General features: G+C 57.5%; 54 protein-coding genes and 1 other annotated feature (2 of these 55 only partly in view). Of the genes, 23 read left to right on the forward strand and 31 right to left on the reverse strand.

Going from position 1 to position 56,904, the window contains the following annotated elements:
- Window positions 1-849, reverse strand: the 5' portion of a protein-coding gene (gene cysS, locus ABLV64_RS00505) for a cysteine--tRNA ligase (protein ID WP_114506120.1). Its footprint begins 537 nt before the window's first position; only the first 849 of its 1,386 coding nucleotides appear in the window; it begins with the start codon at window positions 847-849; its stop codon lies beyond the left edge, outside the window.
- 175 nt (window positions 850-1,024) lie between these two features.
- Between cysS and ppiB the strand changes: the two genes are divergently transcribed.
- The 5 genes from ppiB (at window position 1,025) to purK (ending at window position 4,361) form a co-directional block, all read left to right on the forward strand.
- Window positions 1,025-1,519: a peptidylprolyl isomerase B gene (ppiB, locus tag ABLV64_RS00510; RefSeq protein WP_004151319.1), complete on the forward strand. Its 495-nt coding sequence runs from the start codon at window positions 1,025-1,027 to the stop codon at window positions 1,517-1,519.
- A 3-nt stretch (window positions 1,520-1,522) separates the two neighbouring features.
- Window positions 1,523-2,245 (forward strand): UDP-2,3-diacylglucosamine diphosphatase, encoded by a 723-nt coding sequence (gene lpxH / locus ABLV64_RS00515; protein ID WP_004204708.1) that lies wholly within the window; start codon window positions 1,523-1,525, stop codon window positions 2,243-2,245.
- A gap of 107 nt (window positions 2,246-2,352) precedes the next feature.
- Window positions 2,353-2,691: a hypothetical protein gene (locus ABLV64_RS00520; protein WP_049117071.1), complete on the forward strand. Its 339-nt coding sequence runs from the start codon at window positions 2,353-2,355 to the stop codon at window positions 2,689-2,691.
- Between the two features lie 96 nt (window positions 2,692-2,787).
- On the forward strand, window positions 2,788-3,297 hold the full coding sequence (gene purE / locus ABLV64_RS00525) for a 5-(carboxyamino)imidazole ribonucleotide mutase (RefSeq protein WP_004204711.1): 510 nt from the start codon (window positions 2,788-2,790) through the stop codon (window positions 3,295-3,297).
- On the forward strand, window positions 3,294-4,361 hold the full coding sequence (gene purK / locus ABLV64_RS00530) for a 5-(carboxyamino)imidazole ribonucleotide synthase (RefSeq protein WP_057213751.1): 1,068 nt from the start codon (window positions 3,294-3,296) through the stop codon (window positions 4,359-4,361). Before purE ends, purK begins: the two co-directional genes overlap by 4 nt.
- A gap of 148 nt (window positions 4,362-4,509) precedes the next feature.
- Here the strand turns inward: purK and ABLV64_RS00535 are convergent, their stop codons facing one another.
- From ABLV64_RS00535 to ABLV64_RS00550, 4 genes are read right to left on the reverse strand one after another with little or no spacing between them, the layout of a single operon-like run.
- Window positions 4,510-5,403: a carbamate kinase gene (locus ABLV64_RS00535; protein WP_094311741.1), complete on the reverse strand. Its 894-nt coding sequence runs from the start codon at window positions 5,401-5,403 to the stop codon at window positions 4,510-4,512.
- Window positions 5,404-5,411: 8 nt separating this feature from the next.
- The gene (locus tag ABLV64_RS00540) at window positions 5,412-6,215 is read right to left on the reverse strand and encodes a DUF2877 domain-containing protein (RefSeq protein ID WP_064794524.1); all 804 of its coding nucleotides are present in this window, start codon (window positions 6,213-6,215) and stop codon (window positions 5,412-5,414) included.
- Window positions 6,216-6,223: 8 nt separating this feature from the next.
- Window positions 6,224-7,483 carry a DUF1116 domain-containing protein gene (locus tag ABLV64_RS00545; RefSeq protein ID WP_057213745.1) on the reverse strand — a complete coding sequence of 420 codons (1,260 nt, stop codon included), beginning with the start codon at window positions 7,481-7,483 and terminating at the stop codon, window positions 6,224-6,226.
- Between the two features lie 9 nt (window positions 7,484-7,492).
- Entirely contained in the window at window positions 7,493-9,160 is a 1,668-nt protein-coding gene (locus tag ABLV64_RS00550) for an acyl-CoA synthetase FdrA (RefSeq protein ID WP_348843120.1), read from the reverse strand.
- A gap of 314 nt (window positions 9,161-9,474) precedes the next feature.
- On the opposite strand from ABLV64_RS00550, the gene allD reads away from it, so the two are divergent.
- Genes allD through allE form a run of 3 tightly spaced genes read left to right on the forward strand, consistent with a single transcriptional unit; the run spans window position 9,475 to window position 12,574 of the window.
- The gene (allD, locus tag ABLV64_RS00555) at window positions 9,475-10,524 is read left to right on the forward strand and encodes an ureidoglycolate dehydrogenase (protein WP_043521422.1); all 1,050 of its coding nucleotides are present in this window, start codon (window positions 9,475-9,477) and stop codon (window positions 10,522-10,524) included.
- A 21-nt stretch (window positions 10,525-10,545) separates the two neighbouring features.
- On the forward strand, window positions 10,546-11,781 hold the full coding sequence (gene allC, locus ABLV64_RS00560; RefSeq protein ID WP_062914527.1) for an allantoate deiminase: 1,236 nt from the start codon (window positions 10,546-10,548) through the stop codon (window positions 11,779-11,781).
- A gap of 10 nt (window positions 11,782-11,791) precedes the next feature.
- The gene (allE, locus tag ABLV64_RS00565) at window positions 11,792-12,574 is read left to right on the forward strand and encodes a (S)-ureidoglycine aminohydrolase (RefSeq protein ID WP_025714221.1); all 783 of its coding nucleotides are present in this window, start codon (window positions 11,792-11,794) and stop codon (window positions 12,572-12,574) included.
- Between the two features lie 219 nt (window positions 12,575-12,793).
- On the opposite strand, the gene glxK is transcribed toward allE, so the two are convergent.
- The 10 genes from glxK to allA form a co-directional block, all read right to left on the reverse strand.
- Window positions 12,794-13,939, reverse strand: coding sequence for a glycerate 3-kinase (gene glxK, locus ABLV64_RS00570; RefSeq protein ID WP_065903579.1), 1,146 nt, complete (start codon window positions 13,937-13,939; stop codon window positions 12,794-12,796).
- Window positions 13,940-13,956: 17 nt separating this feature from the next.
- Window positions 13,957-15,267 carry a uracil/xanthine transporter gene (locus ABLV64_RS00575; RefSeq protein ID WP_043521426.1) on the reverse strand — a complete coding sequence of 437 codons (1,311 nt, stop codon included), beginning with the start codon at window positions 15,265-15,267 and terminating at the stop codon, window positions 13,957-13,959.
- A 183-nt stretch (window positions 15,268-15,450) separates the two neighbouring features.
- The gene (gene allB / locus ABLV64_RS00580) at window positions 15,451-16,812 is read right to left on the reverse strand and encodes an allantoinase AllB (RefSeq protein WP_043521427.1); all 1,362 of its coding nucleotides are present in this window, start codon (window positions 16,810-16,812) and stop codon (window positions 15,451-15,453) included.
- Between the two features lie 129 nt (window positions 16,813-16,941).
- A complete protein-coding gene (locus ABLV64_RS00585; RefSeq protein WP_025714216.1) occupies window positions 16,942-18,396 on the reverse strand; it encodes a putative allantoin permease in 1,455 nt (484 codons plus the stop codon).
- Window positions 18,397-18,473: 77 nt separating this feature from the next.
- Complete coding sequence (locus tag ABLV64_RS00590) at window positions 18,474-19,730, reverse strand: MFS transporter (protein ID WP_048267517.1); 1,257 nt, start codon at window positions 19,728-19,730, stop codon at window positions 18,474-18,476.
- Between the two features lie 54 nt (window positions 19,731-19,784).
- On the reverse strand, window positions 19,785-20,663 hold the full coding sequence (glxR, locus tag ABLV64_RS00595; RefSeq protein ID WP_025714214.1) for a 2-hydroxy-3-oxopropionate reductase: 879 nt from the start codon (window positions 20,661-20,663) through the stop codon (window positions 19,785-19,787).
- A 119-nt stretch (window positions 20,664-20,782) separates the two neighbouring features.
- Complete coding sequence (gene hyi, locus ABLV64_RS00600) at window positions 20,783-21,559, reverse strand: hydroxypyruvate isomerase (protein ID WP_043521429.1); 777 nt, start codon at window positions 21,557-21,559, stop codon at window positions 20,783-20,785.
- A gap of 13 nt (window positions 21,560-21,572) precedes the next feature.
- Entirely contained in the window at window positions 21,573-23,354 is a 1,782-nt protein-coding gene (gene gcl / locus ABLV64_RS00605; protein WP_065903726.1) for a glyoxylate carboligase, read from the reverse strand.
- Window positions 23,355-23,441: 87 nt separating this feature from the next.
- The gene (allR, locus tag ABLV64_RS00610; protein ID WP_012737529.1) at window positions 23,442-24,260 is read right to left on the reverse strand and encodes an HTH-type transcriptional repressor AllR; all 819 of its coding nucleotides are present in this window, start codon (window positions 24,258-24,260) and stop codon (window positions 23,442-23,444) included.
- Between the two features lie 91 nt (window positions 24,261-24,351).
- A complete protein-coding gene (gene allA, locus ABLV64_RS00615; RefSeq protein ID WP_025714052.1) occupies window positions 24,352-24,834 on the reverse strand; it encodes an ureidoglycolate lyase in 483 nt (160 codons plus the stop codon).
- A gap of 208 nt (window positions 24,835-25,042) precedes the next feature.
- On the opposite strand from allA, the gene allS reads away from it, so the two are divergent.
- On the forward strand, window positions 25,043-25,966 hold the full coding sequence (gene allS, locus ABLV64_RS00620) for an HTH-type transcriptional activator AllS (protein WP_043521430.1): 924 nt from the start codon (window positions 25,043-25,045) through the stop codon (window positions 25,964-25,966).
- Between the two features lie 87 nt (window positions 25,967-26,053).
- Window positions 26,054-27,133, forward strand: a complete 1,080-nt coding sequence (gene mnmH, locus ABLV64_RS00625) for a tRNA 2-selenouridine(34) synthase MnmH (RefSeq protein WP_064178158.1) — start codon at window positions 26,054-26,056, stop codon at window positions 27,131-27,133.
- A 107-nt stretch (window positions 27,134-27,240) separates the two neighbouring features.
- Here mnmH and ABLV64_RS00630 read toward each other — a convergent pair whose 3' ends face one another.
- On the reverse strand, window positions 27,241-28,386 hold the full coding sequence (locus ABLV64_RS00630; protein ID WP_049117067.1) for a porin: 1,146 nt from the start codon (window positions 28,384-28,386) through the stop codon (window positions 27,241-27,243).
- Between the two features lie 91 nt (window positions 28,387-28,477).
- Between ABLV64_RS00630 and ABLV64_RS00635 the strand changes: the two genes are divergently transcribed.
- The gene (locus tag ABLV64_RS00635; RefSeq protein ID WP_032426074.1) at window positions 28,478-28,606 is read left to right on the forward strand and encodes a hypothetical protein; all 129 of its coding nucleotides are present in this window, start codon (window positions 28,478-28,480) and stop codon (window positions 28,604-28,606) included.
- Here ABLV64_RS00635 and ybbP read toward each other — a convergent pair.
- Both ybbP and ybbA read right to left on the reverse strand, forming a co-directional pair.
- On the reverse strand, window positions 28,568-30,982 hold the full coding sequence (gene ybbP, locus ABLV64_RS00640) for a putative ABC transporter permease subunit YbbP (RefSeq protein ID WP_131080806.1): 2,415 nt from the start codon (window positions 30,980-30,982) through the stop codon (window positions 28,568-28,570). The genes ABLV64_RS00635 and ybbP overlap by 39 nt on opposite strands.
- Window positions 30,979-31,665 carry a putative ABC transporter ATP-binding protein YbbA gene (gene ybbA, locus ABLV64_RS00645; RefSeq protein ID WP_348843121.1) on the reverse strand — a complete coding sequence of 229 codons (687 nt, stop codon included), beginning with the start codon at window positions 31,663-31,665 and terminating at the stop codon, window positions 30,979-30,981. Before ybbA ends, ybbP begins: the two co-directional genes overlap by 4 nt.
- Between ybbA and tesA the strand changes: the two genes are divergently transcribed.
- Genes tesA through ABLV64_RS00660 form a run of 3 tightly spaced genes read left to right on the forward strand, consistent with a single transcriptional unit; the run spans window position 31,636 to window position 33,971 of the window.
- Window positions 31,636-32,259, forward strand: coding sequence for a multifunctional acyl-CoA thioesterase I/protease I/lysophospholipase L1 (gene tesA, locus ABLV64_RS00650; RefSeq protein WP_025999119.1), 624 nt, complete (start codon window positions 31,636-31,638; stop codon window positions 32,257-32,259). The genes ybbA and tesA overlap by 30 nt on opposite strands.
- Window positions 32,249-33,058 carry an SDR family oxidoreductase gene (locus ABLV64_RS00655; RefSeq protein WP_072140396.1) on the forward strand — a complete coding sequence of 270 codons (810 nt, stop codon included), beginning with the start codon at window positions 32,249-32,251 and terminating at the stop codon, window positions 33,056-33,058. The genes tesA and ABLV64_RS00655 overlap by 11 nt, the downstream gene beginning before the upstream one ends.
- A 58-nt stretch (window positions 33,059-33,116) precedes the next feature.
- Window positions 33,117-33,971, forward strand: a complete 855-nt coding sequence (locus ABLV64_RS00660) for a co-chaperone YbbN (protein WP_004204720.1) — start codon at window positions 33,117-33,119, stop codon at window positions 33,969-33,971.
- Between the two features lie 107 nt (window positions 33,972-34,078).
- Here ABLV64_RS00660 and fetB read toward each other — a convergent pair whose 3' ends face one another.
- The gene (gene fetB / locus ABLV64_RS00665; protein ID WP_004204721.1) at window positions 34,079-34,861 is read right to left on the reverse strand and encodes an iron export ABC transporter permease subunit FetB; all 783 of its coding nucleotides are present in this window, start codon (window positions 34,859-34,861) and stop codon (window positions 34,079-34,081) included.
- The gene (gene fetA, locus ABLV64_RS00670) at window positions 34,848-35,525 is read right to left on the reverse strand and encodes an iron ABC transporter ATP-binding protein FetA (RefSeq protein ID WP_004204722.1); all 678 of its coding nucleotides are present in this window, start codon (window positions 35,523-35,525) and stop codon (window positions 34,848-34,850) included. The genes fetB and fetA overlap by 14 nt, the downstream gene beginning before the upstream one ends.
- Before the next feature lie 140 nt (window positions 35,526-35,665).
- On the opposite strand from fetA, the gene ABLV64_RS00675 reads away from it, so the two are divergent.
- Window positions 35,666-36,583: an SPFH domain-containing protein gene (locus tag ABLV64_RS00675; RefSeq protein WP_004204723.1), complete on the forward strand. Its 918-nt coding sequence runs from the start codon at window positions 35,666-35,668 to the stop codon at window positions 36,581-36,583.
- Window positions 36,580-37,038, forward strand: coding sequence for an NfeD family protein (locus ABLV64_RS00680; RefSeq protein ID WP_062914531.1), 459 nt, complete (start codon window positions 36,580-36,582; stop codon window positions 37,036-37,038). Before ABLV64_RS00675 ends, ABLV64_RS00680 begins: the two co-directional genes overlap by 4 nt.
- Here ABLV64_RS00680 and cueR read toward each other — a convergent pair.
- Complete coding sequence (cueR, locus tag ABLV64_RS00685; RefSeq protein ID WP_004204725.1) at window positions 37,035-37,445, reverse strand: Cu(I)-responsive transcriptional regulator; 411 nt, start codon at window positions 37,443-37,445, stop codon at window positions 37,035-37,037. The two genes, ABLV64_RS00680 and cueR, sit on opposite strands and share 4 nt — an antisense overlap.
- Window positions 37,446-37,551: 106 nt before the next feature.
- On the opposite strand from cueR, the gene copA reads away from it, so the two are divergent.
- From copA to ybaK, 3 genes are all read left to right on the forward strand, one after another.
- Window positions 37,552-40,053: a copper-exporting P-type ATPase CopA gene (copA, locus tag ABLV64_RS00690; RefSeq protein ID WP_348843122.1), complete on the forward strand. Its 2,502-nt coding sequence runs from the start codon at window positions 37,552-37,554 to the stop codon at window positions 40,051-40,053.
- A 131-nt stretch (window positions 40,054-40,184) separates the two neighbouring features.
- On the forward strand, window positions 40,185-40,979 hold the full coding sequence (locus tag ABLV64_RS00695) for a TraB/GumN family protein (protein ID WP_023319864.1): 795 nt from the start codon (window positions 40,185-40,187) through the stop codon (window positions 40,977-40,979).
- Window positions 40,980-41,180: 201 nt separating this feature from the next.
- Window positions 41,181-41,660, forward strand: coding sequence for a Cys-tRNA(Pro)/Cys-tRNA(Cys) deacylase YbaK (gene ybaK, locus ABLV64_RS00700; RefSeq protein WP_004204728.1), 480 nt, complete (start codon window positions 41,181-41,183; stop codon window positions 41,658-41,660).
- Window positions 41,661-41,765: 105 nt separating this feature from the next.
- On the opposite strand, the gene ushA is transcribed toward ybaK, so the two are convergent.
- The gene (gene ushA / locus ABLV64_RS00705; RefSeq protein ID WP_348843123.1) at window positions 41,766-43,418 is read right to left on the reverse strand and encodes a bifunctional UDP-sugar hydrolase/5'-nucleotidase UshA; all 1,653 of its coding nucleotides are present in this window, start codon (window positions 43,416-43,418) and stop codon (window positions 41,766-41,768) included.
- 268 nt (window positions 43,419-43,686) lie between these two features.
- On the opposite strand from ushA, the gene ABLV64_RS00710 reads away from it, so the two are divergent.
- Both ABLV64_RS00710 and ybaL read left to right on the forward strand, forming a co-directional pair.
- Window positions 43,687-44,907, forward strand: coding sequence for an MFS transporter (locus tag ABLV64_RS00710; protein ID WP_004204731.1), 1,221 nt, complete (start codon window positions 43,687-43,689; stop codon window positions 44,905-44,907).
- A gap of 225 nt (window positions 44,908-45,132) precedes the next feature.
- A complete protein-coding gene (gene ybaL, locus ABLV64_RS00715; RefSeq protein ID WP_004204732.1) occupies window positions 45,133-46,809 on the forward strand; it encodes a YbaL family putative K(+) efflux transporter in 1,677 nt (558 codons plus the stop codon).
- A 34-nt stretch (window positions 46,810-46,843) separates the two neighbouring features.
- Here the strand turns inward: ybaL and ABLV64_RS00720 are convergent, their stop codons facing one another.
- The 9 genes from ABLV64_RS00720 to ABLV64_RS00760 form a co-directional block, all read right to left on the reverse strand.
- On the reverse strand, window positions 46,844-48,148 hold the full coding sequence (locus ABLV64_RS00720) for an inosine/guanosine kinase (RefSeq protein WP_032455647.1): 1,305 nt from the start codon (window positions 48,146-48,148) through the stop codon (window positions 46,844-46,846).
- Between the two features lie 63 nt (window positions 48,149-48,211).
- Entirely contained in the window at window positions 48,212-49,174 is a 963-nt protein-coding gene (hemH, locus tag ABLV64_RS00725) for a ferrochelatase (RefSeq protein WP_017898889.1), read from the reverse strand.
- Window positions 49,175-49,302: 128 nt separating this feature from the next.
- On the reverse strand, window positions 49,303-49,947 hold the full coding sequence (gene adk / locus ABLV64_RS00730) for an adenylate kinase (RefSeq protein ID WP_002892184.1): 645 nt from the start codon (window positions 49,945-49,947) through the stop codon (window positions 49,303-49,305).
- Window positions 49,948-50,169: 222 nt separating this feature from the next.
- Window positions 50,170-52,044 carry a molecular chaperone HtpG gene (gene htpG, locus ABLV64_RS00735; protein WP_004177228.1) on the reverse strand — a complete coding sequence of 625 codons (1,875 nt, stop codon included), beginning with the start codon at window positions 52,042-52,044 and terminating at the stop codon, window positions 50,170-50,172.
- Window positions 52,045-52,155: 111 nt separating this feature from the next.
- Window positions 52,156-52,761: a recombination mediator RecR gene (gene recR, locus ABLV64_RS00740; RefSeq protein ID WP_002892177.1), complete on the reverse strand. Its 606-nt coding sequence runs from the start codon at window positions 52,759-52,761 to the stop codon at window positions 52,156-52,158.
- On the reverse strand, window positions 52,761-53,093 hold the full coding sequence (locus ABLV64_RS00745; RefSeq protein ID WP_002892173.1) for a YbaB/EbfC family nucleoid-associated protein: 333 nt from the start codon (window positions 53,091-53,093) through the stop codon (window positions 52,761-52,763). Before ABLV64_RS00745 ends, recR begins: the two co-directional genes overlap by 1 nt.
- A 57-nt stretch (window positions 53,094-53,150) precedes the next feature.
- Complete coding sequence (dnaX, locus tag ABLV64_RS00750) at window positions 53,151-55,055, reverse strand: DNA polymerase III subunit gamma/tau (RefSeq protein ID WP_348843124.1); 1,905 nt, start codon at window positions 55,053-55,055, stop codon at window positions 53,151-53,153.
- Window positions 53,754-53,818, reverse strand: a sequence feature (DnaX frameshifting element). (Overlaps the previous gene by 65 nt.)
- 92 nt (window positions 55,056-55,147) lie before the next feature.
- Window positions 55,148-55,699, reverse strand: coding sequence for an adenine phosphoribosyltransferase (gene apt / locus ABLV64_RS00755; RefSeq protein WP_004204738.1), 552 nt, complete (start codon window positions 55,697-55,699; stop codon window positions 55,148-55,150).
- Between the two features lie 150 nt (window positions 55,700-55,849).
- Complete coding sequence (locus ABLV64_RS00760; protein ID WP_004204740.1) at window positions 55,850-56,227, reverse strand: DUF454 family protein; 378 nt, start codon at window positions 56,225-56,227, stop codon at window positions 55,850-55,852.
- A gap of 69 nt (window positions 56,228-56,296) precedes the next feature.
- On the opposite strand from ABLV64_RS00760, the gene priC reads away from it, so the two are divergent.
- Both priC and rsmS read left to right on the forward strand, forming a co-directional pair.
- Window positions 56,297-56,824, forward strand: a complete 528-nt coding sequence (gene priC / locus ABLV64_RS00765) for a primosomal replication protein N'' (protein WP_049093331.1) — start codon at window positions 56,297-56,299, stop codon at window positions 56,822-56,824.
- Window positions 56,825-56,836: 12 nt separating this feature from the next.
- Window positions 56,837-56,904 carry the 5' end (the start) of a pleiotropic regulatory protein RsmS gene (gene rsmS, locus ABLV64_RS00770; protein ID WP_004204742.1) on the forward strand. It continues 106 nt past the right edge of the window, so only the first 68 of its 174 coding nucleotides appear in the window; its start codon is at window positions 56,837-56,839; its stop codon lies off the right edge, out of view.

Raw genomic sequence — 56,904 nt, forward strand, 5'->3', positions numbered from 1 at the left:
ATACTTCAGCACGTCGCGGACGGTAAAGAAGTTGCCCAGCGATTTCGACATCTTCTCGCGGTCGACCATCACCATGCCGGAGTGCATCCAGTAGTTAACGTACTCGCCGTCATGGGCGCAGGTGGACTGAGCGATTTCGTTTTCGTGATGCGGGAACATCAGATCGGAACCGCCGCCGTGAATGTCAAAATGGTTGCCCAGCTGTTTGCAGTTCATCGCCGAGCACTCGATATGCCATCCCGGACGGCCTGCGCCCCACGGCGACGGCCAGCTTGGCTCGCCCTCTTTCGACATCTTCCACAGGACGAAGTCCATCGGATTACGCTTGACGTCAACCACGTCGACGCGCGCCCCCGCCTGCAGCTGATCGAGATCCTGACGCGACAGCAAACCGTAGTTCGGGTCTGTCGGCACATCGAACATTACGTCGCCGTTATCCGCCACATAGGCATGGCCTTTGGCGATCAGTTGCTCGGTAATCTCGATGATCTCCGCAATATGATGCGTCGCGCGCGGCTCGCTGTCGGGACGCAAAATATTCAGGGCGTCAAAATCCTTGTGCATTTCGGCGATCATCCGATCGACCAGCGCGACAAAGCTTTCGCCGTTTTCATTAGCGCGCTTAATGATTTTGTCGTCGATATCGGTGATATTGCGCACGTACTTCAGCTTATAGCCGAGAAAACGCAGATAACGCGCCACAACGTCAAAGGAGACGAAGGTACGCCCATGGCCGATGTGACAGAGATCGTAAACGGTAATACCACACACGTACATGCCGACTTCCCCGGCATGGATAGGTTTAAATTCCTCTTTCTGGCGCGTCAGTGTATTAAAAATTTTTAACATCGAAGATTCCGTGTAGACGTGTGTGGGTAATGAAGCCTCTATAATACCCATAATTCAGACAGGACGCAGCACACATTGCAAGGTGCATCGACCCCCGCGGTTATGCTATAACACCCCCCTATATCTCACCCGACACCGGGTGCTGGCACCACACTCATCGGAACAGGATGCAAAAATGGTTACTTTCCACACCAATCATGGCGATATCGTAATCAAAACGTTTGACGACAAAGCGCCGGAAACAGTTAAAAACTTCCTGGACTACTGCCGCGAAGGTTTCTACGACAACACCATTTTCCACCGTGTTATCAACGGCTTCATGATTCAGGGCGGCGGTTTTGAACCTGGCATGAAACAAAAAGCGACCAAATCTCCGATTCAGAACGAAGCAAACAACGGTCTGAAAAACACCCGCGGCACGCTGGCGATGGCCCGTACTCAGGCGCCGCACTCTGCCACCGCGCAGTTCTTCATCAACGTGGTTGACAACGACTTCCTGAACTTCTCCGGCGAAAGCCTGCAGGGCTGGGGCTACTGCGTCTTCGCGGAAGTGGTTGAAGGCATGGACGTGGTTGACAAAATCAAAGCGGTTGCCACCGGCCGCAGCGGCATGCACCAGGATGTGCCGAAAGACGATGTGATCATCAAAAGCGTCACCGTCAGCGAGTAATTCGTGGCGACACTTTTTATTGCAGATTTGCACCTGCAAACAGAAGAACCGGCGATCACCGCCGGTTTTCTGCGTTTTTTACAGGGGGAAGCCCGTCAGGCGGACGCCCTGTATATCCTTGGCGATCTGTTTGAGGCGTGGATCGGCGATGACGATCCCAACCCGTTGCATCAGCAAATCGCTACGGCAATCAAAGCCGTCGTCGACGCCGGCGTGCCCTGCTACTTCATTCACGGCAACCGCGATTTTCTCGTCGGCCAGCGCTTCGCCCGTCAGAGCGGGATGATCCTGCTCGCCGAAGAAGAGCGACTGGACCTCTATGGCCGTGACGTCTTGATTATGCATGGCGACACGCTGTGCACCGATGACCAAGGCTATCTGGCGTTTCGCGCGAAAGTCCACACCCCGTGGATCCAGCGTCTATTCCTGGCTCTGCCGCTGTTTGTCCGCCGCCGCATCGCCGCCCGCATGCGCGCCGACAGCAAAGCCGCCAACAGCAGCAAATCAATGGAAATTATGGATGTGAATCCACAGGCGGTGGTTAACGCCATGGAGCGGCATCACGTACAGTGGCTGATCCACGGCCATACCCATCGCCCGGCGGTCCATGACCTGCAGGCCAACGGCCAGCCCGCATGGCGCGTGGTACTCGGCGCCTGGCACAGCGAAGGTTCGATGGTGAAGGTGACGCCGGACGACGTCGAACTGATCCATTTCCCGTTCTAATTCCTGCGCGAGCACAATTCTGAAATCCCCTCTTGCCTGGACGGAGGTATGCTCCTGCCGGCATTGCGCATGCTAGTCTTCCACAACATCACTCTCAAGGAACGAGCATGAGCAGGAAAAAGTGGAGCCAGCCGCTGATCTGGGGAATGATCATCGCGATCCTCAATCCGTTAGGGATAAGTTATATCGCCTTAATCGGCGTCGCTCTCGGCAACACGCTGACGTTTGTCTGGTGTGCGATGCTGGCGTGGGCTATTTATTTCTATGCCATTTATTTGCTCTGTACTCGCCCTCACGAGAGCCGACTGGTACAAATCTATTTATTGATGATGGGTACCCTGATGCTCCCCTGGGGGTTAGTACTGCTTATCACTTGTTGCATGAATGAGATCAAGGCCAATAAGCCGCGATCGTCGTCATCGCAGAGCGAGACAAAAGACGGCTAACCATGCACACGCAACCGTTTTCCTTGCCGGCAGTTCATGCTATTCTCTGTGGCCTCTAAAGCAGTGTGAAACACACCCACAGGAGTTTTAAGACGTATGTCTTCCCGCAATAATTCGGCGCGTATCGCCATCGTGATGGGGTCCAAAAGCGACTGGGCTACCATGCAATTTACCGCAGAAATTCTTGATGCCCTGAACGTTCCGTACCATGTCGAAGTGGTCTCCGCCCATCGCACGCCCGATAAGCTGTTCAGCTTCGCTGAAAGCGCCGAAAGCAATGGCTATCAGGTGATTATTGCTGGGGCAGGCGGCGCGGCGCATCTGCCGGGCATGATTGCGGCGAAAACCCTGGTGCCAGTGCTCGGCGTACCGGTTCAGAGCGCAGCCTTAAGCGGTGTCGACAGCCTTTACTCCATTGTTCAGATGCCGCGCGGTATTCCGGTCGGCACACTGGCCATCGGCAAAGCCGGCGCCGCGAACGCCGGTCTGCTCGCCGCGCAGATCCTCGCCCAGCATGATGCTGAACTCCACCAGCGCCTGAGCGCCTGGCGCCAGGCGCAAACCGATGAAGTGCTGGATAACCCGGACCCGCGGGGTGCGGCATGAAACAGGTATGCGTACTCGGCAACGGCCAGTTAGGCCGTATGCTGCGCCAGGCCGGCGAGCCGCTGGGTATTGCCGTCTGGCCGGTGGGGCTGGAAGCCGATCCGGAAGCGGTGCCATTCCAGCAGAGCGTCATCACGGCAGAAATTGAACGCTGGCCGGAAACCGCCCTCACCCGCGAGCTGGCCCGCCACCCGGCGTTCGTCAACCGCGACGTCTTCCCGATTATCGCCGATCGCCTGACGCAAAAGCAGCTGTTTGACAAGCTTGGTCTCGCCACTGCCCCGTGGCAGCTGCTGGCGGATAAAAGCGAGTGGCCGGCGGTGTTTGCCCGCCTTGGCGAACTGGCGATCGTTAAGCGTCGCGTTGGCGGTTACGACGGCCGCGGCCAGTGGCGTCTGCGGGAAAACGAGATCGATCAGCTACCGGCCGATAACTACGGCGAGTGCATCGTCGAGCAGGGGATTAACTTCTCCGGCGAAGTGTCGCTGGTGGGTGCCCGCGCCCATGACGGCAGCACCGTCTTCTACCCACTGACCCGCAACCTGCATCAGGACGGTATTCTGCGCGCCAGCGTCGCCTTCCCGCAGGCCAATGTCCGCCAGCAGGAGCAAGCGGAAAGCATGCTGACGGCGATCATGAACGAGCTGAACTACGTCGGCGTGATGGCGATGGAGTGCTTCGTCACTGCCGAGGGACTGCTGATCAACGAGCTGGCGCCGCGCGTGCACAACAGCGGCCACTGGACGCAAAATGGCGCCTCCATCAGCCAGTTTGAGCTGCATCTGCGAGCGATTACCGGCCTGCCGCTGCCGCCGCCAGTGGTTAACAGCCCGTCGGTAATGATCAACCTGATCGGCACCGATCTCAATTACGACTGGCTGAAGCTGCCGCTGGTCCACCTGCACTGGTACGATAAAGAGGTGCGCCCGGGTCGTAAAGTCGGCCACCTGAACCTGACCGACAGCGATACTGACCGTCTGAGCGCGACGCTGGAAGCGATCAAGCCGCTGCTGCCAGCGGAGTACACCAGCGGTCTGTTCTGGGCGCAATCGCAACTGGCGTAACGCCTCACCTTTGTCTTGCCGGGCGGCGGCTGACGCTTGCCCGGCCGATAAAAGCCCAGCTATTCAGAATTCGTCGCCCTGGCAACGCGTCGCCGTCGCGGGGCAGAATGCACGATATTCAGGCATCCTCACCGACAGTAGTCCCCCGTCAGGGCTTGATACAGGTTCCCGCCTGACCGGCGAGAGTCTCCTCAATGCGTGATAACGCGCCAATCCACGCCCGCTTGCCCCTGCGGCGAACATAGCTGCTGACTGCCGAAATTTTCGGTCCCATCGCGCCATCGTCGCGAGCAAAAGGCGCCAGCGCCTCCGGGGTCGCTTCACGGATCGGTCGCTGCATTGGGGTGCCCCAGTGTTCATATACCGCATCCGCATCGGTGAGGATCACCAGACCATCGGCATCAATCTGTTCCGCCAGTAGCGCTGCGGCCAAATCTTTATCGATAACCGCCTCTGCGCCCTGCCCGCTCTCGAGCACCGGAATGCCTCCGCCGCCACAGCAGATCACCACATGCCCCTCATTCAGCAGACGCTCAATCGAGTCGCTCTCCTCAATTCTCACCGGCCGTGGCGAGGCGACAACCCGACGCAAGTATTTGCCGTCGCGCTTCATCGTCCAGCCGTACTCCTCTTCCAGCTGCTGCTGTAACTCAGGGTCATAGACCGGACCGATAAATTTCTCCGGCGCCGAAAAGGCCGGATCGTTCGATGCCACAGTAATACGCGTCATCACTGTCGATACCGGCGGTACCGACGATTCCTGCGCCAGGCATTGGGCCAGCATATAGCCAATCATGCCCTGGCTCTCCGCCACCAGCACGTCCAGCGGGTAAGGTTCGACGTCGCTATAGGCCAGATTTTGCAGCGCCAGCAGGCCTACCTGCGGCCCGTTGCCGTGCACAATGGCCAAACGGTAATGCTGCGCCAGACGCGCCAGCGCGGGAACGGCACTGTGAATATTGCGATATTGATTTTCTACCGTCAGCGCTTCTCCGCGCTGTAATAAAGCGTTACCCCCGAGGGCAACAACCAGCGTTTTCATAAAAGTCCTTACATTATTTGTTGCGCCAGCCAGAACCCCAGAAGCGTGTCGGCACCAGAGGTGTGCCCCATCGCCAGCAGGGCTTCAACGGCAGGTTCAATTCGTCGTCCGCACTGAAGCGCGTTAACAACATGCAGTAGCGGTGAAGCGAAGCATCCCTTACTGGCGTAGCGTAAATAGTTGACGCTGACCTGCGTTGTGGCGGCATGCAGATCGCCGGAGGCACGAAAGAAATGGTGTCCGCTGTTGCGCGACATCAGTCCAGAACACCACGCGGACAGCATCATGCCGATCAGCATATCGTCCATGCTCGGCGTCAGGCCTGGCCCCTTCCCCAGCCACAGCCGCCAGTCAACGGCGCTCCCGGCCAACGCAGAAGCAAAACAGTGGCGTAATTGCCGCAACTCAGGATGATGCGGCAGATGGATAGCCTGTGACAGCGGCCCGAACAGGCCCGTCTCTTCCGGGCGCTTCATGAGCGCTGTCGGTAGATAAGGGCCACCAGGCTGATATCGAGGCCGCAGGGAGCAGCGCCTTCGCGGTGGTAACAGCAACAGGTTATCGACCTGAATGCCGTCATCCCGTGCTATCGGCAGCCCCCCCGCCTTCAGCGCCGCGTGTAAACGGATAAAATCATGGTGACGTAATACCCATCCGCCGGGGCTCACGCCTTGTCCCCGATGATGCAGCGTCAGCAGCGCGCCGTCTGCAACATAGAGATTGATGGTGCGCTGCCAGAGGCCGCCGGTTCGCCATGGCTGGCGATGGTCCGGCGCGTCAATGCTGCCTGTTAGCGGACGGATCTTATCCATTGTGTGCCTCAGCTCACGCCCAGCTCGTCCGCCAGCGCTTCCAGCGCCAGTTCAAAGCAGGCCAGTGGGGCTCTGACGGTTCCGGCGCCAATCTGGCCGATCCCCGCCTCTTTATGCGCGATACCAGTGTTGATAAGCGGTGTAATGCCAGTTTCAACCACCCGGCGAATATCCAACCCCAGACAGGCGCCCTGGAAATCCCAGCCCGGAATTTGCAGTTGCATATTGCGTTCAAGGAAGATTTCCGCCATCTCCTCGGAGACCGATTTCGCCGCCTCCATCCCACCCGCGCCGACAAAGCGAGTCACGCCCGGGGCCGCGATCATCGCCGCCCCGCCGATGCCGAAAGTTTCAGTAATGGCGCTATCGCCCATATCCGGGTTGGCCTGCTCCTGCGAGAAGCCAGTGAAAAACAGCCCCTGCGGCGTATTGACCGGCGCGGTAAACCAACGGTCGCCCAGCCCGCTGACGCGAATACCGAACATATCGCCGTTGCGGGTCATCGCGGTGACGATACTGCCCGCGCGGATCTGCGCCCCGGCATCCATCGCCGATTTACAGTAGGCCATCGCCAGGTTGAGGAAGAACTGGTCGGTAATGGCGAGGAAATCCATCACTTCAGCTATCTGCTGTTTGTCGTGATTTAGGCGCGCCAAATGCGGTGCCAGCGTGCGCATTAGCAGCGCGGAGGTGGCGATATTACGCTGGTGAAACTCATCCCCCATGGTGATGCCCTGCGCCATCATCGCCGTCAAATCGATACCGCGCTCCATCTGTTTCAGCGCTGCGCTAAGCACCGGCATCAGCACATCGCGCATCCAGCGCAGGCGCTGCTGCACATCTTCACCGTAAGCGCCGAAACGCATCACCTTGCCAATTCCTTCGTTCAGGTTGCAATAGGCGCGGTTGCCTTCAGCGATGTTTTCCACCACCAGCATCGGCATGTTCGGCGAAGTAATGCCGCCCATTGGCCCCACGGCGTTAACGTGATGGCATGGGATAAAGGTAATTTCGCCGCTTTCCAGCATCGCATGGGCGGTTTTTTCATCCTGCGCCCAGCCTTCGAACAGGCATGCGCCAATGCAGGCCCCTTTCATTGGGCCGGTCATCGCCTGCCAGCGCATCGGCGGCCCGGCGTGGAGCAACGTTTTGTTCTGATTCAGCGCCCCGATTAGCGCACCTGCCGGCTTCACATCCAGCCAGTGCGGACGTGCATTCCGAATTCGTTCAATTACTGCCTCATTGGCCTGCGCCACTGATGTAAACATAGGGACCTCTTATTGCAAACGCTCTAATAAACGAGCCAGTTTTTTATTTCCTCCGGCAATCGGCGCCCACTGATAGTGAACAACCGGCGTTCCGGCGGACTGTAAATCGATCGCAAAACTGCGCAGACCGGCATTAATTACCGCCACCCCGTCCAGCAGACTGGAACGCGGTGCGGGCTCCGCCATCCGCTGAGGGCTAATCAGCGCAACAGCAAGCAGCGCGGCTTCCGGGAGGCTATCGACCACCACCACGCCGGCATCTTCCAGCTCGGCAATCTGTCGGGAACGACACTGCGGGTCATTTTCGGTACCGGTCACGGTCGCGATAACGTGCAGCGGATGGCTTTCACTCCTCAATGCCCAGGCCCGCCGGCATGCTTCCACCAGCGATCCCGCCGGGTCGGCGGTGGCGCCATAGCCAATCACCACATCCAGCAGCAATACACCCACCTGCGTTTGCTCGCCGAGTTCAGCAATCAGTTGGTTACGCAGGGAGGGATCAATCATCGGGTGTGGACGACCGACGGTGTAGAAATCATCGCCGAGGTCGACGACCTGGTGGCCTAGGGCGTTGAGCATCATGCCCTGCGGGTGATGCTCATCGGGAGTGATGTTCAGGCGCTCAGCCAGCAGCCCGGCGGATTCCGCCGCCAGCGTGCCGCCGGTGTATAAACCGCGAATATGCTTACCCGCGACTGCGGTCAGATTTTCCTGATGGCGTACCACTCGCGCTAACAGACACGCCAGCCGACCGGCCTCGTCCAGCGTGCGGGCAAACCAGACGTTTTCATCACGGTTGACTGGCGAGACATAGCCAAGAAATAGCGCCACCACCGGTTTAGCACTGCGTTTCATTGCGTTAATTATCTTCAGGCGCACCGCCTCAGCAGGTGGCTTGGAAACAAAGGCCAGTACCTGGCTCTGTGCATCCTGGGTTAGCATTTCCAGCGCCGTTTGCGCACTAAGCCCCCCCACTTCCGCGCTCAGGTCACGGCCGCCGAGACCAATCGCATGGCTGATCCCTTCGCCGCCGAGGGCAATTTGCGAGACCAGTTCCTGGATACCGGTACCGGAAGCGCCAATCACGCCGATGTTGCCCTCCGGTGTGACGTTGGCGAAGGCCAGCGGGGTGCCGGCGATCATGGCGGTGCCGCAGTCCGGCCCCATCACCAACAATCCTTTGTCACGGGCACGGGTTTTGAGGGCAATTTCATCTTCCAGGGTGACGTTGTCGGAGAAGATCATCACGTTTTTCTCGCTACTGAGCGCCTGATGGGCCAGCTCCGCGGCATATTCTCCGGCAACGGAAATTAAGGTCATATTGGCCTGCGGCAGTTTTTGCATCGCACTTTGCCAGCGGCGAACCACGTTCAGACTCTGACTTTGTCCGCTTCCCTGCGCCAGGGCGGATAAGGCGTCATCCAGACGGGCGATAATCATTTCCGTCACCGACGCATCTGCGCAATCGGTACGGATCGCCACGCAAATATCATTCGGCGTCGCCGTGGCAAAATCGTCATGCCAAAAACCGGTAGTTTCCAGCAGCGCTTTATTTGCCGGCGTGCCCATCATGACCGAAACATCGTCGACATTTTCTGACTCACTCAGCTTGCGTGAAATAATCATTAAACTGACTGAATCCTGAAAACAGCCCTTTTTAATAAAGGCATGGATCATAATAACTCCCCAATAATTGCACCCATTGCAATTGAATGAGCATGGTTAATCTGCCATCAGGCTAACGAGATGAAATTCTTAATGGCGTGACCAAAATCACATGAGGATTATTACCACAGGCTTTCAAACAAACCACCTGACATTAGCAGTGATTTTTTAATAAATCGATTACACGGCCATTTATGATAAATCCGTTACGATTATCAAATAAAATCTAACACTGGTCATTTAACTATACAGATCACAATTTCAGTTTCTTTTCCCCGTATTTTAATCAGCAGTCAGGCTCTACACCGTCGTTAAAAGGAAGACAGATGAAAGTCAGTCGGGAAACACTTCATCAGCTTATTGCTAATAAGCTGAACGCAGCAGGACTTACTCATAATCACGCGGATATTATTGCCGATGTGTTGGTTTATGCTGATGCCAGAGGCATTCATTCGCACGGCGCGGTTCGTGTTGAATATTATGCTGAACGAATTTCAAAAGGCGGCACCAATCGTCATCCCACCTTTAGCTTTGAAAAAACCGGCCCCTGCAGCGGCATTTTGCATGCCGATAACGCCGCCGGCCAGGTCGCCGCCAAAATGGGCATGGAACATGCCATTGAGATCGCCCGGCAAAATGGCGTAGCCGTAGTGGGTATCCGCCGCATGGGACACAGCGGGGCCATCTCGTACTTCACACAGCAGGCGGCTCGCGCCGGGCTGATTGGCCTCTCGCTGTGTCAGTCAGACCCGATGGTCGTCCCTTTTGGTGGGGCGGAGATCTACTACGGCACAAACCCGCTGGCCTTCGCCGCCCCCGGCGAGGGCGACGATATCATCACCTTCGATATGGCCACCACCGTCCAGGCGTGGGGAAAGATCCTTGATGCTCGTTCTCGCCATGAAAGCATTCCCGATAGTTGGGCGGTGGACAAAAACGGCGCCCCAACCACGGATCCCTTTGCCGTCCATGCTCTGCTTCCTGCCGCCGGCCCGAAAGGTTACGGGCTGATGATGATGATTGACGTCCTATCCGGCATTTTGCTCAACCTTCCTTTTGGTCGCCAGGTCAGCTCGATGTACGACAACCTGAGCCAGGGGCGTGAGTTAGGACAATTGCATATTGTGATTAATCCTGACTTTTTCTCCTCCAGCGCCTTATTTCGCCAGCACATTAGCGACACCATGCGCGAATTAAGCGCCATTACGCCAGCGCCTGGATTTAGTCAGGTTTATTACCCGGGGCAGAATCTGGATATCAATGAGAAAAACAGCGCGGTCAACGGGATCGAAATCGTTGATGAGATTTATGACTATCTGGTTTCAGACGCTTTATATAACCGCTCTTATGAAACCAATTCCCCTTTTGCTCAATAAAATAAGTAACAGGAGTTATGTATGACTCATTCTTTTCGACAGGCAATTGAAGAAACATTGCCCTGGCTTTCATCCTTCGGCGCCGATCCTACCGGCGGACTCACCCGCTTGCTTTATTCGCCGGAGTGGCTGCAGGCGCAGCAGGCGTTTAAACAAAAGATGAGCGACAGCGGGCTGGAAACACGCTTCGATGAAGTGGGTAACCTTTATGGCCGCCTGCCCGGTAGCCGTTTTCCCGACGACGTTATCCTCAGCGGCTCGCATATTGATAGCGTCGTCAACGGCGGTAATCTTGACGGTCAGTTTGGCGCGCTGGCGGCCTGGCTGGCGGTCCGCTGGCTAAAAGAGACCTACGGGGCGCCGCTGCGTACCGTGGAGGTGCTGGCGTTAGCGGAAGAAGAAGGCAGCCGCTTCCCTTACGTCTTCTGGGGCAGCAAAAATATCGTCGGCATCGCTAACCCGGCGGACGTGCGTGAGATTAAAGACGCCAAAGGCGTGGCGTTTGTCGATGCGATGAAGCAGTGCGGTTTCAGCCTGCCCGCCGCCCCGCTGGCGCCGCGCCGGGATATTAAAGCCTTCGTTGAACTGCATATCGAACAGGGCCGCGTGCTGGAAACCAACAAGCAGTCCATCGGTGTGGTCAACGCCATCGTCGGTCAGCGCCGCTACACCATTACCCTCAACGGCGAGTCTAACCATGCCGGCACCACCCCAATGGGCTACCGCCGCGACACCGTCCATGCTTTCAGCCGCATCTGCTGCGAATCTATCGCCAAAGCGAAAGCCCACGGCGACCCGCTGGTGCTCACTTTCGGTAAAGTCGACCCGCAGCCGAATACGGTCAACGTGGTGCCGGGTAAAACGGTCTTTACCATGGATTGCCGCCACACCGATGCCCTTGCATTAACGGCATTTACTGAAGTGATCGAAGGCGATATGCGGCGGATCTGCAAGGAAATGGATATTGGCATTGAAATCGACCTGTGGATGGATGAAGCTCCGGTTCCCATGGACAAGAGGCTGGTCGCCCAGCTCACTGCCCTGTGCGAAAAGGAGAAGGTGAATTTCCGCGTGATGCACAGCGGCGCGGGGCACGACGCGCAAATTTTCGCCCCCTGCTTCCCGACCTGCATGATCTTTATGCCGAGCATTAAAGGTATTAGCCATAACCCGGCGGAGAGTACGCATATCGACGATTTGGCGGAAGGCGTAAAAACGCTCGCCTTAATGCTGCACCAACTGGCCTGGACTGAATAAGGAAAAGATAATGGGATATTTAAATAATGTCGTGGGTTATCGCGATGATTTACTGGCCAGCCGTTCCATCGTGCGCCACGGTAATTATGCCCTGCTGACGCCGGACGGTCTGGTCAAAAATATTATTCCGGGTTTTGCTAACTGTGATGTGACTATTCTGTCGACGCCGAAATTAGGCGCATCCTTCGTTGATTATCTGGTGACGCTGCATGAAAACGGCGGCAATCAAAGCGGGTTTGGCGGCGAAGGCATTGAAACCTTCCTGTATGTCATAAAGGGGGAAATCACCGCCGGGGCGCAGGGTAAAACCTTTGCGCTGACCGAAGGCGGCTATCTTTACTGCCCACCGGGTGAACGGATGACGTTCAGTAATAGCCATTCAGCCGACAGTCAGCTATTTCTCTATAAGCGCCGCTATATTCCGACAGAGGGCCATGCGCCTTATCTGGTCACCGGCAACGTCAGCCAGCTGGAGCGTATTCATTATGAAGGAATGGAAGACGTTATTCTGATCGACTTCCTGCCAAAAGAGCTGGGCTTCGATATGAATATGCATATCCTCTCTTTCGAGCCGGGCGCCAGCCACGGCTATATCGAAACTCATGTGCAGGAGCACGGCGCCTATATTCTTTCCGGCCAGGGCGTGTATAACCTCGATAACAACTGGGTTCCGGTGAAGAAAGGCGACTATATCTTTATGGGCGCTTATTCCCTACAGGCGGGATACGGCGTTGGGCGCGAGGCGTTCAGCTATATCTACTCGAAAGATTGCAACCGTGACGTTGAGATCTGATTGCTAACAATCTGCGCTCGTTGGTATTGCCCGGCGGCGCTTTGCTTGCGTGTTCCTACGGGTACATCTCGCCGCTTTCGTCGGCCGGGTAAGGCGTCATCCGCCACCCGGTGAAATGCGGACACAACGGTAAAGGCGGATTTGTTACCCATCGCATAACATTCTTTTTTGTTTAGCTATGTTGGATTTTGCCACGGTGAGAACCGTGGCATTTTTTATTCAGGCGGGAATGTTCTGGCCGAGCTTGATAGCACAGGCAATATTGCGCGCGCAGGCATACAGATTTTGCTCACCGCGATCCAGCACTTCGGCAAGCGGCGCCAGCGCGGGCAGAATGCTGAATACCGCATCAATGCCATGCTGATGCACCGCTTCCACGCCGTCCCCCAGAACGCCAGCGATACCGATCACCGGGATGCCATGCTTTTTCGCAAGCCGCGCCACGCCAATCGGCGCTTTGCCGCCGACGGTTTGCGAATCCATTCGCCCTTCACCGGTAATCACCAGATCCGCGTCGCGCAGCGCCTCCTCCAGTTGCATCGCCTCAATCACGATATCGATGCCCGGCTTCAGCGCCGCGTTAAGGAATACGCAGGCCGCCACGCCCATTCCGCCCGCCGCGCCGCCGCCGACAATCTTCGTCACCTCCGCACCCGTTGCCATGAGCAGCACCTGCGCGTAATTTTGCAAACCGCGCTCGAGGGCAGCGACCATCTCTGCGCTGGCTCCTTTTTGCGGGCCAAAGACCGCCGCCGCGCCGCGTTCGCCGAGCAGTGGATTATCCACATCGCAGGCCACATCAATCCGGCATTTGCGCAGGCGCGGATCGAGGTCGCGTAAGTCAATGCTCGCCAACCGAGCCAGCACGCCGCCACCGAATCCTACGCTCTCGCCGCGCTCGTCAAGAAAACGTGCCCCCAGGGCCTGCGCCATGCCCATTCCACCATCTACCGTGGCGCTGCCGCCTATACCGAGGATAATATGGCGAACGCCGGCGTCCAGCGCGTGGCGAATCAACTCCCCGGTCCCGAAGCTGGTGGCCCGCAAGGGATCGCGTCTCCCGGCGGGAACCAGCATCAGCCCGCTGGCTGCCGCCATTTCAATAAACGCGGTTTGCCCGTCGCCGCTCAGGCCATAGAAGGCGCCTACCACCTCCCCCAGCGGCCCCATCGCCGGCAGCATCACCATTTTGCCGTCGGTCGCCTCAACCATTGCCTCAACCGTCCCCTCGCCGCCGTCGGCGATCGGCAGGCAGATGCACTCCGCCTGAGGGAAAATGGAGACGAAGCCCGCCTTAATCGCCTGAGCGCAGCGACTGGCGCTGACGCTTTCTTTGAACGAGTCTGGTGCAATAATAATTTTCATTGTTCATCCTTTTAATGTCATGACTTAATACGATCCCAGGGAATGAGATTCTCCATGGCTACCGCCAGCAGCACCCCGATTAGTAAGCCGTTACCTACGAGGGGTCTGATTGTCAGAGGCAACGTCTGGAGATAAACCGGCGGTAGTCCCATCAAAAAAATGCCGACAAATAACGGTAGAGCCAGCCGATAGATATTTCGCGCGGTAAAGGTAATTTGCTTACTGAAAGATAAACTGGAATATAACAACGGCAGATAAGAGACCAGCATAACCGCACTGCTGATCGGTAAAGGCAGGGTGGTAAAAAAGTGGGTCAGCGGCGTAAATAATCCAACCAGCAGACAGCACAAGCAGCCGATAATAAATGGCCGGCGCGAGGTGTCGCCCGTTTGAGTTAATAAAGCTGTCGACGAAACAAACGGGGAAAATGGCACCACGTTGAGCGGAACCGTTATTAATGTTATCAAACCGGAGATCATAAAGCTGCGTCGATAGCGGGTATTACTGGCCCCCTGTTGGGGGTAAAAAACATCGGTGCTGCGAATGGCGCCATAGGTATTGGTAATATTAACCAGTCCCGCCAGCAGGGCGGTTAAAATGATGCCGGGTCGTAGCTGGCCGCCATAACCCAGCGGGAACCACTGCCAGTGAATGGGGCCTGAGGCTACCGTAGCGGGAGGTATGCGAAACAGCAGATACCAGCCTGCCCAGCCCGCCAGAGTGCCGATCAGCAGGGCGTAGCGAGCGATACCATCCGGGAGAAAAATGATCATTCCCAGCACCAGAATCATCACCGACAGCGCCAGGCAAAATGGCGCCAGCTGAATACCCGGATTAACCTGCGTCGAACTAAAGGGCAGCCCAAGCATGCCTTTAAAAAAGATGGTAGTCAGCTGCGCGCCCAGCAGCAGCATGAAAAAGACCATTACCGTTGGGCTGAAGAGCTTAGCCAGGCGATGGCCAATGCCGCTTACGCCAATGATGATGGTGAGCACCGCCGAGAAAAATATGCCGACAGCCAGGCTGGAGGCGATGCTGTCGAACGGCGTCCCCCGTGCGGCTTCGCCCACGGTGACCGTCAGAATGGTGCTCCACCACAGGCCCGTCGGTCCTTCCATAATCGCCCGACGATGTCCCAGTAACGCCTGTGCCAGACAGGCCAACCCGGTGGTGATAAACCCGTACTGGGTAAGCGTAATTAACGCGCTGGCAGGGAGCTGAAAAGCAGACTGTAATGTTGGCGGTACCACAACGGTGTTGCAGAAAATAAAGAAGAACCATTGAAACCCCGCCAGGGTGTTACGTTTATTTAGCGGCAATACCACCATGATGAAATCCTGAAAAAGCGCCTGCCGTTAAACAGGCGCTAAATATGGAATGGGGCGAGAAACGGTCCCCTCTCCCTTTTGGGAAGAGGGATAGGGTGAGGCGAAATGTACCCACCTATGCCCTCACCCCGGCCCTCTCCCAAAGAGAGAGGGAGAAAACCATCCCAACTGTTTATTCACCCGTTACTGCTGATGCTTAAGGATAAATTTCCCCTTCGGTGCGCGCGGGAAGCCCTGTTCGATGTCATAGATCACCTCGCCGCGCAGGATGGTTTTAGCAATCCGAGCGCCAATCTTGCGACCAACGTAAGGGCTGACTTTATGGCGATATTCGAGGTCTTCTGCTCGTAAGACGTAGCTGCTGTTCGGCTGAATAAACACCAGGTCGGCATCTTTACCCGGGGCAATGCGGCCCTTATGCTTCAGGCCGAAAATATCGGCGGCGTTGGTCGCCATCAGACGGGCAAACTGCGGCAGAGACATACCGCGTTTCTGCACCGCTTCATCAAACATCACGTCCATGCAGTTTTGCAGACCGGCAATCCCGCCCCAGGCCTGCATGATATTGCCAGCCTTCATCTCCGGTGGGCACGGCGAATGGTCGGAGACCAGGCAGTCGATTTCTCCGTTGAACAGCTTTTCCCACATGCCTTTCTGGTTTTCCGCATCGCGGATCGGCGGAGAGCACTTCGCCAGGGTACCAATCTCTTCGAACTGATCGGTATCGAGCACAAAGTAGTGCGGGCAGGATTCACAGGTGACGTCCTGCCCTTCCTGACGGGCGCGGGTCACTTCGGCGACCCCTTCCGGGCTGCTGACATGACACACGTGCAAGCGGCAACCGGCGACTTTCGCCAGATACAGAACGCGGCGAATGGCTTCCACTTCGGTGAAGACCGGACGAGAGGCTACGTAATCATGCGCCGTCACGCGGCCTTCCCTTTTCGCCTCTTCGCCCAACTCGTCGCAGATCAGCGCGTTTTCGCAGTGCACCAGCACGGTCTGCTTCATTTCGGCCAGCTTTTGTATGCCTTTGAAGAATTGCCAGTCGTTGACGTCGCGGAAGTCGTTATCGATCCCGCGGTCTCCGCAGGTGGCGACGAAGCATTTGAATCCCACTACCCCCACTTCATCCAGCTCATGCAGTCGGTCGAGGTTATAAGAGACCAGGCCGCCAAGCTGCGCAGCATCGATGGTCAATTTGCCTTTCGCCGCGTCGAATTTCAGCTCAATGGTCTGCCGGTCGACGGTGGCCGGTAGCTGATTCAGCGGCATTTCGATCATCGTGGTGATGCCGCCTTTTGCCGCAGCGCGGGTCCCGGTTTCGTAACCTTCCCAGTGGGTACGGCCAGGTTCAGAGATATGCGTATGCGCATCGACCATGCCCGGCGAAACGATCAGGCCCGTGGCATCCATGACCTGCTTCGCCTCGCCCAGGTGTTCACCGATAGCGGCGATTTTGCCGTCGTTCACCGCGATATCGACTACCCGGGATTCGTTTTCCAGAATAACAGTGCCGTTTTTAATGATTAAATCAAAAGACATAATAACTCCTTGTATGTGTACAGATGGGTCAGCCGCCATACTTCTGCTGCGACATTGCGTGCCGCAATAACAATGGCTTTGGCCGGTAATGCTTCATCCATGAAATAAACTTTCCTGGTTAAAATTAACTTAACTAACCGTATTTGGCCGTGTCAGATTATTGGGTTGCGCCCGTTTCTTCAGCAACGCGTACGCAACAAAAGCGACAATAACACCGACAAACCATGACACACGGGAGAAGGGTTCCAGCAAAGGAATAAACTTTCCACCGAGCGATAAAATGACCGCCACAATGGTTACCAGGAATGCGGTAACATTAAAACCATTATCAAAATATTTATAATCTCCTGGCGCGGTATAAAGTTCATCAAGATTTATTTGCCCACGCATAACGATGAAATAGTGCGCCATCATTACACCAATAACCGGCCCTAACATCCCGCCAATAATATCGAGGAAGAGATAAATACTGTCTTGATTCTCCATTAATTTCCATGGACAAATCAGCAAGCTAATAATACTGGCGATAAGCACGCCATTTTTATAGGTCAGTTTGGCTGGGGCGATCGCCGCGATCTGATAACCTGCCGGTATAATATTACCGGTAGCATTGGTGGAGATCGTGGTCATCAATATCACCAACACCGCAAAGAACGAGGCAAACAGGCTGTCCCATTTCTGCACAATATCCAGCACGTTCCAGGTATCCATACCATAGTGGATACTTGCCCCGGCGATAATACAGACGCCGGCGACCGCAAACAAAATATAGGCCACCACGAGTCCAAGCGTCTGACCAATAGCCTGCTCGCGAAATGAGCGCGCGTTCTGGGTGAAATCCGAGGCACTGACAGCCGGAGCGGCCCAGACGGCCACCACCGCGTTGATCACCACCAGGAACAAGAAACCGGTATGTTCCGCTTTTGCCACCCCGGTAGGCAGGTAGTCGAGGATCGGGCCGAATCCTACCAGCGAAATGGCCCAGATAGCCATGCCGCCGAAGACAATATAGATGCAGGGGTTGAGGATTGCGGTAAATTTATTCAGCACTTTTCCGCCACCAAAGCCAATCCCGACGTTAATCAACCAGAACACCAGAAAGGCGATCAACCCCGGCAACGACAGCCCCAGCAGCTTAAAATCACCGCCAAGCGTCAGAAACGCAGGCCATAATTTGCCTAATAAGATCAGAAATGCCAGCGATCCGGCGTAGCATTGCAAGCCAAACCACATAATCGCCGCGATACCGCCTCTGAGCAGTCCGGGCAATAATGCACCGCGTACTCCATATGAGGCTCTTAATATCATCGCGAAGGGTACGCCATATTTACTTCCGGCAGCACCATTAAACACCATGACCAGGGCAATAATAAAGGCACTTAATATTATCGCCATCATGATGCTAAAAGTGGAAAGTCCAAGGATAAAAAAACCACCCACCATCACATAATTTGGTACGTTGTGTACAGAACCCATCCACAACGTGAAATAATTGAATGTTTTCCAGTTACGCTGAGTGTCTGATTTCGGCAATAGATCATCACTATAGCCCCTGGTTTTGTATAGGTCTTGAGTTTGTTCCATAATTCCCTCTTAATACGCATCGGATTACGTTTGTAGGTTTAGCTATGTGGAACAACAATTTTTATTATTTATTTTTATTATACGGTGATGGTCTTTGACGGTATTTTATTCTTGCGCAAGGTGATCAGAGCAAAAAGTATCGTCCCGGTAACAACCAATCCGGCAGACATCACAAAACTAATTTCTTTCGATCCGGTCAGGTCGGAAATAAAGCCGGTGAGCGTCGGTGCAACTACCGCAGAACTCATACCAAAGAAATTAAATAAGCTGAAGGCGCGGCCTAACGTTTTCGCTGACGCCTGCTCGGAGACGAACGAGATAAGAATCGGATCAACGGCCATTTTGCCCAGCAGCCCGTACAGTACCAGGCTAATCATCAGCATGGTGGTATTCGGCGACAGAACGGTAAACATCAACATGGCCGCTGCGACTATCTCCAGCCCGAGAATAACTTTGACTTTACTGTCACGGAATTTATCCGAGAGATGGCTAAAGAACAGCGCGCCCGGTACCCCGACCACCGCCACCAGCGCGGAAGCAAAACCAATCGCCCCACCGTCAAACCCGCGTTCGGTCTGAAGATAAGAGGGCAGCCAGGTTACAATCAGATAGTAGCCGTAGCAGGTACAGAAATAGAGAAAGTACACGCTGCACAGTAATGGCGAGAACAGCGGCGCCGATTTCTCTTCCGCAACCGGCGCTGACGCCGCTGCGCTCGTTTTATTTTCCGCCGTGGCGGGTTCTTTCAGTTTGCGGCGAATGACCAGGGTAAACACGCAGAGCATCACCAGTAAAATCGCAGCGACGATAAACAACACATTTTGCCAGGCCATGTGCATGCTCTTGACCAGAATACTTGAGCCAATCAGGCCAATCCCCATGCCAATGGCAGAGCCGCTGTTGATGATGGCATTCGCCAGCGCCCGGCGTTCCTGCGGCACGTTGGCCGAGGAGAGCGAATAGGCGGAACTAAAGAAGGAGGCACAACCGGCGCCGGCCAGTAGCGAGCCGATATAAATCAGCGTCAGATTTCCGGCATTAGCGATACTCAGGGTACCGATAATAAATAGCGAAAAACCGCACATCAGCATAATTTTCTGGCCCAGTTTATCCACCAGAATGCCGCAGGGGATCTGCATGCCGCAGTAGGCCAGAAAATAGAAGCTGGCAATCGCGCCAATTTCAGCATTACTGACGTTACCCAATGACGCCTGAATCTCCGGATAAATCGGCGTTAACACGGTACGATAGATCCAAATTGCCACCCAGCCCAGACTCATTACCACGACTATTTGTTTCCAATAGTCGACACCTTTTTTATTGATCGTATCCATAAAGTCACCTGTGAGGTTCAAATAAAGCTGCCGATTTCGGCAGCTTTACGCTTATTATGCTATTTGATGATTTGCCATTAATTCCAGAGCCTGAATCAGAGACGAGTGATCTAATTCGCTGCCGCCATTCGCGGCACAGGTATTAAATAGCTCCTGACAGGTAGCTGTATTCGGCAGATTAAGCGCCAGGGCTTTAGCGCTCTGCAGAGCCAGATTGAGATCCTTCTGGTGCAGAGAAATTTTAAAGCCTGGATTAAAGGTGCGGTTAAGCATTCTTTCACCATGCACTTCCAGAATACGTGAGGAAGCGAAACCGCCCATCAACGCCTGACGAACGCGAGCGGGGTCCGCCCCGGCTTTAGAGGCAAAAACCAGCGCTTCGGACACCGCTTCAATATTCAGCGCGACGATAATCTGATTGGCGACTTTACAGGTCTGACCGTCGCCGTTTCCTCCGACGAGGGTGATATTTTTACCCAAAATCTCAAACAGCGGTTTTACGCGGGCAAAGATGTTTTCATCGCCGCCAACCATAATGGAGAGGGTGCCTTCACGTGCGCCAATTTCGCCGCCGGAGACCGGGGCATCAAGGTAATCGGCGCCCAGATCCCGCACCTGCTGCGCAAAACGTTTGGTTTCTATCGGTGAGATAGAGCTCATATCCACGATAATTTTGCCCTTCAGCGCCGCTTTAGCACAACCATGTTCGCCAAACAGCACCTCGGCAACCTGCGGGGTATCGGGTACCATAATAAAAATAATGTCTGACTGCTCCGCCACCTGTTCCGCGCAGGCCAGATGTTGTGCCCCGTGCTTGAGTAATTCATCAGCAACAGGCCCAATGGTGGTAACGTGCAGTGCGTGCCCTGCTTTAGCAAGACGGAGCGCCATCGGGGTGCCCATAATCCCCAAACCAATAAATCCCAGCTTCATAAGTGTCCTCTCACGATGTGTATTTCGATTTATCTGGGCAATAGCTATCCCTTCCTGTTGTCAGGAAATAAAATCCCTGAGTCTGGAATAATAAATACTGCCCAACGATAAATTTAAAATTAGCGGTAGCGATTAAACCAAGTCAGTCCCGCTTCGGTGGTGGTCAATGGTTTATATTCACAACCTACCCAACCGTCATAGTTTGATTTATCGATGAAATTAAAAAGATACTCATAATTAATTTCACCGGTCCCGGGTTCGCCGCGATTCGGATTATCGGCGATCTGTAAGTGACCAATACGATTAGCATATGTTTGCATCGTATGGGTTAATTCCCCCTCCATACGTTGCATATGGTAAATATCGTACTGAATTTTCAGATTATCATTACCCACTTCATCAATCAGCGCCAACGCCTGATGCGTGGTATTCAGATAAAAGCCCGGCATGTCGAAGTAATTGATTGGCTCAATTAGCAGTAGAATACCTTCCTGGGCCAGCGCGGCGGCAGCAAAACGTAAATTCGCCACCAGCGTTGAGCGAATATGTTCTTCGCGATAGCCCACCGGAGTTTTGCCGACCAGACAGTTAATTTTACGATTGCCCAGCGCTTTGGCGTAGCGGATTGCGGCGTCGACACCTTCGCGAAACTCCGCTTCCCGGCCTGGAATACAGGCGATGCCGCGTTCCCCTGCCGCCCAGTCGCCAGCGGGTAAATTGTGTAAAGTATGCTCCAGCTGGTTGTCGCTCAGCTTTTGCTTTAATAGCTCAGGCGCATAGTCGTAGGGAAACATAAATTCAACAGCGCGAAAACCACAGGCCGCCGCTTTCTCAAAACGATCCAGAAAATCATATTCCTGAAATAACATGGAAAGGTTGGCAGAAAAGCGCAACATAATGTCACCTCATTTATTCATATTTCATGAAACAAGTTTCGGTTGGTGCGTCAATGGCGCTATCGGCAACGTCTTCGAACTCCATAACGTTATCCAGTTCGCTGCCCATGGAGATATTGGTTACGCGCTCGAGAATCACTTCCACAACGACCGGCACGCGATAGGCTTTCATCCAGGCTTTGGCCTGCTCAAACGCTGGGGCAATATCCTCAGGCTTGAAGACGCGAATTGCTTTACAACCGAGTCCCTCCGCGACCTTCACATGATCGACGCCGTAGCCGTTTACTTCGCTGGAGTTAATATTTTCAAACGCCAGCTGAACGCAGTAGTCCATGTCAAAGGCACGTTGCGACTGGCGGATCAAGCCGAGATAGGCGTTGTTCACCAGGACATGGATATAGGGAATATTGAACTGGGCGCCTACCGCCAGCTCTTCAATCAGAAACTGGAAGTCGAAGTCGCCGGAAATCGCGACCACGTTGCGCTCAGGATCGGCAACGCAAACGCCCAGCGCGGCGGGAAGCGTCCAGCCCAGCGGCCCCGCCTGACCGCAGTTGATCCAGTGGCGGTCTTTGAACACATGCAGCATCTGCGCGGCGGCGATTTGCGACAGGCCAATGGTGGTGACATAGCATACGTCCCGGCCAAACGCTTTGTTCATCTCTTCATAGACGCGCTGCGGTTTAACCGGCACGTTATCGAAGTGGGTTTTACGCAGCAGCGTACGCTTGCGTGCCTGGCACTCGCTAACCCAGCTCTCGCGACGTGGCAGGCGACCCTCTTTTTGCATCTGCTGCGCAATGTCTACCAGCTGAATTAACGCCGCTTTGGCATCGGAGACAATGCCTAAGTCCGGGCACAGTACACGGCCAATCTGCGTCGGTTCAATGTCGATATGAATAATTTTGCGGCCTGCGGTGTACTTCTCGACCGAGCCGGTATGACGATTAGCAAAGCGGTTGCCAATCCCGAACACCAGATCTGAGGCCAACAGCGTGGCGTTGCCGTAGCGATGCGCGGTTTGTAAGCCGACCATTCCGGCCATCAGTTCATGGTCGTCCGGTATACAGCCCCAGCCCATCAGGGTCGGGATCACCGGGACATGGGTGATTTCCGCAAATTGTTGCAGCAGCGCGGCGGCATCGGCGTTAATCACCCCGCCACCGGCAACAATCACCGGGCGTTCCGCCTGGACTAACAGCGCCAGTGCCTTTTCAATTTGCGGACGCGTGGCGACCGGTTTATAAGCCGGCAGCGGCGAGTAAAGCTCAGGGTCGAATTCGATTTCTGCCACCTGGACATCATAAGGCAGATCGATGAGCACCGGTCCCGGTCTGCCGGAGCGCATCAGATGGAAAGCCTGCTGCAGCACGCCCGGAACCAGCGCCGCCTCACGCACCGTCACCGCCATCTTGGTGACCGGTTTAGCAATGGATTCAATATCCACCGCCTGAAAGTCCTCTTTATGCAGACGCGCGCGCGGCGCCTGGCCGGTGATGCACAGAATGGGAATCGAGTCCGCGGAGGCAGAATACAGAGCGGTGATCATATCCGTACCGGCCGGGCCGGAGGTCCCCAGACAGACACCGATATTACCGGCAGTCGCGCGGGTATAGCCTTCAGCCATATGAGACGCGCCTTCAACATGGCGGGCAAGAATATGGCGGATCCCGCCGTGCTTACGCATCGCAGAATAGAACGGGTTAATAGCCGCGCCAGGCACGCCAAATGCTGTGTTAACCCCTTCTTTTTCCAGAACATACATTGCCGCGTCAACGGCTCTCATTTTTGCCATTTTTACAACCTCACTGTATTGGAAAATTTTTCCAAATTTAAACATAACCAAAAAAGTCCCGCTCAAGAGAGCGGGTTGGATCGGCGATCAGTCGGCCTGGGGTTTAAGGCCCAGTGCGGTACTGATATTCCTTGCCGTCTCCCTTACCAGCTCGCCCTGGCTGACAAAACGGTCCGGGGTTAGCCTGGACGCAGGTCCGGAAATCGAAATTGCCGCTACCACAGAGCCCACATCATCGTAAACCGCTGAAGCAATACAGTTTAATCCTGTCACATGCTCCTCCTGGTCAATGCTGTAGCCGCAGGCTCGCGCCTCATCCAGATTTCGCTGCAGGACCGGCAAATCCACAATCGTCGTCGGCGTAAACCGCTGCAGGCCGGTCTTCACAATCACATCCACCAGCTCTTCCGCAGGGAGCGGATACAACAGCGCTTTCCCGGCGCCTGAAGCATGGAGCGGGAGTCGACTGCCGAGCGGCGCGCACATTCGCACCATCGACTTACACTCCTGCTGACCAATCAGCACCGCTTCGTTGCCGTTGCGAATCGCCACGTTGACTGTCTCCCCCGACATCAGCATCAGCCGCCGCATGAAGGGCCCGCCGACGGATAAAACGTCCCGGTTATGGATGTAGGCCGAGCCGATATTGAACGCGCCAAGACCGATATGCCACCAACCTAACTGGCTGTCCTGATAGACAAAATCCGCGCCTTCCAGCACTTTTAGCAGGCGAAAGGTGGTCGATAACGGTAAGTCCAGATTCAGGGAAATATCGCTAACCGACGAGCTGCCGCCGCTCTTTTCCAGGTATTGCAATATCGCGATCCCTCTCTCCAGCGCCTGTGCGCCTTTTTGCGCGGAAGGCTCCTGCTGGCCAGGCCTTCCACGCCTTCTCACTTCTGTCATACCTCGATTATCTCCGGCTCAAAACCTGAGCATAAATAGTGTGTAAGCGCCCACATGTTATGCAAGATAATCGACAGCGTCACGTGTAACCTCACGCAAAGCTCAGCTCCACGGTCGGGATCTTTACGACATCGCAGTTGTCTTTTCCGCCGCGATCGACGGTTAAAAAATCGGTTTCCGTCTGCCAGGCAAACAGCGGATGGTGCCAGACATTACGGTGGTAATTCACCCCCTGACGGCCATTTGAGATAAACGCACGCAGCGTGTTCATGTCCGGCTCATCGCCGCCTGCCGCGACCACCACGACAAAGGCCTCCCCCCGCATCGGCACAAACGCCTGGGTACCCAGCGGATGGCGCTCCAGTTCGGTGACAATAATCGGCAGCGCGGCGGGTTGCGCACGATTAATGCTGATGAGCGTACGATCCTGCTGTAACGTCTCCACCATCGCCAGATCGTGAAAACGCTGTACTTTTCCATCATTGATGTGAAAAAAATCCTGTCCTTCCGTTTCGATAACATCCCCATACGGGCGGAATGCATCTCGCGTCAGGGGCAATACTTCAAGCTTCATGAGCTGTTCCTTATTCATTTAAAACCGTTCCCCTTCCCAACGTTGAAGGGGGTAGAGAAGCTGCACAATCCACAGCCATCTAAGCGTGACAACACTATAAGTTGGAATAATTTTCCAAAATCTGATTTAAACCACATTATTGAAAAGGTTATTATGAAAAAATACTTAAAAATCATGGGTGAATTATTAAATAACGAGGAATATGGCGATGCTCGATCCCGAAACATTACGCACCTTTGTCAGCGTCGCTGAGACCGGCAGCTTCTCAAGAGCAGCGGAAAAACTTTATAAAACAACCGCCACCATCAGCTATCGCATCAAATTACTGGAGGACAACACCGGTGTCGCACTCTTTTCCCGCACAACGCGCAGCGTACTGTTGACGCCGGCCGGGATGCACCTGCTGGCGCAAGCCAGAGAGTGGCTGGGGTGGATTGATAGTATGCCCGGTGAGCTTCAGCAGATAAACGACGGGGTAGAGCGCCAGGTCAACATTGTGGTGAATAACCTGATGTACGACCCGCAGGCCATTGCCCGGCTGCTGGCCTGGCTCACCCAGCGCTACCCTTTTACGCAATTTCATTTTTCACGACAAATCTATATGGGCGTCTGGGATACGCTGCTACATGACGACTTCTCCCTGGCGATTGGCGTGACCGGCACCGAACCGTTAGCGGAAAACATGGCCGTCTACCCACTGGGTGAGGTGACCTGGCTCTTCGTGATGTCGCCGCATCACCCGCTAAGCCAGCAACCCGACCCGCTATCAGAGGCGCAATTGCGGCGCTATCCGGCGGTGAATATTGAGGACAGCGCCCGACGGCTGACGAAGCGCGTCGCCTGGCGTCTGCCCGGGCAAAAAGAGATAGTGGTTCCCGATATCGAAACCAAAGTTGCCGCCCATCTCGCCGGCGTCGGCATCGGCTTTTTACCGGAACCGCTCTGCCTGCCGCTTATCGCTCAGGGCAAGCTGATCGCCCGACACATTCCGACCATGCGCCCCCCTTCGCCATTGAGTCTCGCCTGGCGCAAAGATCATCATGGTAAAGCGGTGCAGGATATCGCCTCGCTGTTCAGCCATTCTGCGCCGGAAATAACGGGGTTCCTGACGCTATTCAGCAATACACCGTGAAAAATCAATCCTCCCGAGCGCTCACCGCGTACAATAGGAGAATTATCGCGTCGAGCGACGCGTCTGGATTGCCTAACGGTTTAAATGATGGAATCAGTACTAAAAAATATTCTGCAGATCCTCGCCAGCGATACGCCACTGATTGACGTACGCGCCCCGGTGGAGTTTAGCCAAAGCGCGATGCCGGCGGCGATCAACCTGCCGCTGATGAATGATGAAGAACGCGCCGCGGTCGGCACCTGCTACAAGCGCCAGGGGCCGGAAGCGGCGCTGGCGCTCGGCCATAAGCTGGTTCAGGGCGATCTGCGCGCCAGCCGGATCCGGTCATGGCTGGAAGCATGCGCCCGTTACCCGCACGGTTACCTGTGCTGCGCCCGCGGCGGCCAGCGCTCGCATATTGTCCAGCAGTGGCTGAAAGAAGCTGGCGTGGATTACCCCCTGATCGTCGGCGGCTATAAAGCGCTGCGCCAGGCGGCGATCCAGGCTACCGACGCGCTGGTACAGCGGCCGATCGTGCTGATTGGCGGCTGCACCGGCAACGGCAAAACCCAGCTGGTTTGCTCGCGACCGGACGGTATCGATTTGGAGGGCCATGCCCACCACCGCGGCTCTTCGTTTGGCCGCACGCTACAGCCGCAGCATCCGCAAGCCACCTTTGAAAACCACCTGGCGGTCAGCCTGCTCAAAAAAGCCGAACAGCAGACGCGCTGGGTGCTGGAAGATGAAGGCCATATGATCGGCGCCAACCATCTGCCGGAGTGCCTGCGCATCCGCATGGCGCAATCGCCGCTGGCGGTGGTGGAAGATCCGTTTGACGTTCGCCTCGAACGGCTGCGCGAGGAGTATTTCGATCGCATGTATCGCGACTTTATCGCCGCGTATGGCGAAGAGAAAGGCTGGCAGGCATACGGCGAGTATCTGCATCACGGCCTGTTTGCCATCCGCCGTCGCCTGGGGCTGCAGCGTTTTGCCCAGCTCACTGAACGCCTCGATGAGGCGCTGGCGCAGCAGCAGCGCACCGCCAGCACCGAGGCGCACTTCGCCTGGCTGGTGCCGCTACTGGAAGAATACTACGACCCGATGTATCGCTATCAGTTGGGGAAAAAAGCCGGGAAGATTATTTTTCGCGGCAGCTGGCAGGAGGTCGCCGCCTGGCTGGAGAAGTAATCGCATGCTCGATTGTCCCGGCTTGCGGCGTAAACGCCTTAGCCGGGCTACCGGTCGGCACGATTTGTAGCCCCGGTAGCGCAGCGCGACCGGGGAGTTGTGACCGCTTAGAAGTCGTAGCGCAGACGCACCAGGTTCATATCCCCCAGATTGTCGGTGCTGGAGGTAAACACGTGCTCGTAGTCAACGCGGAAACCATAATCCAGCTGGAAGCTAATCCCCAGACCGTTATCGATACGCTGGTAGTTGCGGCCATTCACGTACTGCAGGCGGTCGCCCATAAAGTACGGCTGAATAGATTTAACGGCATACTGATTGATCGGGAATTTATAGCCCGCAAAATATTCAATCCCCCAGGCGTCGCCGGCGAAGTAATTATGCACATCGGTTTTTTTGGTGGTGAGGAAGTTCTGATACCAGCCGCCGCCGAAGGAGAAGGTCCAGTTATCCGGGGTCCAGCTCAGCGCGGTACCGACGATGTTCTGGTCATAGGTTTTGCTGTCGGAAGTTGACGGGTCGCGCATTTCGGCGCGGGTGTAGTTCCATGCGGTCCCCCAGGTCAGATCCTTCATGATGTGGTAGTCCGCGCCAACAGAACCGCCGCCTTTACGTTTATAGCGCAGACCGTTACCCGGCAGGTATTCGCTGTCTTCGAACAGATAAGAGCCGTAAAGATCGACATCGCCAACGGTTTTCTTATATTTCAGCATATTACGTGAACGATAAGAACCATCGTAATCGCCGTTAATGCCGTTGCCCGGCGCCTGGCCGATCATGTCGTAGTCCCAGATATCGGTTTTCACCCCCACCACATCATAGTAAATACTGTTCTGCTGACCGTAGGTTAACGTCCCCCAGGTATCGCTTTTCAGGCCGGTATACAGCATGCGGCGGGTAGTATTGTTCGCCCCTTCCGCGTAGTGGTTATCCCAGTCGAACAGCGCCGGAATGTTCACCCCCAGTTCGTAGTAGCTGATCCAGCTAATATCATCGAACAGGTAGTAATCCGCCGCGAAGCGGAAACGGGTGCCGCCGTCGAAACCGTTACGCTTATAGGAGCCTTTATCGCCATCGCCGGTCATCATGTTGAATTGCGGACGAATACTCCCGCCGACGGTAAAGTTAAGCCGGCTTAACGGATCGCCCGCCTGCGGATCTTGTTTCAGCAGCGTGATCTCCGCGTGAGAAGCAAATGAAGCGAACACCAGTGTTGCGCCGATCGAGATCGCCAGCGCTTTTATTTTATGTGCCATAGTTTTTCCTTGATTAATAAGCAACCTTATATTTACCAGCTGAATATTAACCGCGAATCAGTACAGCGTGTTGTCGGTTTTTTAATGTTTTGTGCGCTTAAAAATCAACGAGTTATCAATTTGTGCGCTTAAAATAAAAGCGCCGCCAAAAACGGCGGCGCATCATCAAAATGCAATAATCTTACTGGCTAAACTGACGGAACAACGCTTTCCCTTTTAACAAACGCAGCCCCAGCCCGCCGCCGCACAGGGATAACAACACCGCCCCCGTCAGCGGCAGCATCACCCACAGCCGCCAGTCCGGCGTCCAGGGGAAATCAAAGACTTTCGTCTGCAGCATCGCCAGCGCCACTTCGGCGCCTATCGCCGCCACCAGGCCGGAAACCAGCCCCAGCAGGGCAAACTCCGCCCACAGCGTGGCGCGCAGCAGTGATTTACCAGCCCCCAGCGTGCGCCAGACCACCAGCTCCTGATGACGCTGGCGCATACCGACCTGGACCTGCGCCAGCAACAGCAGCACGCCGCAGGCCGTGACCAGGCCCACCATCACCTCCAGCGCCCGGCTGACCTGGGAGAGCACCTGGCCGACCTGACGCAGGATGGCGCCGATATCCAGCAGGCTGACTGTAGGAAACTCGCGGTTCAACTGGGTCAACATCGCGGGACCGTTATCCCAGCGGAAGCTGGTGAGCCAGCTCTGCGGCTGCCCGTCCAGCGCCCCGGAGGGGAAAATAAAGAAGAAGTTGGGCCGCAGGCTCTCCCAGTCGACTTTGCGCACGCTGCTCACCTTCGCGCTGAAGTCCTGAGTATCGCCGGTAAAGGTCACCGTATCGCCGATCTTCACCCCCAGCCGCTGCGCCAGTCCCTCTTCAATCGATACCTCGCCCGGCTTCGGCGGCCAGTTGCCGGCCACCAGTGGATTATGATCCGGACGCTGTTCGCTCCAGGTGAGATTAAGCTCGCGATTCAGCGCTTCGTCTTTGTTCCCGTCCGTGGAGTGGCCGTTGATCTGCGTCAGACGAGCCCGGACGATCGGATAAAATTCCGCCGCCCGCGTCTGGTGTTCGGCGAGGAAAGTCTTCACCGGCATTATCTGCTCAGGGGCGATATTGATCAGAAAGTAGTTTGGGCTCTCCGGGGGCAGCTGCTGCTGCCAGCGGTCGAGCAGATCGCCGCGCAGCACCAGCAGGAGCGCCAGCAGCATAAACGACAGGGAAAACGCCGCCAGCTGGCTGAGGGTCGACCACGGCTGGCGCAGCAGGCGGTTCACCGCCAGGCGCAGCGGCAAGGCGTTGAGCGTCAGGCGTTTGAGCAGCCACAGCAATCCCCAGCCCACCAGGCCGCACAGCAGCGCCAGCACCACCGCCCCGGCCAGCACCGACCACAGCAGGGGGCTGCCGCCCATCAGCCACGCCAGCAGGCCCACCACCACGGCGCTGACCGTCGGGATCCAGATTTTCAGCGGCCAGACGTTAGCCACCACGTCCTGGCGCAGCACCCGCAGCGGCAGGGTCGCCAGCAGCAGCCGATAGGGGCGCAGGCCCACCAGCAGGGAAATCACGCCGGTCGCGCCCACCGCCCACAGCCACGGCCAGCCGCTGGCCGGCGGGAGCGCGGCGGGCAGAACCGGTTTGAGCATCAGCAACAGCAGGCGCTCCAGCGCTAGCCCTGCTGCCCCGCCGGTTATCAGCGACAGCGTCAACAGCAGCAGCCATTGGCCGACAATCAGCTTGCGCAGCTGCGCCCGTCCGGCGCCCAGCGTCTTGAGTATGGCGACCAGATCGTAGCGGCTGCGGCAGTAGTGGCCCATCGCCACGGCCACCGCCGCGACGGCCAGCAGCAGCGTCAGCAGCGCGGATAACAACAGGAATTGCTGCGAGCGTTCGAGGGATTTGCCCAGCGCGCTGTCGTCCTGGTCAAGACCAATCCAGCGATGCTCCGGGCCGAGTTTCGGCAGCAGCCACTGCTCATAATTGGCCAGCTGTTCAGCGTCGCCGGCGAACTTATAGCGCCATGCGACGCGACTCCCGGGCTGCACGGCGCCGGTCTTTGCCACGTCGGCCATATTCATCATCAGCCGCGGCGCCATCTGGAAGGGGTTGAACCCCGCATCCGGCTCCTGAATCACTTCCCCGGCAATGCGCAGCGTGGCGTCGCCAACGTCAATCGTATCGCCGGTTTTCAGGTTCAGCAGCGCCATCAACCTTGGCGCCAGCAGCACGCTGCCCGCCTGGGGCTTCAGCCCCGGCGGCTGCGTCTCGAGAGTGCCATACAGCGGATAGCGGTCATCCACCGCCTTGACGTCCGCCAGCTGCGGCGTATCGCCCGCAAAGGTCATGGTGGCGAAGCTCAGCTGTTCGCTGACGCTCAGCCCTGACTGGCCCGCTTGCGCGATCCACTCAGCGGGCACCTCGCGCGAACTGCGCAGCGTGCGGTCGCCTGCCATAAACTCACGGCTTTGCTGGCTGAGGCCTTTCTCCATCCGATCGCTTATCGACCCCAGGGCCAGCACGCAGGCCACGGCGAGGCTTAACGCCAGCCAGACGATCAGCAGCGACGGCGAGCGCCATTCGCGCCAGAACCAGCGGGCGATCATGCTTCCTCCCGCAGCTGGCCATCCACCAGGCGCAGACGACGGTCGCAGCGCGCCGCCAGCAGCGGATCGTGAGTGACGAGGATCAGGGTGGTGCCGTGTTCGCGATTAAGCGAGAACAGCAGATCGGCAATTTTATCCCCGGTCTGGCGATCGAGGTTGCCGGTGGGCTCATCGGCGAACAGAATGGCCGGACGACCATTGAAGGCCCGGGCCAGCGCGACCCGCTGCTGTTCACCGCCGGAGAGCTGTGCCGGCAGGTGGTGCAGGCGTTTGCCAAGCCCCAGCTGCTCAAGCAGCGCGCTGGCATCGCCCCGGCTCTGGCTATCGCTGGCGCCACGCAGCAGCGCCGGCAGCTCGACGTTCTCCAGGGCGTTGAGCGTCGGGATCAGCATAAACGACTGAAAGACAAAACCGACGTGCTGCGCCCGCAGCGCCGCCCGCGCCTCCTCATCCATCCGATGCAGCGGTTTGCCCAGCATCGATACTTCCCCACTGCTGCCATCGTCCAGGCCGGCGAGGATCGCCAACAGGGTCGATTTACCGGAGCCCGACTCGCCGATCAGGGCGATGGTCTGCCGCGGTTTGACAACCAGCTCAACTCCGGTAAGGATGGAGAGCTGATGCTCCCCCTGACCGACGGACTTCTTAAGATGATGAACTTCAAGTATGTTTTCCGCTGGCATGTGCCTTTCCTGTTTTTGTTCCTGTTTACCTGCCGCGCGATGGCGGCGGATACGCTGCTGATCCTCGGCGACAGCCTGAGCGCTGGCTATCGGATGGCGGCCAACGCCGCGTGGCCTGCGCTGCTCAATGAGAAGTGGCAGGCGAAAACGCCAGTGGTGAACGCCAGCATCAGCGGCGATACCTCCCAGCAAGGGCTGGCCCGTCTGCCTGCGCTGCTTAAACAGCATCAGCCGCGCTGGGTGCTGGTTGAGCTCGGCGGCAATGACGGGCTACGCGGCTTTCCGCCGCAGCAGACCGAGCAGACGCTGCGCACCATTATTAAGGATATCAAAGCAGCCAACGCCGAGCCGCTGCTGATGCAAATTCACCTGCCGGCGAACTATGGCCGCCGCTATAATGAAGCCTTCGGCGCGATTTACCCGGCCCTGGCCAAAGAGTTCGCTATCCCTCTCCTGCCATTTTTTATGGAGGAGGTGTATCTGAAACCCCAGTGGATGCAGGACGACGGCATTCACCCGAATCGCGACGCGCAGCCGTTTATCGCCGAGTGGATGGCGAACCGGCTGGCTCCCTTAGTTAATCATGACTCCTGAACGCCAGGGGTCGCTGACAGGTAAAGTTATGCAAAAAACGGTTTTAGTGACAGGCTGTTCCAGCGGGATTGGTCTGGAAAGCGCACTGGATTTAACCCGCCAGGGCTTTCGCGTGCTGGCGGCCTGCCGCAAGGCAGAGGACGTGGCGCGGATGCAGGAGCTGGGGCTAACCGGTATTTTGCTCGATCTGGACGACCCGCAGAGCGTGGAGCGCGCGGCGGCGGAGGTGCTTGCGCTGACCGATAATCGTCTCTACGGCCTGTTCAATAACGCCGGATACGGCGTCTATGGCCCGCTGAACACCATCAGCCGCCAGCAGATGGAACAGCAGTTTTCCGCTAACTTTTTCGGCGTCCATCAGCTCACCATGCTGCTGCTGCCAGCGATGACGCCGCACGGCGAAGGTCGCATCGTGATGACCTCGTCGGTGATGGGGCTTATCGCCAGCCCCGGCCGCGGCGCCTACGCCGCCAGTAAATACGCCCTCGAGGCATGGTCCGACGCACTGCGCATGGAGCTGCGTCACAGCGGTATCAAGGTCAGCCTGATTGAGCCGGGCCCGATCCGCACCCGCTTTACCGATAACGTCAACCAGACGCAAAGCGACAAGCCCGTTGAAAACCCGGGCATCGCCGCCCGTTTTACCCTCGGGCCGGAGGCGGTAGTGGAAAAAGTGCGCCACGCTTTTATCAGCGATAAGCCGAAGCTGCGCTACCCGGTCACCCTGGTCACCCACGCGGTGGCGCTGCTCAAACGCCTGCTGCCAGCCCGCGCGATGGACAAAATTATCCACGGCTGAGTTGAAGCGCGGCATGCCGCCCCCATGTAAAACAGAAATCGACTAACGAGAAATGCCCATGTCCGAACAGAATATTGTCAACATTAGCGAAGCGAACCTGCAGCAGACGCTACAGCAGTCCATGAACGTCCCGGTGCTGTTTTACTTCTGGTCTGCCCGCAGCCAGCACTGCGAACAGCTGACCCCGGTTCTTGAGCGCCTGGCCGCTCAATACAACGGCCAGTTTACGCTGGCGAAGGTCGATTGCGACGCCGAGCAGATGCTCGCTTCACAGTTTGGTCTGCGCGCCATCCCTACGGTTTATCTGTTCCAGAACGGCCAACCAGTGGACGGTTTTGAAGGCCCGCAGCCGGAAGAAGCGATCCGCGCCCTGCTGGATAAAGTCCTGCCCCGCGAAGAGGAGCTGAAAGCGCAGCAGGCCCTGGCCCTGATGCAGGAAGAAAAATACGCCGATGCCCTGCCGCTGCTGAAGGAGGCCTGGCAGCTGTCGAATCAGGACAGCCAGATTGGCCTGCTGTTGGCGGAAACGCTGATTGCTCTGCACCGTTCCGATGAAGCGGAAAACGTACTGAAGACTATTCCGCTGCAGGATCAGGATACCCACTATCAGGGTCTGGTGGCGCAGATTGAGCTACTCAAACAGGCCGCCGACACGCCGGAAATCCAGCAGCTGCAGCAGCAGGTGGAACAGAATCCGGAGGACGCGCAGCTGGCCTCCCAGCTGGCGCTACAGCTGCATCAGGTCGGGCGTAACGAAGAAGCGCTGGCGCTGCTGTTCAGCCATCTGCAGAAGGATTTAGGCGCTGGCGACGGCCAGGCGCGCAAGATGCTGCAGGAGATCCTCGCCGCCCTCGGTACCGGCGATGCGCTGGCCGCCAAATACCGCCGTCAGCTCTATTCGCTGCTGTACTAATCCGTTGCCAGCCCCGGATAGCGCTGCGCTTATCCGGGCTACGCGAACGATGCGGAACGTAGCCTTAGTCGCCCGGGTGAGGCGTGAACGCCGCAACCCGGGATCGTTCACGGGCGCTTTTTCAGCTGGGTCACCACCAGCTGATGGCGGGCGTTGAAGAACTTCCGGTAGGTCAGATAGCCGGCGATAATCGTCGACAGGCTGGCGGTCGACAGCAGCATAAAGGTCACCATGATCTGGTACTTAATCGCCTTTACCGGGTCAATACCGGCAAAAATTAGCCCCGACATCATCCCTGGCAAGCTCACCAGGCCGACCGTTTTCGCTGAATCGACGGTGGGTATCAATGACGCGCGAATGCTGTCGCGGATCAGCCGCGCCGAGGCCATTTTCGGCGTCGCGCCGAGGCTCAGCTTCTCCTGAATCTGCTGCTGCTCGCTGCTGAAGCGCTGGCCCATATTGTTGTAGCACAGTCCCACCGCTACCATGGCGTTCCCGGCCACCATCCCGGCAATCGGGATCACCTGCATCGGGACAAAGGCTATCGAGCCAGAGAACACCAGCACCGCCAGCGTCAGCCCGGCGCCGGTGGTGATGGCGATAAATGACGAGACAAAAGCCTTATCGATATACTTGCTGCGTTTTTTGGCATTCCACGCCGCGTTAAAGCAGATAAACAGCACCATCAACAGCGTCAGAACCGCATGATTGACGTTAAATATATATTTCAATACATAGCCGACGATAATCAGCTGCACGATCGCCCGGCAGATGCTCCAGAGAATATCTTTTTCCAGCGCCAGCTTTTCCCGATAGCTCACCAGAATAGCGATCAGCACCAGCACCATCGACAGCGCCAGCGATTCGTTCGTAATGTTATGCCCGTTCATGCCGTACCTCCTGCATGTTTCCGCCGGCAGGCTGCAAGGTAATCACTTCATCGGCATGCGAAATTTCGTTGCGATCGTGGGTGACCCACAGAACAGCGACCTGCTTTTCCGTCGCATAGCCATGAATAATGTCATTCACATTCTGTTTATTACTGTCATCCAGCGCGCTGGTAATTTCGTCCAGCAGCAGCACGCGCGGCAGGAATTGTAAATTGCGGATCAGCGAGACGCGTTGCTTTTCCCCGCCGGACAGTTCATTAATCGATTTTTCCAGCATATTTTCGCCCAGACCAAAGCGCTGCAGGTCGGCCACCAGCGCCTGCGGATCCGGTTGTTTATTGCGGATCTGCCACGGAAAAATCAGGTTATCGTAAACCGAATCCCCGAACAGTGCCGGCGTCTGCGCACAGTAAGAGACCTGCTGGCGATACCTTTCCGGCGACAGCGTCGCGACATCGGCATTGTCGAAAAACAGGCGTCCGGAGGTCGGACTGAGCAGCGAGGCGATAATTTTTAGCAAGGTGCTTTTCCCGCAGCCGGATGGCCCGGTAATCAACTTAAATTCCCCGGGTCTGAGCTCAAGATTGATATTGTGTAAAATAACTGCGTCGTCGGTCTTAAATCCCACACCCTCGAGACGCAAAAGCGCGTTATTTTCCTTCATGAGGCTTCCTGATTATTTTCTGAAACACCGCTAGTTTACCGCACTTTCCTTTCTCCCGGTGGTGGAGAAAGATATACTCAGTTTAAACACGCGCTATTTCTTTGTAGCGCTTCACCAGGCAACAAGACAGGAGGTTTTTGATGCTGATTTTTATTCCTATCCTTATTTTCGTCGCGCTGGTCATTGTGGCCGCGGCGGTGAAAATCGTCCCGCAGGGCTACCAGTGGACGGTGGAGCGCTTCGGGCGTTTTACCCAGACGCTGCAGCCGGGATTAAGCTTAGTCGTGCCGTTTATGGACCGCATCGGCCGCAAAGTGAACATGATGGAGCAGGTGCTCGACATCCCCTCACAGGAGGTTATCTCCAGAGATAACGCCAACGTCACCATCGACGCCGTTTGCTTTATTCAGGTGGTTGACGCGCCAAAGGCCGCCTACGAGGTCAGCAATCTTGAGCAGGCGATCGTCAACCTGACGATGACCAACATTCGTACCGTGCTCGGCTCGATGGAGCTGGACGAAATGCTCTCCCAGCGCGACAGCATTAACACCCGCCTGCTGCATATCGTTGACGACGCCACCAACCCGTGGGGGGTGAAAATCACCCGCGTCGAAATTCGCGACGTTCGCCCACCGGCGGAGCTTATCGCCTCGATGAACGCCCAGATGAAAGCCGAACGTACCAAACGCGCCTATATCCTTGAGGCCGAAGGGGTGCGTCAGGCGGAAATTCTGAAAGCGGAAGGGGAAAAGCAGTCGCAGATCCTCAAGGCGGAGGGCGAGCGGCAGTCCGCCTTCCTGCAGGCGGAGGCCCGCGAGCGTTCCGCTGAAGCGGAAGCCCGCGCCACCCAGATGGTCTCTTCGGCGATCGCCTCAGGCGATATTCAGGCGATCAACTACTTCGTGGCGCAGAAATACACCGATGCGCTGCAGCAGATTGGCGCCGCCAACAACAGTAAAGTGGTGCTGATGCCGCTGGATGCCAGCAGCCTGATGGGATCGATCGCCGGGATCAGCGAGCTGATCAAAGAAGGCGCTGGCGATCGGAAAAAATCATGATCGACATGATCCTCGCCCACCCTCATCTGTTCTGGCTAAGCCTCGGCGGGCTGCTGCTGGCGGCCGAGATGCTGGGCGGCAGCGGATACCTGCTGTGGAGCGGCGTCGCCGGCGTGGTGACCGGCGCCCTGACCTGGCTCCTGCCGCTGAGCTGGGAATGGCAAGGCACGCTGTTTGCCGTCCTCACTCTGCTGGCGGCGTGGCTGTGGTCGAAGTGGCTGCGCAAGCGCGTCAAACTGCAGCGTCCTGCCGATGCTCAACTCAACCAGCGCGGGCAGCAGCTGATAGGCCGCCGTCTGACGCTGGATGCCCCGCTGGTAAACGGCCGCGGCCACGTGCGCGTGGGCGACAGCTCATGGCCGGTGATGGCTGACGAGGACCTCGCCCCAGGCAGTCAAGTCGAAGTGGTCGCCGTGGAAGGGATTACGCTACGGATAAAACCCGTCGTTCGTTAAGCCTGCGCCTTGCGATGACAGCAGCCGGAAAGATTATCGATAATCGGGCATTCCGCGCTGTCGTCGCCGGGACAGGATTCGGCCAGCGCCAGCAGGTGCGCGCGCATATTTTGCAGCTCGCGGATATGGTTCTCGATATCCGCCACTTTCTCCAGCGTGCGTTTTTTCACATCGGCGCTGTGCCGCGACGGGTCGTTGAACAAGGCCACCAGCTCGCGGCACTCTTCCAGGTTAAACCCCACCTGCCGCGCCTGGCGCAGCAGCGTCAGTTCATCGAGATGCTGCTGACCGTAGGTGCGGTAGCCGTTTTCGCTGCGCAACGGCGGCGTCACCAGCCCCTTTTCTTCGTAAAAACGAATCGCTTTGCTGGTTAAGCCGGTTTTTTTCGCCACATCGCTGATATTCATTTTTTCTCCTTGACCTTCCCCTTGCTGGAAGGTTTAACCTTCTTAATACTCGATGAAAGAGTGGTTCTGGTCAATCGTTGACCGGACAATTATTCAGGAGTTATTTATGTCTAACACTATCGACCTGACGCTGGATGGCCTCTCCTGCGGCCACTGCGTCAAACGCGTGAAAGAGAGTCTGGAACAGCATCCTGACGTTGAGCAAGCGGAAGTCACCCTCACTGAAGCCCATGTGACGGGCAGCGCCAGCGCACAAGCGCTGATTGAAGCCGTTAAACAAGCCGGATACGGCGCGGAGCTCAGCCACCCAAAGGCTAAACCGCTGGCAGAATCATCAATCCCGTCGGAAGCACTGACAGCGGCCACTCCTGAGCTTCCGGCAGCCCATGACGAAGATGACAGTCAACAGCTGCTGATCAACGGCATGAGCTGCGCCAGCTGCGTCTCCCGGGTACAGAACGCGCTTGCCGCGGTTCCGGGCGTCTCACAGGCGCGGGTTAACCTGGCGGAACGCACGGCGCTGGTGATGGGCAGTGCGTCCGCCGCAGAATTAGTGCAGGCGGTGGAGAAAGCGGGCTACGGCGCGGAGGCGATCGAGGACGATCTGGAACGCCGCGAACGTCAGCAGGAAACCGCCATCGCCACCATGAAACGTTTTCGCTGGCAGGCGATTGTCGCTCTGCTGGTCGGCGTGCCGGTGATGGTCTGGGGCATGATCGGCGATAACATGATGGTCAGCGACGACAACCGTTCGCTATGGCTGGTCATCGGCCTCGTCACCCTTGCGGTGATGGTCTTCGCCGGCGGGCACTTCTACCGCAGCGCGTGGAAAAGCCTGAAAAACGGCACCGCCACCATGGATACGCTGGTGGCCCTCGGTACCGGCGTCGCCTGGCTGTACTCGATGAGCGTCAACCTGTGGCCACAGTGGTTCCCGATGGAAGCCCGCCATCTCTATTACGAAGCCAGCGCAATGATTATCGGCCTGATTAACCTCGGCCATATGCTGGAGGCCCGCGCCCGCCAGCGCTCCTCAAAAGCGCTGGAAAAACTGCTCGACCTGACGCCGCCTTCAGCCCGCGTGGTGACCCCTGAGGGAGAAAAGGATCTGCCGCTCGCTGAAGTTCAGGCCGGCATGACGCTGCGCCTGACCACTGGCGATCGCGTTCCGGTTGACGGCATGATAAGCCAGGGCGAAGCCTGGTTTGATGAAGCGATGCTCACCGGCGAACCGGTACCACAGCAAAAAGGCGATGGCGATGCCATTCACGCCGGCACCGTGGTGCAGGACGGCAGCGTGCTGTTCACCGCCAGCGCCGTCGGCAGCCAGACCACGCTGGCACGTATTATCCGCATGGTGCGCCAGGCGCAGAGCAGCAAGCCGGAGATCGGCCAGCTGGCGGATAAAATCTCCGCGGTGTTTGTCCCGGCGGTGGTCGCCATTGCGCTGATTAGCGCGGCGATCTGGTACTTCTTCGGCCCGGCGCCGCAGATCGTCTATACCCTGGTGATCGCCACCACGGTGCTGATTATCGCCTGTCCGTGCGCCTTAGGGCTGGCGACGCCAATGTCGATCATCTCCGGCGTTGGCCGGGCGGCGGAATACGGCGTACTGGTGCGCGACGCCGATGCGCTGCAGCGCGCCAGTGAACTCGACACCCTGGTGTTCGATAAAACCGGCACCCTGACCGAAGGTAAGCCGCAGGTGGTGGCGGTGAAAACTTTCGCTGGCGTTGATGAGATTACCGCGCTGCGTCTTGCCGCCGCGCTCGAGCAGGGCTCAAGCCATCCGCTGGCGCGAGCGATCCTCGATAAAGCCGGAGACAGCCCGTTGCCGGAAGTGAGCGGCTTCCGCACCCTGCGCGGCCTTGGCGTCAGCGGTGAGGCGGAAGGTCATCGCCTGCTGCTCGGCAACCAGGCGCTGCTCAACGAGCAGCATATCGCCACCAGCGATATAGAAAGCGAGATGATGGCGCAGGCCTCGCGCGGCGCTACGCCGGTGCTGCTGGCGGTGGATGGTCAGGCGGCCGCGCTGTTCGCCATCCGTGACCCGCTGCGCGAAGACAGCGTCGACGCCCTGGCGCGCCTGCATCGTCAGGGCTACCGCCTGGTGATGCTCACCGGGGATAACCCCACTACCGCGAATGCCATCGCCAAAGAAGCCGGCATTGATGAAGTGATTGCCGGCGTGCTGCCGGACGGTAAAGCCGACGCCATTAAGCGTCTGCAGAGCCAGGGGCACAAAGTGGCGATGGTTGGCGATGGGATTAACGATGCCCCGGCGCTGGCGCAGGCGGATGTCGGTATCGCCATGGGCGGCGGCAGCGATGTCGCTATTGAAACCGCGGCGATCACCCTGATGCGCCATAGCCTTCACGGCGTGGCCGATGCGCTGGCGATTTCGAAGGCGACCTTACGCAATATGAAGCAGAACCTGCTGGGGGCCTTTGTCTACAACTCGCTGGGCATCCCGATTGCCGCCGGGATCCTCTGGCCGTTGACCGGCACGCTGCTCAATCCGGTGGTCGCCGGCGCGGCGATGGCGCTGTCGTCGATCACCGTGGTGAGTAACGCTAACCGCCTGTTGCGCTTTAAACCAAAAGAGTAAACGCTGTTGCAGGAAAGCGGACGCTGACAGGATCGGCGCCCGCTTTTTTTCCGGGGCAAGAAAAGCCCGCCGGAAGGGTGACGTGTATCACCATATGCGCTAGCATGAATGCCTCACACTTCGGAGCGCGTATGGGCCTGTTAAACCGGATAAAAATGCTGTGGCGAGCCGCCGTCGGCTCGTCTTATTCCTGGCCTGCGATGGATATCGTCCTGCCCGGCGAACGCTATCTGCACCTCGTCGGCAGCATCCATATGGGCACCCGCGACATGGCGCCGCCGCCAGCGAAACTGCTGAAAAAAATACGCCAGGCCGATGCGTTAATCGTCGAGGCCGATATCAGCGGCAATGAAACCCCGTTTAGCAATCTCCCCGCTTATCCGCCGCTGGCGGAGCGCCTGAGCGACGCGCAGCTGAGCGAGCTACAAGCGCGAGCCGGCGAGCTGGGCCTGTCGGTCGAGCTGTTCGACAGCCAGCCGCTGTGGCAGGTGGCGATGGTTCTGCAGGCCACCCAGGCGCAGAAGCTGGGGCTGCGGCCGGATTACGGTATCGATTATCAGTTGCTGATGGCCGCCCGCGAGAGCAACATAGCGGTGATGGAGCTGGAAGGCGCCGACAGCCAGATCGCGCTGCTGCGCGACCTGCCCGATGGCGGAATGGCGCTGCTGGAAGATACGCTGACCCACTGGCGCACCAACGCCCGTTTACTGCAGGTCATGATCGGCTGGTGGCTGGAGCAACCGCCGTCGCGCGGTGCGGTATCGCTGCCGACGACCTTCAGCCAGTCTTTATATGATGTGCTGATGCATCAGCGCAATCTCGCCTGGCGCGAGACGCTGCTGGCCTTGCCGCCGGGGCGCTACGTGGTCGCCGTCGGCGCGCTGCATCTGTATGGCGAAGGGAATCTGCCGGATATGCTGACATAAAAAAATGGCCAATATTGCTATTGGCCCGTCAAAGAGGAATTTCATCATTATTATTATCCCGGGATTTGTATCCCGGATCGTCTGATTGTCGCTCAAAGTGACCATCACTGCCAACACTATTGCGCAAGATGGTACTATTTTTTAGACAACCTGCGGGCGTATTCTGACGTCACGCAAAACCGGTTGGTAAGAAGGATAGCTATGACTCCCGCCGTTAAATTACTCGAAAAAAACAAAATTCCCTTTCAGATCCACAGTTACGATCACGATCCCAATGAGACCAACTTCGGTGATGAAGTGGTGCGCAAGCTCGGCCTCAATGCCGATCAGGTTTACAAGACCCTGCTGGTCGCCGTTAATGGCGATATGAAGCATCTGGCGGTCGCCGTCACCCCGGTCGCCGGGCAACTGGATTTGAAGAAAGTGGCGAAAGCGCTGGGCGCCAAGAAAGTCGACATGGCCGACCCGATGGTGGCGCAGCGTATCACCGGCTATCTGGTGGGCGGTATCAGTCCGCTGGGGCAGAAGAAGCGCCTGCCGACGGTGATTGACGCCCCGGCGCAGGAATTTGCCACTATCTATATTTCCGGCGGCAAACGCGGGCTGGATATTGAGCTGGCGGCCAGCGATCTGGCGCAGCTTCTGGATGCGAAGTTCGCCGATATCGCCCGCCGCGATTGATAACACTATCCCGGATAGCGGCGCACGCGCCTTATCCGGGCTCCCCAACTCATAGCCACGGTAAGCGTAGCGCCACCGTGGAAATAGCTCACCCGAAACCCAGGCTTACTGCCAGCTCACCTCGCCTTTCGGCTCATAGGCGGCGGCATCCAGCGGCGAGTTCTTCTCGATATACTCTTTCAGCACTTCGGCATCGATAAAGCCGGTATTCACATACCCAGGTTTATCGGCGATGTTCGGGTAACCATCGCCGCCGGTGGCGTTAAAGCTCAGCGTCGCCATCCGATAGGTCTTCGACGGATCCACCGGTTCGCCTTTGATTTTCAGATCGTTCAACTTGCCGTCTTTGGCCACAAAGCTGACGTTGGCAAACTGCGGATAGGCGCCGGAATCTGGCTTCATCTGCGCGACGGCGGTCAGGTAATCCACCACCTCCTTGCCGCTCATATCGACATAGGTCAGCACATTGCCAAACGGCTGGACCTTCATCACATCCTTGTAGGTGATATCGCCCGCCTCAATGGAGTCGCGGATCCCGCCGCCGCTCATCACCGCGAAATCCGCATTACTGCGCGCCATCTGCGCCGCCAGCAGCAGGTGGCCCATATTGGTCTGCACGAAACGCACTTTACTGCGATCGCCCTCCAGATGACCATTCACGCTGCCGATCTTGACCTGCAGTTGCGCCTTACCTTTGTTCTGGAACGGCGTCAGCAGCGACATCATCTGCGGGTTCTCCGCGATCTGCGGCGTATACAGCACCCGCTCGCTTTGGCCGTTATCGTAAGTCACTTTTTTCTTCAGGTTGACCGGGATCAGCTGATAGTGCACCAGCTTCATCTCGCCGTTGCGGAACTCAAAATCGGCGCGGCCGACGTATTTGCCCCACTCATGCGCCTGGACGATCCAGATGCCGTTCTGAAGATCCGGGGCGCACGGCGTCCCTGGCACATAGTCGACCTGCTTTTTATTTTCCGACGCCATGCACACCGGATCCTGCGAGTGACCGCCGACGATCATCGCCAGCGAGCCCGCGGGTAAACTCCGCGCCATCTCGACATCCCCCGGCGCGTTAGAGCCGTGGTTGCCGTTGTCATAGTGGCCCATATGGGTGGTGGCCAGGATCACGTCCGGCTTTTCATTCTGCTGCAGCTCCTGGATCACCAGCTTCGCCTCTTCCGCCGGTTTGCGGAATTCGATATCGGTGAAATATTCTGGATTGCCAATCTTGGCCGTATCGTCAGTGGTTAAGCCAATCACCGCGATTTTTAACCCGCCGCGCTTAAACAGCGCCCAGGGTTTGAACAGCCGTTCGCCGGTGCTTTTCTGATAAATATTGGCCGACAGGAACGGGAACTTCGCCCACTTTTCCTGCTGGCGCAGCACGCTCAGCGGATTATCAAACTCGTGGTTCCCCACCGCCATCGCGTCGTAGCCGATCAGGTTCATGCCGCGAAAATCGGGCTCTGCATCCTGTAAATCAGACTCCGGCACCCCGGTATTGATATCCCCGCCGGACAGCAGCAGAACGCTACCGCCTTCAGCCGCCACCTCTTTACGAATACCGTCCACCAACGTTTTCTGCGCCGCCAGGCCATATTCGCCGTAGTCATTGCGCCAGAAATGGCCGTGGTGATCGTTGGTGTGCAGGATGGTAATTTTATAGGTTTTATCCTGCTCATAGGCCTGCGCGGACAGGCTGCCCAGCGATAACGCGGCGAATAACGCCAGCGCCACGCTGTGTTTTAAACAATGCATGCTTCACTCCCTGACTTAATCCCAAGTGCCGAAAGTATAGCGAGTTAGCCGCATTGACAAATATGTTTTCAGAATTGCGACTTCCTTCAAACCTTGTCAGCAGGTATGTTAGTTGGATAATAATTCCACCTGCATCCTCTATACGCCTTCGCGTTGTATGGCAGTGCGTTAGCCCGTTCGTCATATTTCCCATGCAGTAGCCGGGAAAATCAGGGCAGTCGCATGGCGTACAAATAACGAAAGCTATATAAAAAAGTGACGTGAACCTATGGCAATCAATCAGACCGCTCAACCCGTGTCCGGCCCCGCTGCGCCGCCGCAAAAAGCGCGCACCTCGTTTGGCATCTTAGGCGCGATCAGCCTGTCCCATTTGCTTAACGATATGATCCAGTCGCTCATTCTCGCGATCTACCCGCTGCTGCAGGCCGAGTTCTCCCTTACCTTTGTGCAGATCGGGATGATCACCCTCACCTTCCAGCTCACCTCATCGCTGTTCCAGCCGGTGATTGGCTATATTACCGATAAACGATCGATGCCGTGGTCGCTGCCGGTGGGCATGTGCTTTACCCTCTGCGGTTTGATCCTCCTGGCGCTGGCCGGTAGCTTCGGTATGGTGCTGCTGGCCGCCGCGCTGGTGGGTACCGGCTCCTCGGTTTTCCATCCGGAATCGTCCCGCGTGGCGCGGATGGCCTCCGGCGGCCGTCACGGCCTGGCCCAGTCGCTGTTCCAGGTCGGCGGCAACTTCGGCAGTTCGCTTGGTCCACTGCTGGCGGCGGTGATCATCGCCCCGTATGGTAAAGGCAACGTCGCCTGGTTCGTACTGGCCGCCCTGCTGGCTATCGTCGTGCTGTCGCAAATCAGCCGCTGGTACGCCGCACAGCACCGGATGAATAAGGGCAAACCGAAGCCGGCGATCGTCAATCCGCTGCCGCGCAATAAGGTGATTCTGGCGGTAGGTATTCTGCTGATGCTGATTTTCTCGAAATATTTCTATATGGCGAGCATCAGCAGCTATTACACGTTTTATCTGATGCATAAGTTCGGCTTATCGGTGCAAAATGCCCAGCTGCATCTGTTTGCCTTCCTGTTCGCGGTGGCCGCCGGGACGGTGATTGGCGGGCCCGTTGGCGATAAGATTGGGCGAAAATATGTTATTTGGGGCTCTATCCTCGGTGTGGCGCCCTTCACCCTTGTTTTACCCTACGCCAGCCTTGAATGGACCGGGATTTTAACGGTGATCATTGGTTTTATCCTCGCCTCGGCCTTCTCCGCTATCCTGGTCTATGCCCAGGAGCTGCTGCCGGGACGTATCGGTATGGTTTCTGGTCTGTTTTTCGGCTTCGCCTTTGGCATGGGCGGCCTTGGCGCCGCGGTGCTGGGCCTGCTGGCGGACCATACCAGTATCGACCTGGTGTATAAAATCTGCGCCTTCCTGCCGCTGCTGGGATTCCTGACGATATTTCTTCCTGATAACCGGCAAAAAGCCTGATTATCCGGCGGCCAAAGTGTAACGTTGGCCGCCGTTACCCCTTGCGCCATCGGCCTGATGCGCGCATTCCTCCCTCGATTTTCCCTTCTGTGCCTTTTCATCCCCTAATTGCATTTTTTTGCACAATTCAAGAATTATTCATAAACAAAGTGAACGTTTTTGTCATAAACTATTACGCGGACAGGGTAGCAAAATGGACCGATTCACCACTGGAAAGGAGACGGAATGCACCACGCAACACCGCTAATCACCACCATTGTCGGCGGCCTCGTGCTCGCCTTTATTCTCGGCATGATTGCCAATAAGCTACGTATTTCTCCTCTGGTGGGATATCTCTTAGCGGGCGTGCTGGCCGGACCTTTCACCCCTGGCTTTGTTGCTGACACCAAACTGGCTCCGGAACTGGCGGAACTCGGCGTGATCCTGCTGATGTTCGGCGTCGGGCTGCATTTTTCCCTCAAGGATCTGATGGCGGTAAAGTCGATCGCCATTCCCGGGGCCATCGCCCAGATAGCTGTGGCGACGCTGTTGGGTATGGCGCTCTCCGCCGCCCTTGGCTGGTCGCTGATGACCGGCATCGTCTTTGGCCTGTGTCTCTCTACCGCCAGTACCGTGGTGCTGCTGCGCGCCCTGGAGGAACGACAGCTGATTGACAGTCAGCGCGGGCAGATCGCCATCGGCTGGCTGATTGTGGAAGACCTGGTGATGGTCCTGACGCTGGTCCTGCTGCCGGCAGTGGCCGGTATGGCGGAGAAAGGCAACGTCGGCTTCGCTTCCCTCGCCCTCGACCTCGGGATCACCATTGGCAAAGTGGTGGCCTTTATCGCCATCATGATGCTGGTCGGCCGTCGGCTGGTGCCGTGGATCATGTCCCGCAGCGCGGCCACCGGCTCGCGCGAGCTGTTCACCCTGTCGGTGCTGGCCCTGGCGCTGGGCATCGCCTTCGGCGCCGTGGAGCTGTTTGATGTCTCCTTCGCCCTCGGCGCCTTCTTTGCCGGCATGGTGCTTAATGAATCCGAGCTGAGCCACCGCGCCGCCCATGACACCCTGCCGCTGCGCGACGCCTTTGCGGTGCTGTTCTTTGTCTCCGTCGGCATGCTGTTTGACCCAATGGTGCTGGTCCAGCAGCCGCTGGCGGTGCTGGCGACGCTGGCGATCATTATCTTTGGTAAATCCGCAGCCGCCTTTTTCCTCGTGCGTATGTTTGGCCACTCGCCGCGTACCGCACTGACGATTGCCGCCAGCCTGGCGCAGATTGGTGAATTTGCCTTTATTCTCGCCGGCCTGGGGATGGCGCTTAACCTGCTGCCGCAGGCCGGGCAAAACCTGGTGCTGGCCGGGGCGATCATCTCGATTATGCTCAACCCGGTGCTGTTTACCCTGCTGGAGAAATATCTCGATAAAACCGAAACCCTCGACGAGCAGACCCTGGAAGAGGTGCTGGAAGACGAGAAGCAGGTGCCGGTCGATATCTGCAACCACGCGCTGCTGGTCGGCTTCGGCCGCGTCGGCAGCCTGCTGGGCGAGAAGCTGATGGCCCAGGGGATCCCGCTGGTGGTGGTTGAAACCTCGCGCACCCGCGTGGATGAGCTACGCGAGCGCGGGATCAGCGCGGTGCTGGGCAATGCCGCCAATGAAGAGATCATGGAGCTGGCGCATCTCGACTGCGCTCGCTGGCTGCTGCTGACCATTCCCAACGGCTATGAGGCCGGCGAGATTGTCGCCTCCGCACGGGAAAAATGTCCGAATATCGAGATTATCGCCCGCGCCCATTACGATGATGAAGTGGATTACATTATCGACCGTGGGGCCAATCAGGTGGTGATGGGCGAGCGGGAAATTGCCCGCGCCATGCTGCAGCTTCTGGAAACGCCACCCGCCGGTGAAGTGGTCACTGGCTGATGTACAGCCCTCTCCCGTCGGGAGAGGGACTCGCTTATCGATCCCAGTACGCCTCTTCCAGGCTGTCCTCACGTTCCGGCAGGCCGCGGGTTAAACGCGGCGAGTGCTGGTTCAGCACCTGATAGCTCACGCGGTTGGCATATTTACACACCTGCGCCAGCGAGGAGTAGGTCAGCCATTTGCATTTGTGTTTGCTGGAGTTGGGTACGTTATTGCGATGGTAGTTATTGGCGGTGATGTCATGCAGCAGCGCCGCCAGCGCGCCGTCGCCTGCGCCGTTGGTGTTCATGATCTTCTCCGGGCCGCCCATATACGGCGCGATGTGCGAATAAATACGCAGCGGATTGACGCAGTCCTGGTGACGCATCGCGCGACTGAATTCAAACTGGTTAAATTCCGGGATCGCCCCCGGCAGCAGCGGATGCTGGGTTTTACGCTTCGCCTCTTCTTCGGTGAAGCCCGCCATATATAGCCCCGCCGGTCCGGCGGTGCACAGCACCAGGTCGACCCAGTCCAGCGCTTTGTCCGCCGCCGACAGCGGATCGGCAAAACCGGTCAGCGCTTCCCCTTCCTCTTCATTCATCGCCAGAATCGAGACATGATCCTGCAGGAACTGCTGCCACCACGCCGGGTTATCGGCAATCACGTATTTGGTACCAAGAGTTAACACCACCGGCACATCATGCTTTTTGGCATACTCGATGGCTTTCATCGTCGCGTCCGGCATCGGCTCGCCCGGCTTGCAGCGTACCAGGTAGGAGGTCAGCACCAGCGCCGAGGCGCCAGCGATCACCGCTTCCGGAATGCTTTCCGGGCGCAGCTTGTTCATATGACCCGGGCTAATGGCGAAGGTGCGCTCGCCGCTATCGCTGATCAGGGTGAAGCAGCGGCCAATGGCGCCGTCAACGCCCTGCAGATAGTTCAGATCGGTACGGCTGGAGGTATTGCACAGGTAGCGATAGGCATAGCCGCCGATTTCGATATTACTGCACATGACGCCAAGCAGCACCGAGCGATCGTCCGCCAGCACCGAGTAGTTGTGCATGGTATTGCCGATCGTGCCGCCGGCAAACTGATGAGTAATAAGATTATTGCGCACCAGCTCCTGGTACAGCGCCTCGGCGACATCATCTTCAATCACCAGAGAGTGGCCCGCGCTCAGGCCGTAGCGCACGATAAACGCCTCATCCACTTTCGCTTCGATATCCACCAGCGTCTGGTCAATACCCACCACCCAGGAGACGCTGGATTCATTCTCCGGCTGAATTTGCTGCAGCAGCGGGTCGCGGGCGTTAACGGGAAAATAGTGTTTGGACTTGCGTTTACCGGGAAATTTCATAGTGGCGCTTAAATAACAGGGAACAAGCGGGAAATAGTAGCATATTCCCCGCCCTGCGCGCGATCAGCGATAAGGCGCCGTCAGGTTGACCATCATCTCAATATGCGCGGCGTCCGCGTTAAGCGCCGGAATGTATTCATATTGCTTGCCACCCGCTTCGAGGAAGATTTCCCGGTTCTGGACGGCGATCTCTTCCAGCGTTTCGAGACAGTCGGCGGCAAAGCCCGGGCACAGCACCTGAATATGCTTCGTCCCTTTCTCGCCGAGCATCTTCAGCGTCTCATCGGTGTACGGCGTCAGCCAGGGTTCCCGCCCAAAGCGCGACTGGAAGGTCATCATCACCCGCTCCGGTGGCAGCCCCAGCGCGGAGACCAGTTCCCGCGTGGTATCACGACAGCGCTGAGGATAATCATCTCCCTGGTTGGCATAGCGCTGCGGGATCCCATGATAGGAAAGCAGCAGCAGATCCGGTTCCCCATGAACGGCAAACGAGGCGCGCACGCTGGCCGCCAGAGCATGGATATAGTCCGGGTGCCCGGCGTAATCGCGAATAAACGAGATACCGGGAATGGCGCGTTTTTTCGCGAGGATCCGCGCCAGCTCATCCCAGACGGCAGCCACCGTCGAGCAGGAATATTGCGGATACAGCGGCAGCACCACGATGTGCCCCACCCCTTGCGCCAGTAAATCATCCACCGCGCTGGCCAGCGACGGCGTTCCATAGCTCATGCCCAGCGCCACCGGGGTATCCGGCAGTCTGGCAGCCAGCGCCTGCTGCTGGCGACGGCTGTATACCATCAGCGGCGACCCCTCTTCCATCCAGACGGACTGATAGAGTTTAGCCACGCGGGGAGAGCGAATCGGCAGTATGACGCCGCGCAGCAGCGGCCACCATAGCAGACGAGACGTATCCACCACCCGTTTGTCGCTGAGGAATTGTCGCAGATAACGCTTCACCGCACCGGGGGTGGGCGCATCGGGAGTGCCTAAATTGGCCAGCAAGATACCTGTTTTCGTCTGATGCATTACCGCCTCTTAACCATTTGAATCGCAGCCAATTGTAGCTGAAATGGCGCTAAACGGAACCAATCATAGCAAAAGGTAGGAATGAGAGGAGTTCTCATCCTGCCGCAGCAGGATGAGAAAAGGCTTTATCAGCCGAGGATTTTTTCCAGTTCGGCGCGCACGTCAGCCACCGCTTTGGTGCCGTCGACTTTGGCGTATTTGGTGTTGCCCGCCTGCGCTTCTTTGGTGTAGTAGCCGATCAGCGGCGCCGTCATCTGATGATATTCCACCAGACGCTTACGCACGGTCTCTTCCTGGTCGTCTTTACGGGTGGTCAGCTCTTCGCCGGTCACGTCGTCTTTGCCTTCCACCTTCGGCGGATTGAATTTGATGTGGTATACGCGACCGGATGCCGCGTGAACGCGACGGCCAACGATACGGTCGACAATCAGTTCGTCCGGCACGTCGAATTCCAGCACGTAATCAACGGTAATGCCCGCTTCTTTCATGGCGTCAGCCTGCGGAATAGTGCGCGGGAAACCGTCCAGCAGGAAGCCGTTACGGCAATCTTCCTGGGCGATACGCTCTTTAACCAGCGCGATAACCAGCTCATCGGTCACCAGCTTGCCGGCGTCCATGATGTCTTTCGCCTGCTTACCGAGCTCAGAGCCGGATTTTACCGCAGCGCGCAGCATATCGCCGGTGGAGATTTGCGGAATACCGTATTTCTCCATGATGAACTGAGCCTGAGTTCCTTTACCCGCGCCCGGAGCGCCAAGCAGAATAATACGCATTACGAAAATCCCCTCAAAAGTCGATTCAATTTTTCAAAAACGCTAAACCATACCACCAGAACGGCGATGGCTCAAGGAAGGCGGTGCGGCTGAAACGGTTAATGGTGAGATATTTTATGCAATCCAATGTGAAATGCCCCGTCTGAGCAAATCGCTCAGACGGGGCATTTATCCCGTTCCCGGCGTCGCGTCGCTCGGCCGGGCTACTCGTTCAGGTTCGCGTCAGGAAGCCAGCAGCTGGTTCATACGGCGGATAAACTGGTTCGGATCTTCCAGCGTGCCGCGCTCGGCCAGCAGCGCCTGATCCAGCAGCAGTTCCACCCATTCGCCGAACTGCGCGTCATCCTGGGTATCGGCTGCGCGTTTCACCAGCTGATGCGCCGGGTTCAGTTCGAAGATGTATTTCACTTCCGGCGCCGCCTGGCCCGCAGCCGCGAAAAGCTTCGCCATCTGGGTGCTCATCTCGTCGGCATCGGTGGTGACAATCGCCGGGGTATCGGTCAGACGATGGGTCAGACGCACCTCTTTGACCCGGTCGCCAAGCAGGTTTTTCACACGCTCAACGAACGGCTCCAGCGCTTTTTCGGCTTCTTTGGTGGACTCGTCCACTTCATCCGCCAGCTTGTCCAGCGACTCGTCGGCTTTAGCGACAGACTGGAACGCTTTGCCGTCGAACTCGGTCAGGTAGCTCATCATCCACTCGTCGATGCGATCGGAGAGCAGCAGCACTTCGATCCCTTTCTTACGCAGCAGCTCGAGGTGCGGGCTGCTCTTCGCCGCCGCATAGCTGTCGGCAGTGATATAGTAGATCTTCTCCTGACCTTCTTTCATGCGTGAGACGTACTCTTCCAGCGACACGGTCTGCGCGGAGGAGTCAGTATGGGTGGTCGCGAAGCGCAGCAGTTTGGCGATCGCCTCCTGGTTGCTCGGATCTTCCGCCGGCCCCTCTTTCAGCACCAGGCCGAACTGTTTCCAGAAGGTCTGATATTTTTCGGCGTCGTCTTTCGCCAGCTTATCCAGCATCTGCAGTGCGCGTTTGGTCAGCGCGGTGCGCAGGTTGCGGGTCACGCTGCTGTCCTGCAGAATTTCACGGGAGACGTTCAGCGGCAGATCGTTGGAGTCTATCAGGCCGCGTACGAAGCGCAGGTAGTTCGGCATAAACTGCTCGGCGTCGTCCATGATGAACACACGCTGGACGTACAGCTTCAGGCCGTGTTTATGATCGCGGTTCCACATATCCCACGGCGCCTGCGACGGGATATACAGCAGGCTGGTGTACTCCTGCTTACCTTCCACGCGGTTGTGGCTCCAGGTCAGCGGGTCGCTGTAGTCATGGGCAATGTGCTTGTAGAATTCTTTGTATTCGTCGTCGTTAACTTCAGACTTGCTGCGAGTCCACAGGGCCTGTGCCTTGTTGATTTTTTCCCAACTGATAACGGTTTCGCCGTCTTTCTCTTCCCGTTTCTCAATCTCAACCGGCAGCGCGATATGGTCGGAATACTTGCTGATGATGGAGCGCACGCGCCAGTCGTTGAGGAAATCGTCCTCACCTTCGCGCAGATGCAGGGTGATTTCGGTCCCGCGATCGGCTTTGGTGATGTCAGCCACGGTATATTCCCCTTCGCCGGCGGATTCCCAGAACACGCCGTTCTCAGGTTTATCGCCTGCCGCACGGGTACGGACGGTCACTTTATCCGCCACGATGAAGGCCGAATAGAAGCCGACACCGAACTGGCCAATCAGCTGGCTATCTTTTGCCTGGTCGGAACCCATCGATTCGAGGAACGCTTTGGTGCCGGATTTGGCGATGGTGCCGAGATGGTCGATAACCTCTTCCCGGTTCATACCGATACCGTTATCGGCAATGGTCAGGGTACGGTTGTCTTTATCAAACGAAACCCGCACGCGCAGCTCGCCGTCTCCCTCATACAAATCCGGCTGCGACAGCGCGCGGAAACGCAGCTTATCGGCCGCATCAGAGGCGTTGGAAATCAGCTCACGCAGAAAGATTTCTTTGTTGGAATAGAGGGAATGGATCATCAGGTGCAGAAGCTGTTTTACTTCTGACTGAAAACCACGAGTTTCTTGTCCTTTCATCTGATTCAACCTCAACAATGCCATTTTAAATGGGTAAAAAACCGTTGAGTGGGAGATGGGGACAGCGGGGAAATTTTTCAAGCGGAGGCGGCGATAGCCGCCTCCATTTGTTCAGAAAGTAATCTTGTGGCGACCGGCCAGCGAGTGGGACAGCGTGGTGCCGTCGACCATCTCCAGCTCGCCGCCCACCGGCACGCCGTGGGCGATTCGGCTGGCGTCGACGCCATACTGCGCGCACAGCTCCGCGATATAGTTGGCTGTCGCCTCGCCCTCAACGGTCGGGTTGGTGGCAAGGATCACCTCGGTGATCGACTCCGCCTCCAGCCGTTGCTCCAGGCGATCGAGCCCGATGTCATCAGGCCCGATGCCGTCGAGCGGCGACAGGTGCCCCATCAGCACGAAGTAGCGGCCGGAATACTGCCCGGTCTGCTCAATGGCGTAGATGTCCGCCGGACTCTCCACCACGCAGATCTGGCCGTTTTCCTGGCGACGCGGGTTGCTGCAGATATTGCACACCTCCTGCTCGGTGAAGGTGCGGCAATCGGCACAGTGGCCGATCTCCGACATCGCGCGCGTCAGCGCCTGCGCCAGACGCATCCCGCCGCTGCGATCGCGCTGCAGCAGGGTAAACGCCATGCGCTGCGCCGACTTCGGGCCGACGCCCGGCAGACAGCGCAGTGCTTCCATAAGCTGAGTTAACAGCGGGCTGGTTTGCATCAGAACGGCATCTTGAAGCCTGGCGGCAGCTGCATACCGGCAGAGACGGAAGCCATCTTCTCTTTCTGGGTCTCTTCGATACGGCGCGCAGCGTCGTTGAACGCGGCAGCCACCAGATCTTCCAGCATCTCTTTGTCATCTTCCAGCAGGCTTGGGTCGATCTCCACGCGGCGGCAGTTGTGCGCGCCGTTAATGGTCACTTTCACCAGACCCGCGCCGGATTCGCCGGTCACTTCCAGCTGAGCGATCTCTTCCTGCATCTTCTGCATTTTTTCTTGCATCTGCTGGGCCTGCTTCATCAGGTTACCCAGGCCGCCTTTTCCACCAAACATAGGCTTCTCTCTCAGTCAGTCATCATTAAAGGTACTGACTGCAAGTCAAACTTGCAGTCAAATGGGGCGGATACTCTCTTCATCCAGATCGGCGTCAAAGAAACGACGCAGGGTCTGAATGTTATTATCCGCAATAATCGCTTCGCGCGCCTGCGCGAGCTTCTCTTCATAAATAGCCTGCCGCCACTCCAGCGGCGTGCGCATCGCGGGATTATCGTCTTCCACGATGGTCAATTCAACGGGCGTACCGTACAACACCCCCAGCGCTTCAGCCAGCTTTTGCTGTGCGCCGGCGGAATTGAGGTGGCGCTGGCTGGTGCGCAGATGCAGACAGACGCGATTGCCCTCCTGCTCTTTCCACGCGTTGAGCGCCACCTGCTCGACCAGCTTCGGTACTGCCAACTGGCTCACTTCTGCCGCCCAGCTGTCGCGCTCGACCGCTTCAACGGCAAGCTTGGCCGCCAGCTCAGGCGTTTTTTCATGCTCCAGCGCTTTTTTCAGCGCTTTAGGCGTGGCGACTTCGACTTTGGTCTCTTCAACCACCGTCGTCGCCTTCCAGCGATAAGCCTCTTTCTTCGCCGGGGCCTGCTCCAGCGCCGCCGCGGCCGGACGAGCCTGGACGCGCTCGGTAATCGAACTCAGTCGCTCCAGCGCAGCGTTATTCACCGGCCGCGCGCGGGAAGCGGCTGCCGGTTCACTCTTTTTTGGGGTGGTTGCTCCCTGGCTGCGCTGCAGGTGGCTGCGGGCCGCCAGCACCTGGCTGGTGGTCGGCGGCAAACTCTGCGGCGGCTGTGGCGGCGCTGCGGGGGAAACCGGCTGGCGCGGCGCGGGCGCGGCGGCCTGCGCCGGCTGCACCTCGGGCTCCGGCAGCGGCTTACGCGGATGAAACGCCAGGGCGCGCAGCAGCGTCATTTCGACGCCCATCCGCCGGTCCGGGGCATAGGGTAGCTCTTTGCGGCCAATCAGCAGCGTTTGGTAGTAGAGCTGAACGTCGCCCGGCGGTACGGTGCGCGCCAGTTCGCGCATGCGCACTTCGACCGCGGCCATGTCGGTGCCCAGCGCCGAAGGGGACAGCTGAACCATGGCGATGCGGTGCAGCAGGCTCTGCATCTCCACCAGCAGCGCCTCCCATTCAACGCCGCGCGCGGCGGCGTCATTGACGCCCGCCATGACTCGCTCGCCATCGGCGGCGACCAGGGCTTCAATCAACGACAGTGCCTGATCGTCATCGAGGGTGCCGAGCATGGTGCTCACCGACGCCGCCGTCAGTTGCCCTTCTCCACTGGCAATAGCCTGATCGGTCAGGCTTAAGGCATCGCGCAGGCTGCCGTCGGCGGCGCGCGACAACAGCTGCAGCGCGCGGGGCTCGAAGGCAATCTGCTCTTCGCCAAGAATATGCTCCAGCTGATGGCGGATCTGTTCAACGTCCAGCGCCTTCAGGTGGAACTGCAGGCAGCGGGATAAGATCGTCACCGGCAGCTTCTGCGGATCCGTCGTCGCCAGCAGGAATTTGACGTGCGCCGGCGGCTCCTCCAGCGTCTTTAATAACGCATTGAAGCTGTGGCGCGACAGCATATGAACTTCGTCGATGAGATAGACCTTGAAGCGGCCCCGGGCCGGCGCGTACTGGACGTTATCCAGCAGGTCGCGGGTATCTTCGACTTTGGTGCGTGAGGCGGCGTCAATCTCAATCAGATCGACAAAGCGCCCCTGTTCAATTTCCCGGCAGTTATCGCACACGCCGCAGGGGGTGGCGGTGATGCCGGTTTCACAGTTTAACCCTTTCGCCAGCAGGCGGGCGATGGAGGTCTTACCGACTCCGCGGGTACCGGAAAAGAGATAAGCGTGATGAATGCGCCCTAACGACAAGCCGTTCGCCAGTGCGGTCAGCACATGTTCCTGGCCGACGACGTCAGCAAAGGTTTGTGGGCGCCATTTACGGGCTAAGACCTGATAACTCATGGGCTGGCTCTGAAACGCTGGAAGGTGAAATCACGAAGGGGTCATGCTATCACAGCCCCGCCCGATCGGCGAGGCTATGTGGAGGGATTTGCTTAGTGGCCCGGGAACGGCACCAGACTGAAGCAGTGGATCCCCAGCTTCTCCAGGCGCTGTTCGCCGCCCAGATCGAAGAGATTGATAATGAAAGCGGCATCCTGCACTTCGCCGCCGAGACGGCGGATCAGTTTGACCGTCGCGTCGATGGTTCCGCCGGTCGCCAGCAGATCGTCCACCACCAGCACTTTGTCGCCCGGTTTGATGGCGTCAACGTGGATCTCCAGCTGATCGGTGCCGTATTCCAGCTCATAGCTCTCAGCGATGGTTTCACGCGGCAACTTACGCGGCTTGCGTACCGGAACAAAGCCCACGCCCAGCGCCAGCGCAACCGGTGCGCCGAAAAGGAAGCCACGCGCCTCAGTCCCTACCACTTTGGTAATTCCCGCGTCTTTGTAGCGCTCGGTCAGCAGTTCAATGCTGAGCGCGTAAGCTTTCGGGTCTTCCAGTAAACTGGTGACATCGCGGAAAAGAATGCCCGGTTTTGGATAATCCTCGATACTCTGGATGCTGTTCTTCAGATATTCAAGCTGCTGTGCAGTTGCGGTCATAAGTGTATGCCTGATTGAAACGGTGTTACCCACGGGCGTGCAAAAGGGGCCAAAGAAACATTTGTTTAACCTTTGACCAGGCTTACCCGCGCTCGAAAACGCCAGAATTTACTGGCTGTCAGCAACAATTGCAACAGGCATTATTGCGCATCAGTGCTTTTGTTGCTTTGCGTCAACCACCGGAATGCGCCACATAAAGATCAGCAGACAGGCCAGAATGACCAACAGCATGATGCGCACCCACGTAAGCTTAACCAGCCACAGCGAAATAGCAAAAGTCGCCACGATCATGGCAATGGCGCGCGGTTTGGCGCCGCGAGGCATGGCGCGGTACTGTTGCCAGTGGCGAAGATAGCCGCCGAACCATGAGCGATACAGCAGCCACTGGTGAAAGCGCGGCGATGAGCGGGCAAAGCACCAGGCAGCAAGCAGAATAAACGGCGTCGTCGGCAGCAACGGTAAGAAGACGCCCAGCGTACCCAGCGCTACCGCCAGCCAGCCGATAATGGTTAAAATAACAGGTGGCATAATGCGAATCGTTATCAAACAGATACGGCTACTGTAGCACAGTTGGCTGATGGAGAATGGAGGGGGTTGGTGAAAACAGCTCAACTTTTACAAACGCTGAACAATCAGCTCAGCGAGCTGGCCGCGCAGGTGGCGCCGCTGGCGGAGCACGCGACCCTCAGCCCGCGCTTTGACCGCCAGCTCTTCCACACCCGCAGCACGCTGATGCAGGCCTATCTGGCGGAAGCCCAACACAACTTTCACCAACTCCGCCAGGCCGTCGAGCGCCAGCAGTTGCCGCAGGTAGCCTGGATCGCCGAGCGTCTGGCGGCGCAAATCGCTGCGCTGCGTCGCGAAACCGCCACCTGGTCGCTGCGCAGTTGGGACCATGCCTCGCCAACGCTGAGCCGCTGGCAGCGCCGTCGCCTACAGCATCAGGAGTATGAGCGCCGCCTGCTGGCGATGCGCGACCAACGCCAGCGCCAGCAGACGCAGGCTACCAGCCTCGACGAGCAGCAGCGGCTGGCCAGGGAAGTCGAGGTCTACAGTGGACGGCTGGCGCGCTGCCGACAGGCGCTGGATAAGATTGAAAACGTACTGGCGCGGCTGACGCGCTAACAGGAGAGTCCGATGTCGCTGGAAAATGCCCCCGATGAGGTCAAACTGGCCGTCGATTTAATCATGTTGCTGGAATCACA

The sequence above is a fragment of the Klebsiella sp. JB_Kp031 genome (assembly GCF_040064295.1).
Taxonomy (GTDB): domain Bacteria; phylum Pseudomonadota; class Gammaproteobacteria; order Enterobacterales; family Enterobacteriaceae; genus Klebsiella; species Klebsiella quasipneumoniae.

Bases quoted from the DNA above. Each gene is read 5' to 3' on its own strand.
- ppiB (WP_004151319.1), top strand. From the start codon at position 1,025: ATGGTTACTTTCCACACCAATCATGGCGATATCGTAATCAAAACGTTT.
- ABLV64_RS00520 (WP_049117071.1), top strand. From the start codon at position 2,353: ATGAGCAGGAAAAAGTGGAGCCAGCCGCTGATCTGGGGAATGATCATC.
- purE (WP_004204711.1), top strand. From the start codon at position 2,788: ATGTCTTCCCGCAATAATTCGGCGCGTATCGCCATCGTGATGGGGTCC.
- purK (WP_057213751.1), top strand. From the start codon at position 3,294: ATGAAACAGGTATGCGTACTCGGCAACGGCCAGTTAGGCCGTATGCTG.
- ABLV64_RS00535 (WP_094311741.1), bottom strand. From the start codon at position 5,403: ATGAAAACGCTGGTTGTTGCCCTCGGGGGTAACGCTTTATTACAGCGC.
- ABLV64_RS00540 (WP_064794524.1), bottom strand. From the start codon at position 6,215: ATGGATAAGATCCGTCCGCTAACAGGCAGCATTGACGCGCCGGACCAT.
- ABLV64_RS00545 (WP_057213745.1), bottom strand. From the start codon at position 7,483: ATGTTTACATCAGTGGCGCAGGCCAATGAGGCAGTAATTGAACGAATT.
- ABLV64_RS00550 (WP_348843120.1), bottom strand. From the start codon at position 9,160: ATGATCCATGCCTTTATTAAAAAGGGCTGTTTTCAGGATTCAGTCAGT.
- allD (WP_043521422.1), top strand. From the start codon at position 9,475: ATGAAAGTCAGTCGGGAAACACTTCATCAGCTTATTGCTAATAAGCTG.
- allC (WP_062914527.1), top strand. From the start codon at position 10,546: ATGACTCATTCTTTTCGACAGGCAATTGAAGAAACATTGCCCTGGCTT.
- allE (WP_025714221.1), top strand. From the start codon at position 11,792: ATGGGATATTTAAATAATGTCGTGGGTTATCGCGATGATTTACTGGCC.
- glxK (WP_065903579.1), bottom strand. From the start codon at position 13,939: ATGAAAATTATTATTGCACCAGACTCGTTCAAAGAAAGCGTCAGCGCC.
- ABLV64_RS00575 (WP_043521426.1), bottom strand. From the start codon at position 15,267: ATGGTGGTATTGCCGCTAAATAAACGTAACACCCTGGCGGGGTTTCAA.
- allB (WP_043521427.1), bottom strand. From the start codon at position 16,812: ATGTCTTTTGATTTAATCATTAAAAACGGCACTGTTATTCTGGAAAAC.
- ABLV64_RS00585 (WP_025714216.1), bottom strand. From the start codon at position 18,396: ATGGAACAAACTCAAGACCTATACAAAACCAGGGGCTATAGTGATGAT.
- ABLV64_RS00590 (WP_048267517.1), bottom strand. From the start codon at position 19,730: ATGGATACGATCAATAAAAAAGGTGTCGACTATTGGAAACAAATAGTC.
- glxR (WP_025714214.1), bottom strand. From the start codon at position 20,663: ATGAAGCTGGGATTTATTGGTTTGGGGATTATGGGCACCCCGATGGCG.
- hyi (WP_043521429.1), bottom strand. From the start codon at position 21,559: ATGTTGCGCTTTTCTGCCAACCTTTCCATGTTATTTCAGGAATATGAT.
- gcl (WP_065903726.1), bottom strand. From the start codon at position 23,354: ATGGCAAAAATGAGAGCCGTTGACGCGGCAATGTATGTTCTGGAAAAA.
- allR (WP_012737529.1), bottom strand. From the start codon at position 24,260: ATGACAGAAGTGAGAAGGCGTGGAAGGCCTGGCCAGCAGGAGCCTTCC.
- allA (WP_025714052.1), bottom strand. From the start codon at position 24,834: ATGAAGCTTGAAGTATTGCCCCTGACGCGAGATGCATTCCGCCCGTAT.
- allS (WP_043521430.1), top strand. From the start codon at position 25,043: ATGCTCGATCCCGAAACATTACGCACCTTTGTCAGCGTCGCTGAGACC.
- mnmH (WP_064178158.1), top strand. From the start codon at position 26,054: ATGGAATCAGTACTAAAAAATATTCTGCAGATCCTCGCCAGCGATACG.
- ABLV64_RS00630 (WP_049117067.1), bottom strand. From the start codon at position 28,386: ATGGCACATAAAATAAAAGCGCTGGCGATCTCGATCGGCGCAACACTG.
- ybbP (WP_131080806.1), bottom strand. From the start codon at position 30,982: ATGATCGCCCGCTGGTTCTGGCGCGAATGGCGCTCGCCGTCGCTGCTG.
- tesA (WP_025999119.1), top strand. From the start codon at position 31,636: ATGAACTTCAAGTATGTTTTCCGCTGGCATGTGCCTTTCCTGTTTTTG.
- ybbA (WP_348843121.1), bottom strand. From the start codon at position 31,665: ATGCCAGCGGAAAACATACTTGAAGTTCATCATCTTAAGAAGTCCGTC.
- ABLV64_RS00655 (WP_072140396.1), top strand. From the start codon at position 32,249: ATGACTCCTGAACGCCAGGGGTCGCTGACAGGTAAAGTTATGCAAAAA.
- ABLV64_RS00660 (WP_004204720.1), top strand. From the start codon at position 33,117: ATGTCCGAACAGAATATTGTCAACATTAGCGAAGCGAACCTGCAGCAG.
- fetB (WP_004204721.1), bottom strand. From the start codon at position 34,861: ATGAACGGGCATAACATTACGAACGAATCGCTGGCGCTGTCGATGGTG.
- fetA (WP_004204722.1), bottom strand. From the start codon at position 35,525: ATGAAGGAAAATAACGCGCTTTTGCGTCTCGAGGGTGTGGGATTTAAG.
- ABLV64_RS00675 (WP_004204723.1), top strand. From the start codon at position 35,666: ATGCTGATTTTTATTCCTATCCTTATTTTCGTCGCGCTGGTCATTGTG.
- ABLV64_RS00680 (WP_062914531.1), top strand. From the start codon at position 36,580: ATGATCGACATGATCCTCGCCCACCCTCATCTGTTCTGGCTAAGCCTC.
- cueR (WP_004204725.1), bottom strand. From the start codon at position 37,445: ATGAATATCAGCGATGTGGCGAAAAAAACCGGCTTAACCAGCAAAGCG.
- copA (WP_348843122.1), top strand. From the start codon at position 37,552: ATGTCTAACACTATCGACCTGACGCTGGATGGCCTCTCCTGCGGCCAC.
- ABLV64_RS00695 (WP_023319864.1), top strand. From the start codon at position 40,185: ATGGGCCTGTTAAACCGGATAAAAATGCTGTGGCGAGCCGCCGTCGGC.
- ybaK (WP_004204728.1), top strand. From the start codon at position 41,181: ATGACTCCCGCCGTTAAATTACTCGAAAAAAACAAAATTCCCTTTCAG.
- ushA (WP_348843123.1), bottom strand. From the start codon at position 43,418: ATGCATTGTTTAAAACACAGCGTGGCGCTGGCGTTATTCGCCGCGTTA.
- ABLV64_RS00710 (WP_004204731.1), top strand. From the start codon at position 43,687: ATGGCAATCAATCAGACCGCTCAACCCGTGTCCGGCCCCGCTGCGCCG.
- ybaL (WP_004204732.1), top strand. From the start codon at position 45,133: ATGCACCACGCAACACCGCTAATCACCACCATTGTCGGCGGCCTCGTG.
- ABLV64_RS00720 (WP_032455647.1), bottom strand. From the start codon at position 48,148: ATGAAATTTCCCGGTAAACGCAAGTCCAAACACTATTTTCCCGTTAAC.
- hemH (WP_017898889.1), bottom strand. From the start codon at position 49,174: ATGCATCAGACGAAAACAGGTATCTTGCTGGCCAATTTAGGCACTCCC.
- adk (WP_002892184.1), bottom strand. From the start codon at position 49,947: ATGCGTATTATTCTGCTTGGCGCTCCGGGCGCGGGTAAAGGAACTCAG.
- htpG (WP_004177228.1), bottom strand. From the start codon at position 52,044: ATGAAAGGACAAGAAACTCGTGGTTTTCAGTCAGAAGTAAAACAGCTT.
- recR (WP_002892177.1), bottom strand. From the start codon at position 52,761: ATGCAAACCAGCCCGCTGTTAACTCAGCTTATGGAAGCACTGCGCTGT.
- ABLV64_RS00745 (WP_002892173.1), bottom strand. From the start codon at position 53,093: ATGTTTGGTGGAAAAGGCGGCCTGGGTAACCTGATGAAGCAGGCCCAG.
- dnaX (WP_348843124.1), bottom strand. From the start codon at position 55,055: ATGAGTTATCAGGTCTTAGCCCGTAAATGGCGCCCACAAACCTTTGCT.
- apt (WP_004204738.1), bottom strand. From the start codon at position 55,699: ATGACCGCAACTGCACAGCAGCTTGAATATCTGAAGAACAGCATCCAG.
- ABLV64_RS00760 (WP_004204740.1), bottom strand. From the start codon at position 56,227: ATGCCACCTGTTATTTTAACCATTATCGGCTGGCTGGCGGTAGCGCTG.